This is a genomic window from Streptomyces cavernae (assembly GCF_004023625.1).
Classification (GTDB): Bacteria; Actinomycetota; Actinomycetes; order Streptomycetales; family Streptomycetaceae; genus Streptomyces; species Streptomyces cavernae.
Genome location: NZ_RPDJ01000016.1, coordinates 1 through 56,766 on the forward strand (window position 1 = coordinate 1; position 56,766 = coordinate 56,766).

51 protein-coding genes (1 of these 51 only partly in view) are annotated in these 56,766 nt (G+C 70.0%); 23 read left to right on the top strand and 28 right to left on the bottom strand.

The annotated features are described in order from the left end of the window. On the bottom strand, positions 1–268 hold a 268-nt coding region (locus EF387_RS26180; RefSeq protein ID WP_238431703.1), incomplete at its 3' end, for a methylmalonyl-CoA mutase family protein. Positions 269–512: 244 nt separating this feature from the next. On the opposite strand from EF387_RS26180, the gene EF387_RS26185 reads away from it, so the two are divergent. Next, positions 513–1,388, top strand: a complete 876-nt coding sequence (locus tag EF387_RS26185) for a L,D-transpeptidase family protein (RefSeq protein WP_128379066.1) — start codon at positions 513–515, stop codon at positions 1,386–1,388. Positions 1,389–1,673: 285 nt separating this feature from the next. On the opposite strand, the gene EF387_RS26190 is transcribed toward EF387_RS26185, so the two are convergent. From EF387_RS26190 to EF387_RS26205, 4 genes are all read right to left on the bottom strand, one after another. Then, positions 1,674–2,840, bottom strand: a complete 1,167-nt coding sequence (locus EF387_RS26190; protein ID WP_128379067.1) for a hypothetical protein — start codon at positions 2,838–2,840, stop codon at positions 1,674–1,676. After that, entirely contained in the window at positions 2,840–3,502 is a 663-nt protein-coding gene (locus EF387_RS26195) for an RNA polymerase sigma factor (protein ID WP_128379068.1), read from the bottom strand. Before EF387_RS26195 ends, EF387_RS26190 begins: the two co-directional genes overlap by 1 nt. A gap of 886 nt (positions 3,503–4,388) precedes the next feature. Continuing rightward, positions 4,389–5,237, bottom strand: coding sequence for a hypothetical protein (locus tag EF387_RS26200; protein ID WP_238431704.1), 849 nt, complete (start codon positions 5,235–5,237; stop codon positions 4,389–4,391). Then, positions 5,230–5,913 (bottom strand): RNA polymerase sigma factor, encoded by a 684-nt coding sequence (locus EF387_RS26205; protein ID WP_238431705.1) that lies wholly within the window; start codon positions 5,911–5,913, stop codon positions 5,230–5,232. Before EF387_RS26205 ends, EF387_RS26200 begins: the two co-directional genes overlap by 8 nt. 278 nt (positions 5,914–6,191) lie before the next feature. Between EF387_RS26205 and EF387_RS26210 the strand changes: the two genes are divergently transcribed. Next, complete coding sequence (locus EF387_RS26210; protein WP_128379070.1) at positions 6,192–8,966, top strand: FG-GAP-like repeat-containing protein; 2,775 nt, start codon at positions 6,192–6,194, stop codon at positions 8,964–8,966. Between the two features lie 97 nt (positions 8,967–9,063). Here EF387_RS26210 and EF387_RS26215 read toward each other — a convergent pair whose 3' ends face one another. The 3 genes from EF387_RS26215 to EF387_RS26225 form a co-directional block, all read right to left on the bottom strand. Further along, positions 9,064–9,624: a hypothetical protein gene (locus EF387_RS26215; protein ID WP_128379071.1), complete on the bottom strand. Its 561-nt coding sequence runs from the start codon at positions 9,622–9,624 to the stop codon at positions 9,064–9,066. A 76-nt stretch (positions 9,625–9,700) separates the two neighbouring features. Beyond that, the gene (locus EF387_RS26220; RefSeq protein ID WP_128379072.1) at positions 9,701–10,198 is read right to left on the bottom strand and encodes a hypothetical protein; all 498 of its coding nucleotides are present in this window, start codon (positions 10,196–10,198) and stop codon (positions 9,701–9,703) included. A 119-nt stretch (positions 10,199–10,317) separates the two neighbouring features. Beyond that, positions 10,318–11,961 (bottom strand): beta-N-acetylhexosaminidase, encoded by a 1,644-nt coding sequence (locus EF387_RS26225; RefSeq protein ID WP_128379073.1) that lies wholly within the window; start codon positions 11,959–11,961, stop codon positions 10,318–10,320. A gap of 154 nt (positions 11,962–12,115) precedes the next feature. On the opposite strand from EF387_RS26225, the gene EF387_RS26230 reads away from it, so the two are divergent. The 6 genes from EF387_RS26230 to EF387_RS26255 all read left to right on the top strand — a co-directional run bounded on the left by EF387_RS26230 (position 12,116) and on the right by EF387_RS26255 (position 17,243). After that, a complete protein-coding gene (locus EF387_RS26230; protein ID WP_338058130.1) occupies positions 12,116–12,898 on the top strand; it encodes a 2-oxo-4-hydroxy-4-carboxy-5-ureidoimidazoline decarboxylase in 783 nt (260 codons plus the stop codon). A 147-nt stretch (positions 12,899–13,045) separates the two neighbouring features. Then, the gene (gene sdhC, locus EF387_RS26235) at positions 13,046–13,426 is read left to right on the top strand and encodes a succinate dehydrogenase, cytochrome b556 subunit (protein ID WP_128379074.1); all 381 of its coding nucleotides are present in this window, start codon (positions 13,046–13,048) and stop codon (positions 13,424–13,426) included. 5 nt (positions 13,427–13,431) lie between these two features. Continuing rightward, positions 13,432–13,920: a succinate dehydrogenase hydrophobic membrane anchor subunit gene (locus EF387_RS26240; protein ID WP_128379075.1), complete on the top strand. Its 489-nt coding sequence runs from the start codon at positions 13,432–13,434 to the stop codon at positions 13,918–13,920. A gap of 19 nt (positions 13,921–13,939) precedes the next feature. Then, positions 13,940–15,694, top strand: coding sequence for a succinate dehydrogenase flavoprotein subunit (gene sdhA, locus EF387_RS26245; protein ID WP_128379076.1), 1,755 nt, complete (start codon positions 13,940–13,942; stop codon positions 15,692–15,694). Beyond that, positions 15,694–16,464: a succinate dehydrogenase iron-sulfur subunit gene (locus EF387_RS26250; protein WP_128379077.1), complete on the top strand. Its 771-nt coding sequence runs from the start codon at positions 15,694–15,696 to the stop codon at positions 16,462–16,464. The genes sdhA and EF387_RS26250 overlap by 1 nt, the downstream gene beginning before the upstream one ends. A 164-nt stretch (positions 16,465–16,628) precedes the next feature. Further along, positions 16,629–17,243 (top strand): Uma2 family endonuclease, encoded by a 615-nt coding sequence (locus EF387_RS26255; protein ID WP_128379078.1) that lies wholly within the window; start codon positions 16,629–16,631, stop codon positions 17,241–17,243. Positions 17,244–17,314: 71 nt separating this feature from the next. Here EF387_RS26255 and EF387_RS26260 read toward each other — a convergent pair whose 3' ends face one another. The 5 genes from EF387_RS26260 to EF387_RS26280 form a co-directional block, all read right to left on the bottom strand. Next, on the bottom strand, positions 17,315–17,578 hold the full coding sequence (locus tag EF387_RS26260) for an NINE protein (protein ID WP_128379079.1): 264 nt from the start codon (positions 17,576–17,578) through the stop codon (positions 17,315–17,317). A gap of 249 nt (positions 17,579–17,827) precedes the next feature. Further along, positions 17,828–18,268 carry a DUF2752 domain-containing protein gene (locus EF387_RS26265; RefSeq protein WP_238431706.1) on the bottom strand — a complete coding sequence of 147 codons (441 nt, stop codon included), beginning with the start codon at positions 18,266–18,268 and terminating at the stop codon, positions 17,828–17,830. Further along, positions 18,261–18,845, bottom strand: a complete 585-nt coding sequence (locus EF387_RS26270; RefSeq protein WP_128379080.1) for a TM2 domain-containing protein — start codon at positions 18,843–18,845, stop codon at positions 18,261–18,263. The genes EF387_RS26265 and EF387_RS26270 overlap by 8 nt, the downstream gene beginning before the upstream one ends. A gap of 226 nt (positions 18,846–19,071) precedes the next feature. After that, positions 19,072–21,564 (bottom strand): DUF4132 domain-containing protein, encoded by a 2,493-nt coding sequence (locus EF387_RS26275; RefSeq protein ID WP_128379081.1) that lies wholly within the window; start codon positions 21,562–21,564, stop codon positions 19,072–19,074. Continuing rightward, positions 21,564–21,956: a hypothetical protein gene (locus EF387_RS26280; RefSeq protein ID WP_128379082.1), complete on the bottom strand. Its 393-nt coding sequence runs from the start codon at positions 21,954–21,956 to the stop codon at positions 21,564–21,566. The genes EF387_RS26275 and EF387_RS26280 overlap by 1 nt, the downstream gene beginning before the upstream one ends. A 188-nt stretch (positions 21,957–22,144) precedes the next feature. Here EF387_RS26280 and EF387_RS26285 point away from each other — a divergent pair, with 188 nt between their 5' ends. Together EF387_RS26285 and EF387_RS26290 are read left to right on the top strand one after the other, a co-directional pair. After that, positions 22,145–22,321, top strand: a complete 177-nt coding sequence (locus tag EF387_RS26285) for a type II toxin-antitoxin system RelE/ParE family toxin (RefSeq protein ID WP_128379083.1) — start codon at positions 22,145–22,147, stop codon at positions 22,319–22,321. Further along, positions 22,318–22,635, top strand: coding sequence for a helix-turn-helix domain-containing protein (locus EF387_RS26290; RefSeq protein WP_128379084.1), 318 nt, complete (start codon positions 22,318–22,320; stop codon positions 22,633–22,635). The genes EF387_RS26285 and EF387_RS26290 overlap by 4 nt, the downstream gene beginning before the upstream one ends. A gap of 50 nt (positions 22,636–22,685) precedes the next feature. Here EF387_RS26290 and EF387_RS26295 read toward each other — a convergent pair whose 3' ends face one another. Genes EF387_RS26295 through EF387_RS26305 form a run of 3 tightly spaced genes read right to left on the bottom strand, consistent with a single transcriptional unit; the run spans position 22,686 to position 23,974 of the window. Beyond that, positions 22,686–22,892 carry a hypothetical protein gene (locus EF387_RS26295; protein WP_128379085.1) on the bottom strand — a complete coding sequence of 69 codons (207 nt, stop codon included), beginning with the start codon at positions 22,890–22,892 and terminating at the stop codon, positions 22,686–22,688. A 60-nt stretch (positions 22,893–22,952) separates the two neighbouring features. Next, the gene (locus EF387_RS26300; RefSeq protein ID WP_128379086.1) at positions 22,953–23,147 is read right to left on the bottom strand and encodes a DUF397 domain-containing protein; all 195 of its coding nucleotides are present in this window, start codon (positions 23,145–23,147) and stop codon (positions 22,953–22,955) included. After that, complete coding sequence (locus EF387_RS26305) at positions 23,144–23,974, bottom strand: helix-turn-helix domain-containing protein (protein ID WP_128379087.1); 831 nt, start codon at positions 23,972–23,974, stop codon at positions 23,144–23,146. Before EF387_RS26305 ends, EF387_RS26300 begins: the two co-directional genes overlap by 4 nt. Before the next feature lie 209 nt (positions 23,975–24,183). On the opposite strand from EF387_RS26305, the gene EF387_RS26310 reads away from it, so the two are divergent. After that, positions 24,184–24,540: a hypothetical protein gene (locus EF387_RS26310; RefSeq protein ID WP_128379088.1), complete on the top strand. Its 357-nt coding sequence runs from the start codon at positions 24,184–24,186 to the stop codon at positions 24,538–24,540. Positions 24,541–24,622: 82 nt separating this feature from the next. On the opposite strand, the gene EF387_RS26315 is transcribed toward EF387_RS26310, so the two are convergent. The 3 genes from EF387_RS26315 to EF387_RS26325 form a co-directional block, all read right to left on the bottom strand. Then, a complete protein-coding gene (locus EF387_RS26315) occupies positions 24,623–25,210 on the bottom strand; it encodes a hypothetical protein (protein WP_128379089.1) in 588 nt (195 codons plus the stop codon). A 267-nt stretch (positions 25,211–25,477) separates the two neighbouring features. Continuing rightward, on the bottom strand, positions 25,478–25,777 hold the full coding sequence (locus EF387_RS26320) for a hypothetical protein (RefSeq protein WP_128379090.1): 300 nt from the start codon (positions 25,775–25,777) through the stop codon (positions 25,478–25,480). A gap of 29 nt (positions 25,778–25,806) precedes the next feature. Beyond that, entirely contained in the window at positions 25,807–33,084 is a 7,278-nt protein-coding gene (locus tag EF387_RS26325; RefSeq protein ID WP_420802628.1) for a polymorphic toxin-type HINT domain-containing protein, read from the bottom strand. Between the two features lie 614 nt (positions 33,085–33,698). Between EF387_RS26325 and EF387_RS26330 the strand changes: the two genes are divergently transcribed. Next, positions 33,699–37,142 carry a DNRLRE domain-containing protein gene (locus EF387_RS26330; RefSeq protein ID WP_238431728.1) on the top strand — a complete coding sequence of 1,148 codons (3,444 nt, stop codon included), beginning with the start codon at positions 33,699–33,701 and terminating at the stop codon, positions 37,140–37,142. 60 nt (positions 37,143–37,202) lie between these two features. Here the strand turns inward: EF387_RS26330 and EF387_RS26335 are convergent, their stop codons facing one another. After that, positions 37,203–37,838, bottom strand: a complete 636-nt coding sequence (locus tag EF387_RS26335) for a Uma2 family endonuclease (RefSeq protein ID WP_128379092.1) — start codon at positions 37,836–37,838, stop codon at positions 37,203–37,205. A gap of 155 nt (positions 37,839–37,993) precedes the next feature. Between EF387_RS26335 and EF387_RS26340 the strand changes: the two genes are divergently transcribed. From EF387_RS26340 to EF387_RS26355, 4 genes are all read left to right on the top strand, one after another. Beyond that, a complete protein-coding gene (locus EF387_RS26340; RefSeq protein ID WP_128379093.1) occupies positions 37,994–38,413 on the top strand; it encodes a VOC family protein in 420 nt (139 codons plus the stop codon). A gap of 118 nt (positions 38,414–38,531) precedes the next feature. Beyond that, complete coding sequence (locus EF387_RS26345) at positions 38,532–38,936, top strand: hypothetical protein (RefSeq protein WP_128379094.1); 405 nt, start codon at positions 38,532–38,534, stop codon at positions 38,934–38,936. A 5-nt stretch (positions 38,937–38,941) separates the two neighbouring features. Then, a complete protein-coding gene (locus EF387_RS26350) occupies positions 38,942–39,514 on the top strand; it encodes a thiol-disulfide oxidoreductase DCC family protein (RefSeq protein ID WP_128379264.1) in 573 nt (190 codons plus the stop codon). Between the two features lie 214 nt (positions 39,515–39,728). Next, entirely contained in the window at positions 39,729–40,382 is a 654-nt protein-coding gene (locus EF387_RS26355) for a TetR/AcrR family transcriptional regulator (RefSeq protein ID WP_128379265.1), read from the top strand. A 50-nt stretch (positions 40,383–40,432) separates the two neighbouring features. Here the strand turns inward: EF387_RS26355 and EF387_RS26360 are convergent, their stop codons facing one another. Next, the gene (locus tag EF387_RS26360) at positions 40,433–42,853 is read right to left on the bottom strand and encodes an MMPL family transporter (RefSeq protein WP_128379266.1); all 2,421 of its coding nucleotides are present in this window, start codon (positions 42,851–42,853) and stop codon (positions 40,433–40,435) included. A gap of 183 nt (positions 42,854–43,036) precedes the next feature. Between EF387_RS26360 and EF387_RS26365 the strand changes: the two genes are divergently transcribed. After that, complete coding sequence (locus EF387_RS26365) at positions 43,037–43,828, top strand: response regulator transcription factor (RefSeq protein ID WP_338058131.1); 792 nt, start codon at positions 43,037–43,039, stop codon at positions 43,826–43,828. Then, positions 43,825–45,285, top strand: coding sequence for a sensor histidine kinase (locus EF387_RS26370; protein WP_238431708.1), 1,461 nt, complete (start codon positions 43,825–43,827; stop codon positions 45,283–45,285). Before EF387_RS26365 ends, EF387_RS26370 begins: the two co-directional genes overlap by 4 nt. Positions 45,286–45,288: 3 nt before the next feature. Here EF387_RS26370 and EF387_RS26375 read toward each other — a convergent pair whose 3' ends face one another. Then, on the bottom strand, positions 45,289–45,687 hold the full coding sequence (locus EF387_RS26375) for an ATP-binding protein (RefSeq protein ID WP_128379095.1): 399 nt from the start codon (positions 45,685–45,687) through the stop codon (positions 45,289–45,291). A gap of 351 nt (positions 45,688–46,038) precedes the next feature. Between EF387_RS26375 and EF387_RS26380 the strand changes: the two genes are divergently transcribed. Then, the gene (locus EF387_RS26380) at positions 46,039–46,356 is read left to right on the top strand and encodes a hypothetical protein (RefSeq protein ID WP_128379096.1); all 318 of its coding nucleotides are present in this window, start codon (positions 46,039–46,041) and stop codon (positions 46,354–46,356) included. A gap of 209 nt (positions 46,357–46,565) precedes the next feature. Here EF387_RS26380 and EF387_RS26385 read toward each other — a convergent pair whose 3' ends face one another. Both EF387_RS26385 and EF387_RS48610 read right to left on the bottom strand, forming a co-directional pair. Beyond that, a complete protein-coding gene (locus EF387_RS26385; protein WP_128379097.1) occupies positions 46,566–48,053 on the bottom strand; it encodes a metallophosphoesterase in 1,488 nt (495 codons plus the stop codon). A gap of 27 nt (positions 48,054–48,080) precedes the next feature. Continuing rightward, positions 48,081–48,323, bottom strand: coding sequence for an SCO4848 family membrane protein (locus tag EF387_RS48610; protein WP_238431709.1), 243 nt, complete (start codon positions 48,321–48,323; stop codon positions 48,081–48,083). Positions 48,324–48,450: 127 nt separating this feature from the next. On the opposite strand from EF387_RS48610, the gene EF387_RS26390 reads away from it, so the two are divergent. Next, positions 48,451–49,707, top strand: coding sequence for a D-alanyl-D-alanine carboxypeptidase family protein (locus EF387_RS26390; protein WP_338058134.1), 1,257 nt, complete (start codon positions 48,451–48,453; stop codon positions 49,705–49,707). Here EF387_RS26390 and EF387_RS26395 read toward each other — a convergent pair. The 3 genes from EF387_RS26395 to trpS all read right to left on the bottom strand — a co-directional run bounded on the left by EF387_RS26395 (position 49,655) and on the right by trpS (position 52,754). Next, positions 49,655–50,569, bottom strand: a complete 915-nt coding sequence (locus tag EF387_RS26395) for a YihY/virulence factor BrkB family protein (protein ID WP_128379098.1) — start codon at positions 50,567–50,569, stop codon at positions 49,655–49,657. The genes EF387_RS26390 and EF387_RS26395 overlap by 53 nt on opposite strands. A gap of 309 nt (positions 50,570–50,878) precedes the next feature. Continuing rightward, complete coding sequence (locus EF387_RS26400; protein WP_128379099.1) at positions 50,879–51,469, bottom strand: 2'-5' RNA ligase family protein; 591 nt, start codon at positions 51,467–51,469, stop codon at positions 50,879–50,881. Between the two features lie 271 nt (positions 51,470–51,740). Continuing rightward, positions 51,741–52,754 carry a tryptophan--tRNA ligase gene (trpS, locus tag EF387_RS26405; protein WP_128379100.1) on the bottom strand — a complete coding sequence of 338 codons (1,014 nt, stop codon included), beginning with the start codon at positions 52,752–52,754 and terminating at the stop codon, positions 51,741–51,743. 122 nt (positions 52,755–52,876) lie between these two features. Between trpS and EF387_RS26410 the strand changes: the two genes are divergently transcribed. The 3 genes from EF387_RS26410 to EF387_RS26425 all read left to right on the top strand — a co-directional run bounded on the left by EF387_RS26410 (position 52,877) and on the right by EF387_RS26425 (position 55,540). Further along, a complete protein-coding gene (locus EF387_RS26410; protein WP_128379270.1) occupies positions 52,877–53,437 on the top strand; it encodes an RNA polymerase sigma factor in 561 nt (186 codons plus the stop codon). Between the two features lie 226 nt (positions 53,438–53,663). Continuing rightward, positions 53,664–54,392 (top strand): hypothetical protein, encoded by a 729-nt coding sequence (locus EF387_RS26420; protein ID WP_338058132.1) that lies wholly within the window; start codon positions 53,664–53,666, stop codon positions 54,390–54,392. Positions 54,393–54,889: 497 nt separating this feature from the next. Then, complete coding sequence (locus tag EF387_RS26425; RefSeq protein ID WP_128379101.1) at positions 54,890–55,540, top strand: hypothetical protein; 651 nt, start codon at positions 54,890–54,892, stop codon at positions 55,538–55,540. Between the two features lie 116 nt (positions 55,541–55,656). Here EF387_RS26425 and EF387_RS26430 read toward each other — a convergent pair whose 3' ends face one another. After that, a protein-coding gene (locus tag EF387_RS26430) for a glycine hydroxymethyltransferase (protein ID WP_128379102.1) crosses the window boundary here: on the bottom strand, positions 55,657–56,766 show its 3' portion. It continues 345 nt past the right edge of the window; the window shows 1,110 of its 1,455 coding nt (coding positions 346–1,455); its start codon lies off the right edge, out of view; its stop codon occupies positions 55,657–55,659.

Below are 56,766 nucleotides of genomic sequence, written 5' to 3' on the forward strand. Positions count from 1 at the left end.
TCTGGGTCGGCAGGTCGAAGGCCACCGACAGACCCATCGTGCCGTTGGCGATCAACTGCTGGTACCGCGCGTTGGACTCCGTCGCCGTACCGAAACCGGCGTACTGACGCATCGTCCACGGCCGACCGGTGTACATCGACGGGTAGACACCACGCGTGAAGGGATACGCCCCCGGCTCCCCCAGCTTCTGCGCCGGATCCCAGCCCTGAAGGGACTCAGGCCCGTACACCGGCTCGATGGGCAGTCCGGACTCCGACTCGCGCGCCATGGGTGTGCCTCCGCCTGTTGCTGTGGTTGATCGCTGGTTACTCGCTGGTAGAGCCGACCCTCGCCACGGACTGTAGCGGCGCGGGCGCACCGCTTTGCAGTGGCCCACGCTGGGACCTTCCTCACAACCATGCCTCGTGGTTCGCAACCGGTCACGCACGGGGAGCATCTCAGGTGACGCGAGCCGGACGTCCGGATCCCGTGGTCCGGTGAACTCGACGGGGGGCGGCGTGCGTACTACGGGCATGCGTACTACGGGCCTGGGGAGAGCTCTCGCCGGTGCGGTGGCGCTGGTCGCGGTCACCGGATGCACCGTGCAGACCACGAACGGGTCGCAGCCGCCGCCCGTCCGGATCGACCTGTCCGGCGGCCCCGGCGCGGCGTCCGGCGGGTCCGACGCGAAGAACGGCACCCCACCCGCCCCGGCGTCCACGTCGCCGGCAGCGCCGCCCGCCCCCACTCCCGAACGGGACACCCCCGCGGTGGCGCCCGAGGTCCTGTGGTCCCGCGGTGACGAGGGCCGGGACGTACGGGAGCTGCAGGCCCGGCTGCGCCAGGTGGCCTGGCTCTTCGACGGCCCGACGGGCCTCTACGACGACCTGACCGAGACCGCGGTGCGGGGCTTCCAGGGCAAGCGCGGACTGCCGCGCACCGGCCGGACCGACGCCGTCACCTGGCAGCGGCTGCTGAACATGACCCGCGAGCCGACGAAGTGGGAGCTGTACGCGTTCGGCGGCCAGCCGGCCGCGGCTCCGGACCCGCGCTGTATGACGGGCCGGGTGCTGTGCATCAGCAAGACGAGCCGCACCCTGCGCTGGATGATCGACGGCCGGACCGTCTCGACGATGGCCGTGCGCTTCGGCTCCGAGAACACGCCCACCCGGGAGGGTGTCTTCAGCGTGTCCTTCAAGTCCCGCCACCATGTGTCGACGCTCTACGACTCGCCCATGCCCTACGCGATGTTCTTCAGCGGCGGCCAGGCGGTGCACTACTCGACCGACTTCGCGGCCCGGGGCTACTACGGGGCCTCCCACGGCTGTGTGAACGTCCGTGACGAGACGAAGATCGCGGCCCTGTTCGCGCAGGTGCGAAGCGGCGACAAGGTCGTCGTGTACTGGTGAGAGGAGTTGGGGCGCGGGCGGGACCGGGGGAACGTGTCCCGCCCGCGCCGATTGCACGGAGCCGTGGGTACGGGGGGAACCCCGGCTCCGCGCGACGGCCGATGACCAGTCGGCTCACTCAGTACTGCGTCCCGGCGTCCGAAAACGTCACACCCTGGCGGCAGAAATTTCCGCGGCCCCGTACGCGGGGGGCATACGGGGCCGTAGGTGCAGGTGAGGAGAGGTGCCGGTGCCTCGTGTGTCCTCCGAGCGCTCGGCCGTCGGCCGTGGTCACCCGCGGACCGGTCAGTGACGGGCGGGCAGCACGGGGAGGGCGCCCGGCTTCGGGGCGATCTGCCGCGCCGGCGAGGTGAGGCGGTTCGGGGCGCTCACGATGTTGCCGTGGTGACCACCGCCGGGGCGCGGGCCCGCTTGCGGGTCGCCCTGTCCGCCGCCTCGTCCACCACCTTGGCCGTCGCCGGGTCCGCCTCCGGGTCCACCGCCCTGGCCGCCTCCGGCTCCGGCTCCGTCCCCCGGATGGTCACCGCCGCGATCGTCGCCACCCTGGTCGTCGCCGCCCGGGGTGTCGTCACCACCGCCGTTGGAACCGGGGCCGGCGCCCTGCCGGCCGTCGCGGACGGAGCCGTCCCCGGCTCCGTCCGTGGACCGGCGTCCGGCGAGGTCCAGGACGCCCTTGCAGTACCTCTGCACTCGCATGGCCCCCTTGGCGGCCTCCTCCAGGTCGCGCTTGCGGACCTGGTCCAGGGGCCTGCCGTCGCGCAGGGCTCGGCAGGAGGAGACGATCCCGGACCACCAGTCCCCGCCGCGGCGGACGTCTTCGGGCCTCGGCAGGACGCTCTCCCCGCCGCTCGCCCCCTTTTCCGCCGAGCCCGGCTGCTCGGAGTGGTCGCCGGGGTTCTCCGGCGCGGTCGGCCCGGAGCGGCCGGGGGGCGAGGGTGTGGGCGTCGGTAACGGCTTCTCGGGCTTCGGGGTGGCGGCGGCCGTCACGGACGCGGCCGGGCCCGGCTCGCGGTCGGTGAACGGCAGCACGCCGGCGCCCGACGCGACGGCCACGCCGCCGATCATGCAGGCGGCGAAGGCGGCCACCAGTCCGTACCGCACGGGCCTGCCCCAGCGGGGGCGACGGCGTCCGGAGGCGAGCCGGCCAAGCTGGACGAGGCCGGCGTCGGACGCCGTTCGGGCCTCCTGGCGGCGGGGCGACCGGGCCGGCGCCCGATGGGTGCCGTTCGCACCGTTCGCACGGGGACCGGCTGCCCGGAAAGCGGCCAGCGCGGCGTCCTCACCGGGGAGTTCGCCATCCTTCGGGCGGGATTCCGCAACCAGTGCGCCGAGGGCTTCGGCAAGCCGTTCGGCCTCTTCACGGGTGCCGGCGTCGACGGCTTCCAGCGGCTGTCCGCGCAGCAAACGCTCCGCGGCGTCGCGGTCCAGCCACCTGTACTGCTCGTCGGCCATCACATGTCCTTCTGCGTCCGCGTACGCGAATGCGTCACACCGGCGGACGTCACCGCGCGGCCGCGCGGCGCTCTTTGTGGGGGGAGGGCACCGAGCGAGCCGGATGCTTCCGGATCCACGCCGAGGAGCTCGGCGAGCCGCTTCAGACCGCGGTGCGCCGCCGTCCGCACGGCGCCGGGGCGCTTGCCCAGTGTCTGCGCCGCGGTCTTGGCGTCCAGGCCGACCACGACGCGCAGGACCACGGCTTCCGCCTGGTCCTGCGGGAGTTGGCCGATGAGGGAGAAGGTGTCACCGGTGGCGAGCGCCTCCATGGCCTCGCCCGCGGTGTCGGATTCGGCCGGCCTGCCGGTCAGTTCCGTCTCGTCGCCGCCGATCGCGGGGCGCCGACCGCGCATCCTGATGTGGTCCAGGGCGCGGTTGCGGGCTATCCGCGCCGCCCAGCCGCGGAACCGGTCCGCGTCGCCGCTGAACCGGTCGAGGTCGCGGGCGATCTGCAGCCACGCTTCCGATGTGACGTCCTCGGCGTCCGACTCGCCGACGAGCGTGCGGACGTATCCGAGCAGCCGTGGATGCACGGCTCGGTACACAGTCCGGAACGCGGTCTCGTCTCCGTCCTGTGCGGCCAGCACCGCGGCGGTCAGCTCCGCGTCATCCCCCAGCACGCCACTCCCTTGCGCCCAAACCGGGTCTGCGGTCGTAGTCCGCCGTCCGGCGCGAAAGGCACGTTACGGCGTGAATCCGCTCTCCGTCCATGTCCCCCCAACCTGCAACTATCTCGTGATGAGCCGGGGTGTGACACAAAACGAGGGCGCGGCGCTGTAGAGAGTACGGGCCGCCGCGCGGCCCGTGCCGCGCGACGGCCGGGGCCTCTCCTGTGGGGGGTGGCGGCCCCGGCCGTTGCTTCGGTGACATCTCACCGAAAGCCTTGCGGGCGTGCGGGCATGAGGCCCGAATTCCTCCGGTGAACCTCGCGTTGTGATACGCGGCACACACTTCTCGCCAAGCGCACTACTCGCCGCAACGGCACTCGTGCGCCGAGCGCGCTTCTCGCCGGGAGCGGCACTTACGCGCCGAGCAGCCTTCTCACGCAGCCCACTTCTCGCCGGAGCGCGAGTAGCCCGGAGGGTGTGCAACTGTTCGCCGAGGAGTCGCACAAGGCCGCTTTAACTCGATCGTGTGATGGTCGGCTGGCAGGCTTGCGGTGCCCTGGGCCGGTCGGGTTAGCGTGCCGTGCGACCTGGGACGCCTGGGCCCCGTCCGCATCAGCACACGGAGCGCGAGGACCCCGGAGCGCGACGACCTCGCAGCATGAGCACCCGGAGCACGAGAACCCCGGAGCGCGAGTAGCCCGGAACGCGAGCCCCCCGGAGCTGTAGCGCTTCAGAGCGCGAGATCTCCGGGGCATCAGCACCTCCGAGCACGAGAACCCAGGAGAATCAGCACCCGGAGCGTGCGCGCCCCCCAAGGCGCGGCGGCGACCGTGGGGGCGAAGGGTCTGCCGGCCGGGTAGCCCCGGCGGCAGTGCGGCCCTCGCGGTGGCGGCCCGCCCTACCTCTCCGGCGCCCTCTCCGCCGGGGTCGGCTTCCCGTCCCTCTGCGTACCGTTCACCCCGCTCGACGGGGTCACCGGGTTCGCCGGGTTGGCCGGGTCAGCAGGGTTCGTCGCGCCGGGGTGGTCCGGCTTGCCCTCGGGCGTCTTTGTCGCACGCGGCGTGGCGGTCCGGGCGGCCTCGGCGAGTTCCCGGGCGCAGTACGCGCCGACCCGCTGCTCACCGCCCGCCGCTTCGACGAGACGCTGCCAGGCCGTCGAGTCCATCGCGTTGCCGTTGCCCGCCACCGACTCGTAGGCACGGCAGTGGGCCAGGGTGTCCTTGGCGGTGGTCGGCCGGCCGGGCGAGGCGGGGCCGTCCGAGGTGGACTGTGATGCCGAGGGGTCCGATGCGCCGGGCCGGCCGGAGGCGGTGGACGGGTACGCGCGGCCCCGGTCGTCGTCGCCTCTGTCCGGCGACGAGCCGACCGAGCCGATCCCCGCGACCGCGACGCCCCCCACAGTGAGGCTCGCGAGCAGCATCGTGACCGTCGTACGGATCCGGCGTCGGGCGGGCCACCGTTCCGCCCGGGGCCGCCAGTCGTCGCGGCGCCGGGTGCGCGCCTGGTGCGCTCCGAGTTCGCGGGCGGCCCGGAACGCCGCCACCGCCCGCCGCTCGCCCTCGTCGCCCAGGGCGTTCTCGCGCAGCGCGGCGGCGAGCATCAGCTCCAGCTCCGCGTCCACGCCCTCGCTCACGCCCGTGGTGTGCTTACCGGTCACGGTGTCGTCGGCCCGGCCTCCGGGCCCGGCGGCGCGAGGGTGCGCATACCGACGGCCGGGGAATCGTCCGTCGCTGTGCCCGTCACCCATGCCCGTGTCCGTCCCTGCCGGGCGGCCCGCCGCTGTCGCGGTTGCTGCCGCCGTTGCCGTTCATCTCAAATCCTCTGGCTCCTCTAGTGCCTCTGGTGTTCGAATCCCCAAGCGTCCGCGGGGCCTCATCCGTCACACTTTCACCGTCCAGCCGCCGGGCCAGACGCTTCAGCCCCCGGTACGCGGCGGTGCGCACCGCACCCGGGCGTTTGCCGAGGACGCGGGCCGCGGCGGGGCCGTCGAGGCCCACCACGACCCGCAGCAGGACCGCCTCGGCCTGCTCGCGCGGCAGCTCCCGGACCATCGCCAGGGCGCGCTCGGTGGACATGGACTCCAGCGCCTGGTCATGCGTGCTGTACGCGCCGGGCAGGTCAAGCACGCCGTCCTCGAGCGCCGCCGACTTGGGACGCACCCGGAGCCGGCGCAGATGGTCCAGGGCCCGGTGCCGGGCGATGGTCGCGGTCCAGCCGCGGAACCCCGCCCCGTCCCCCTTGAACCTGCCCAGGTCACGGGCGATCTCCAGCCATGCGTCGGACGCCACGTCCTCGGCGTCGTCGCCGACGATGCCCCGCAGATAGCCGAGCAGCCCCGGTTGCACGATCCGGTACGCGACCGCGAAGGCCGCCTCGTCGCCTTTCTGAGCCCGCCCGACGGCCGCGCCCAGTTCCCCGTCCATCGCCTGCCCGCGACGGGGTTCCCCTCCCTCTCCCTGGCCCAACTCTGTCCTCGTTCGTACCGGGTCCGTAGCGAATCCGCACCGTGCGACACAGTCGTCGGCCGTGCCCTCGCCCTTCACGGCCATCAGCGTCCGGCGGGCCGGAAGTGTCACAGCACGTCGGGGCGGCCGTCGCACGCGAGTGGTGCGGAAGTGACGTTTGCGCACTGCCGTGCGCTGTTTTGAAGGCACCTGTGTGACCGATGGTGCTGTCGCAAATCCAAATAGGGGTGGGGAAATTGAGTCGCCGTACGACCCGTGCGTACAAGCCGCTGAGTCTGCGACGAAGAGCGTGGCTGACCGCCGGGGCCGTCGTGCTGAGCGGGGCGGGGATCATCACCTACGCCGTGGCGGGTCCGTCGGGACCCGAGGAGCCCGCCGCGAAGGACGCCCGCAGACCGGCGGCGGTGCACACCGTGAAGCTCAAGGACCAGGGCGCCGGGCACAAGGGCCTGGCCAAGCAGGACACGGAACGGTTCAGCGCCGCCATGCTGACCTGGGACGAAGCACACGCGAAGCTCAGGGGGACGGCCGAGATCCGGTACCGGGCGCTCGGCACCGACGAGTGGTCCGACTGGCAGAAGCTGGACGACGACCCGTTCTCGGCCGACGGCGCCGAGGCCGAGCGGGCCGGGACGCGCGGTGCCACCGCCTCCGCGTGGACGGGCGCCGCGGACGGCGTCGAGGTGCGGGTGGTGAAGCCGGACGGGACCCTCGCCAACCGGCTCCCCGCGGGCCTGGACGTGAAGCTGCTCGATCCGGGCACGGACCCGGAGGACACCGCCGCGACCGAGCCCGCCGCCTTCGCCGAGGAGACCACACCGGCGGCGAGCGGCTCCCCCTCGCCCGGTGACTCGACGACGGCGGGCGGCTCACCGACGGCGAGCGACTCGGCACCGGCCACCACGGCCTCCCCGACCGGGACGACGTCACCCGGCGACACCACGTCTCCGACGGACACGGCGGCGCCGACCGGCTCGACGCCCCCCACGGTCTCCGCCTCCCCGACCGGATCGTCATCACCGAGCAGGTCCGCCTCGCCCTCCCCGAGCAGCACGGTCCCGGCCCCCCGCCCCTCCACGGTCGTCAAGCCGCCGGTCATCACCCAGGCCGAGTGGGGCGCCTCGACCGACTACGACGGCACCCCGTCCTACGGCACCGAGATCAAGGCGGCCGTGATCCACCACACGGGCGTCGACAGCGACAACAGGCTCTCCTGCGGTGAGTCACGCGCGCGGATGCGCACCATCCAGCAGGAGCACTTCGCCCGCGGCTACTACGACATCGGCTACAACTTCGTCGTCGACCGCTGCGGCCAGATCTTCGAGGGCCGCAGCGGCGGCATGGACCTTCCGGTGGCCGGTGCGCACGACATCGGCTTCAACACCAACACGGTCGGCATCTCTTACCTCGGCAACTACATGACCGCCCAGCCGACCCGCGCCGCGCTCGACGCGATCGCCCGGATCGTCGCGTGGAAGTTCGGGATGTACGGCATCGACCCGACCGGCAAGGTCGCGCTGGTCTCGGGCAGTGACGCGGGCGTCGACGGCAACAAGGTCGCCAAGGGCCAGTCGATCACCCTGCCGAGGGTCTTCGGGCACCGCGACACCAACGCCACGGCCTGCCCGGGCGACAACCTCTACCGGAAGCTGACGCTCATCGCCGCGCTGGCGAAGAACCCGGGCGTCTCGCACGCTCTGGCCACCTCGGACTACAACCGCGACGGCATCACGGACCTGGTCGCGGGCACGCCCCGGACGTCGGGCGGCGTCGGCAGCGTCACCGTGGTCCCCGGCGGACTCGACGGCCCGGTCACCGCCTCCAGGAAGACGCTCACCCAGAGCAGCCCCGGTGTCCCCGACTCCTCCGAGGCCGGCGACAACTGGGGCGCCGCGACCGCGTGGGGCGATGTGAACGGCGACGGCCACGCCGATCTCGCGGTGGGAGCCCCCGGCGAGGACGACACCAGCGGTCACGCCGACCGCGGCGCGGTCACCGTCCTGTACGGGCCGGGCTTCGGCTCCGGCTTCTCGTACAGCACCTCCGGGGTCACCTCGGCGGGCGCCAGGCTCGGTTCGACGGTCACCGTCGGCGACTTCAACGGCGACGGCAAGGCGGACGTGTTCGCCGCGGGCACCGGGCGGGGCGGCAACTGGAACGCACGACTGACCGGCGGATCCACCACGGCCGGCACGCTCACCTCCGCCACCGGTTCGGTCGCCCACCTGGACGCGGCCACCGGCGACTTCAACCGGGACGGCTACGCGGACGTCGCCCTGAACTACCGCGACACCGGCGGCATCGGACGCGTGGTGCGGTTCGCGGGCTCGGCGACGGGCCTGACCAAGGCGGGCGTGATCAGCGTGCGGGGCGGCCGGTCCATCGCCGCCGGCGACGTCAACGGCAACGGCTACGACGACATCGTCATCGGCCAGCCGTTCGCGTCGGAGTCCGGCGGCAAGGCGGGCGGTCAGGTGACGATGGTCCCGGGCACCACGACCGGCTTCACCACCACCGGCATGACCACCGTCCACCAGGACACCACCGGCGTCCCCGGCGACGACGAGTCCGGCGACGCCTTCGGGTCCTCCGTCTCGGTCGGCGACTTCAACGCCGACGGCTACCCGGACGTCCTCGCGGGCGCCCCGAACGAGGACATCACCCGCGACGGCGTGAACCGCGCCAACGCGGGCTCCGCGATCCTCGTCAAGGGCACGGCGTCCGGCCTCACCGGCTCGGGCGCGGTCGTCGTCTCGCAGGACACCTCGGGCGTCCCGGGCTCCACCGAGACCGACGACAGGTTCGGCTCGGCCGTGTCCCTCACGGACCTGTCCGGGTACGGGCGCGCCGACCTCACGTTCGGCGCTGACGGCGAGGACGCGGGCGACGGAATCCTGGCGTACGTGCCCAGCAACAGCACGGGGCTCGGGTTCTCCCAGACCCTGCTGATCAGCAAGTCCACCCTGGGCACCCCGACGGGTGCGCGCCTGGGTCAGACGCTGACGCCGTGAAACGGGTGACCTGACACGGGGCAGGTGACCTGACGAGAGGTTCGGGGCCACGTTCGACCGTGGCCCCGAACCTCTTTCGGCCGGGAACGCGGGGCACTCAGCCCCTTAGCCGCGCCCTGCGTGACACCACGGCCCGCAGCACCCGCCGCCCCTCCACCGACACGTCCAGGGCCCTGCGCAGTCCGCCCGAGTCGGTGGCGAGCAGCTCCAGGACCTTGACCTGACGGCGCAGTTCGGCGGCGACGAGCGGTGACATACCGGCGGTGCGGCCCTCGCGGCGGGCGGCCACATCGGTCTCGCCGTCGGCGGCCGTGTCCAGCAGCCGGTGGATCTGGAGCGCGGCGACCGAGCAGGCGTCGGCCCAGGCGCGCAGCGCCGCCGCCGAGCGGTCCTCGGGGGCGGCGCCGAGCATCCGGCGGGCCAGGACGACGGCCTCGTCGTCGTCGCGCGCCGCGTCGTCGTCCTCCGCGCAGCCCAGTTCCGCCCGCACCTTGGCCAGCCGCTCGGCCCAGCCCACGCCCTCCGAGAGGCATGTCCACAGGGGTCGCAGGACCTCGTCATCGCCGCCGAGCAACGGCACGCAGCGATCCAAACAAGCCAACCCACTGACGGCCAGGCTTCGCTCGTCGGCCTGTGCGATCAGTTCCACCAGGCTCATCCCAACGCCTCCTCCGCGGGGCGCTCCCATTACGGAGCACACACTTTCCCTTACTGCGTGCGCTGGACCGCGAACGTCACAGAGGCACCACGCCCAACCGGTCGAGCAAATCGTGGAAGAGGTTTTCGGCCAGTGGGTTGGGATCCGCGGCCAGTACGGCGAGCAGCGGCGCGATCTCCACGGGGTGTCCGGACTCGGCCGCCCACCTCACCGCGCGTTCGGCCGCGTCGGGCGGCTCCAGGAAGTAGTCGTCGACGGTGAGGCCCTCGTCCCCGAGGTACTTGGCCATCGCCCCGCGCCCGAGACAGGTCGTCCACACCCCGCTCTCGGGCGCCGCCGCCTCCACCACCACGCAGTCGCTGTCCATCACGTATCCGAACAGCGCGGGCGCGCCCGTCTCCTGCGCGAGGGTGACCATGCTCCCCACGTCGCCGTCGCCGCCCTCGTACTCCCACATCTGCCAGCCGCCGGAAGCCGACTTGCGCAGCTTCAGGCCCGGCACCCCCGACAACGCCTCCGTCTCCGCGAGCGGACGCTCGCTCCTGCCCACGACGAGATACCCCCAGTAGCCCATTTGGTTTCCCCCGGTGTCTCGGTTCGGCACGCGCCCGAATACACCACAGTCGTATGGAGGTTCGCCACTGTTTGCAGCAAGTCCTGGTCGTTTCGGCCGTCCGGGGGCGCCTTCAAGCCTCAGCCCAGACGGTTCGCCAGTGCGCTGAAGTCCGTCCAGGACAGTGTCGGTTTCTCCGGGTCCCACAGCTTCTGCACCAGCGCCCTGACCGGCATCCGGATGCCCCGGGCGACCTGGTCCTGGGTCTGGGAACCCGCGAGGTCGCACCAGACGGCGAAGCTGCCGCCCAGTATCTGACCGTCGTACCGGGCCGGGACGGGCGTCGTACCGCGCACCACGAGCGGAGTCCACTGTTCGTAGATGCGCCGGCCGGTGGGGTAGACGAACTGGTTGGGCTCGCCGAGGACGTAGTACAGGTACTCGTCGTTGTAGTTGACGAGCCTGCGGCCCGCGCTGAGGTACTCGACCGGCGGCCGGGCGCCGATCTCCTTGCCGGTCCAGTACGCGACCCGCAGATCGCGTGCGGCGTTCACCGTCCCGCCGGCGAAGAACCCGTCGTTCCAGGCGAGCATCGTGCGGTCGTGGGCGCGCACGGTGGCGGCCCGGTCGTTGAGCCAGCCGGTCGTGAGGTCCTGCACCCCGGCCCCGGGCCCGAACCTCGCGCGCGCGGCGGCGGCCAGCTGCGGGTACGAGGCGGCCGGGTCGCTCACCACGAGCGCCTGGTACTCGTCACCTCCGAGGTGCCAGGTCGAGCCGGGGAAGAGTCCTGCGTACTCGTCGAGCAGATCGTCCACGATCTTCGCTGAGGCCGGCTTGGAGATGTCGATGGCTCCCCGGGTCGGGGTGCCCTGCGCGTTGCGCAGCTGCAGGTCCGGATGGGCGGCGAGCACCGCACCGAGGTGGCCGGGCGAGTCGATCTCGGGGACGACGGTGATGTGCCGCTCGGCCGCGAGGTCGACGATCCGCCTGACCTGCGCCTTGGTGAGGTGCTGCCGGGACACGACCTCGGGGTGCGAGTCCGATGCGATGCGGAAGCCCTGGTCGTCGGAGAAGTGGAGTCCGAGCTGGTTGTACTTGAGGTCCCCGAGCTCCCGGACGCGGTCCTCGATCCAGTCGGCCGTGAAGTGCTTGCGCGCGATGTCCAGCATGAACCCGCGCACGGGCTTGGCCGGGCTGTCCCGTACGACGCCCTCGGGCGCGGTCGACCCGTTGTGCACCTCCTGCTTCAGGGTGCGGGTGCCGTAGAAGACACCGGCCTCCGCGGGGCCGCTGATGCGTACCCGCCGGTCGCGGACGGTCATGGTGTACGACTCCGGGTTGCCCTCGCCCGCCAGCGTCAGCTCGACGTCGCCCGGGCCCGCCTCGTCCTGTCCGCCGAAGCGCATCCCGAGCTCCGACGCGGTCAGCCGCGCCTCGTCGGCGAGCGAGCCCTCGCTCACCACGATCCGGGCGCCGGCACCGGGGCGCCAGCCGGGGCCGCGTGCCGGGGTGTGGTCCCGTACGGCCGGGATGGTGTGCGGCGGCTCGGACAGTGGATACGTCCGGGTGGGTGAGGGAGTGGGTGCCGCCGCCGTCCCGCTGGGTGCGGCCTGCTCCGTCGTGAACCGGCCGCCGCCGCCCGGCCACAGGGCGACCAGCAGGCCGACCAGGGCAACGACCACGGCCACGGCCAGTGCGGCCGCGGCGCCGTTCAGGCGCAAGCTCCCGGCGTATACCGCTCGCCTCCGTGCGGTCGCGCGTACCGCGCGCCTCCGTCCGGTCATCGCGCCATACCCCCAAGCCGCACCAACTGACTCCTTTCGGACGAAAGCCCCTCCGCTGAAATTACGCCTACCGCCGCCACCGCGCGTCTTGAAACCGTCCCGTCCGGGTGAATTTCAGGCATCCATCGGACAAGTCGCGTCAATCCTCGATAGCGTGGTGGCACATCTCTCACTTCTTTCCCTGCTGACTCATGCGCGGCGACCCTTCGTGAGCCTCGCCGCGCTCTCCCGCCGAGGACCCACGCTGCCCGCGCATCGCAACCACCGCATTCCCGGCCCGGCCCCCGAGCAGTTCCGGCGGCCACGCGGCGCAGCCTCTCCCGAGGGCCTGACGCGTTTCAACTCCGCCCCCGCGACGGTCGCCGAGCGCGCCCTCCTCGGCTGCTGCGGCAGCCGCCGCTGGGCGCGCAGGGTCGCCGCCCACCGCCCCTACCCGGATTCCGAGTCCTTGATCGCCGCGGCCGACGAGGCGGCGTACGACCTGACACCGGACGATCTCGCCGAGGCGCTGGCCCGCGAGTCCTTCGCGCTGCCCGTCGACGGCGGGAGCGGCGGCGACGGCGCGCCGAAAACGGAGCGCATACCGCGCGTGTACCCCGCCGCGCACACCGCACTGAGCGCCGCGCACGCCGCGTACGCGAGCCGTTTCGGCCATGTTTTCGTGATCTGCCTGGACGACGCGCCGCCGGAGGAAGCCCTCGACCGGACCCTCACCGGCATCCGGGCCCGTCTGACGAACGACCCCGAGGAGGAGCGCGTCCTCACCGCCGAGGAACTGCGCCGCCTCACCCGGGGCCGGCTCACCAGACTCATACGCACATTCGATTACCCGGCCGGGGATCGGGCGCCCGCCGCCCACCCGGATCCGGAATCAACCGCTACGCCAGAGATGTCCCAGGTCAGCCGCCCTCCCGGTCACCCGTGCGCGCGCGTTTGACTGCCTGTTCGATCACATCGGTAGGGCCGCTGTAAGCGTTCCGACAACACGTCGCTACGATGGCCAGGGCCGGTGGACCGTACCCGGCCGGGCCCGACCGACACGAAAGCCGGCGCGGCCCCAATCCCGCTCCCGGAGGGTTCTTCCGTGCCGGCTGGAACGCTGTACCGCGGCCGGGAAGGAATGTGGTCCTGGGTGGCTCACCGAGTCACCGGCGTCCTCATCTTCTTCTTCCTGTTCGTACACGTGCTGGACACCGCGCTCGTGCGTGTCTCCCCCGAGGCCTACGACAACGTCGTGGCCACCTACAAGAATCCGATCGTCGCGCTGCTGGAGTACGGCCTCGTCGCCGCCATCCTCTTCCACGCGCTCAACGGCCTGCGCGTCATCGCCGTCGACTTCTGGTCCAAGGGCACCCGCTACCAGAAGCAGTTGCTGTGGACCGTCGTCGGGATCTGGGTTGTGCTGATGCTCGGGGCGATCTACCCCGTACTGGGCCACGCCGCTCGTGAACTGTTCGGGAGCTGACGCAGATGTCCACTACTGAGACCACCCCCTCCGGAATCGGCCCGGTCGAGGGCGACGGTGGGCTGTCGTACGGCCCGGACAACCCCGCGCCGGTCATCGAGCCCCCGCGCAAGCGCACCAAGAAGAGCCCCAGGTCCACCCGCGGCAACTTCGAGATGCACGCCTGGCTGTTCATGCGGCTGTCCGGCATCGTGCTGGTCGTCCTGGTCATCGGCCACCTGCTCATCCAGCTCGTCCTCGACGGCGGCGTCTCCAAGATCGGCTTCGCCTTCGTGGCCGGCCGCTGGGCCTCCCCCTGGTGGCAGGCCTGGGACCTGCTGATGCTGTGGCTGGCGATGCTGCACGGCGCCAACGGTCTGCGCACGGTCATCAACGACTACGCGGAGCGCGCGAACACGCGGCTGTGGCTGAAGGCACTGCTCTACACCGCCACGGTGTTCACCGTCCTGCTGGGCACGCTGGTGATCTTCACCTTCGACCCGAACATCCGCTAGATCCGGGGCTACGAGACTCATGAAGATCCACAAGTACGACACCGTCATCGTCGGCGCGGGTGGCGCCGGCATGCGCGCGGCCATCGAGTCGACGAAGCGCAGCCGCACCGCCGTGCTCACGAAGCTGTACCCCACCCGCTCCCACACGGGCGCCGCGCAGGGCGGCATGGCCGCCGCGCTGGCCAACGTGGAGGAGGACAACTGGGAGTGGCACACCTTCGACACGGTCAAGGGCGGTGACTACCTGGTCGACCAGGACGCCGCGGAGATCCTGGCGAAGGAGGCCATCGACTCCGTCCTCGACCTGGAGAAGATGGGCCTGCCGTTCAACCGGACCCCGAACGGCACGATCGACCAGCGCCGTTTCGGCGGTCACTCGCGTAACCACGGCGAGGCCCCGGTCCGCCGCTCCTGCTACGCGGCCGACCGCACCGGCCACATGATCCTCCAGACGCTGTACCAGAACTGTGTGAAGGAGGGCGTGGAGTTCTTCAACGAGTTCTACGTCCTCGACCAGCTGATCACCGAGGTCGACGGCGTCAAGAAGTCGGCCGGTGTCGTGGCCTACGAACTGGCGACCGGTGAGATCCACGTCTTCCAGGCGAAGGCCGTGATCTACGCGTCCGGCGGCTGCGGCAAGTTCTTCAAGGTGACGTCCAACGCGCACACGCTGACCGGTGACGGCCAGGCGGCCGTGTACCGGCGCGGACTGCCCCTGGAGGACATGGAGTTCTTCCAGTTCCACCCGACCGGCATCTGGCGCATGGGCATCCTGCTGACGGAGGGCGCCCGCGGTGAGGGCGGCATCCTCCGCAACAAGGACGGCGAGCGCTTCATGGAGAAGTACGCGCCGGTCATGAAGGACCTCGCGTCCCGTGACGTGGTCTCCCGCTCCATCTACACGGAGATCCGCGAGGGCCGTGGCTGCGGCCCCGAGGGCGACCACGTCTACCTGGACCTCACCCACCTCCCGCCGGAGCAGCTGGACGCCAAGCTGCCCGACATCACGGAGTTCGCCCGCACGTACCTCGGTATCGAGCCGTACACGGACCCGATCCCGATCCAGCCCACCGCGCACTACGCGATGGGCGGCATCCCGACCAACGTCGAGGGTGAGGTCCTGTCGGACAACACCACGGTCGTCCCGGGCCTGTACGCGGCCGGCGAGGTCGCCTGCGTCTCCGTCCACGGCGCGAACCGTCTCGGCACCAACTCGCTGCTCGACATCAACGTCTTCGGACGGCGCGCGGGCATCGCGGCCGCGAATTACTCGCAGACGGCGGACTTCGTCGAGCTGCCCGAGGACCCGGCCTCGCTGGTCGTCGAGCAGATCGAGCAGCTGCGGTCCTCCACGGGCAACGAGCGCGTGGCGGAGCTGCGCCGCGAGCTGCAGGAGACCATGGACGCGAACGTCATGGTGTTCCGCACCGAGCAGACCATCAAGACGGCTGTCGAGAAGATCGCGGAGCTGCGCGAGCGCTACAAGAACGTCGCGATCCAGGACAAGGGCAAGCGGTTCAACACGGACCTGCTGGAGGCCGTCGAGCTGGGCAACCTGCTCGACCTCGCCGAGGTCATGGCGGTCTCCGCGCTGGCGCGCAAGGAGTCCCGCGGCGGTCACTACCGCGAGGACTACCCGAACCGCGACGACGTCAACTTCATGCGCCACACCATGGCGTACCGCGAGGTCGGCGACGACGGCACCGAGACCGTCCGTCTCGACTACAAGCCGGTCGTCCAGACCCGCTACCAGCCGATGGAGCGTAAGTACTGATGGCAACCCCCGTAATGGACAAGGCCGAGACCCCTGGTGCGGCGCCCGCGGCCTCTCCGTACATCACGGTGACCTTCCGGGTCCGCCGCTTCGACCCCGAGGTCGCGGCCGACGCCTTCTGGGAAGACTTCCAGCTGGAGATCGACCCGAAGGAGCGCGTCCTCGACGGTCTGCACAAGATCAAGTGGGACATGGACGGCACGCTGACGTTCCGCCGCTCCTGCGCGCACGGCATCTGCGGCTCGGACGCGATGCGGATCAACGGCAAGAACCGTCTTGCCTGCAAGACCCTGATCAAGGACATCAATCCCGAGAAGCCGATCACGGTCGAGCCCATAAAGGGCCTGACGGTCCTCAAGGACCTGGTCGTCGACATGGAGCCGTTCTTCCAGGCCTACCGTGACGTGATGCCGTTCCTGATCACGAAGGACACCAACGAGCCGACGCGCGAGCGTCTGCAGTCGGCGGCGGACCGCGAGCGCTTCGACGACACCACGAAGTGCATCCTCTGCGCGGCCTGCACGTCGTCGTGCCCGGTCTTCTGGAACGACGGCCAGTACTTCGGCCCGGCCGCCATCGTCAACGCGCACCGCTTCATCTTCGACTCGCGTGACGAGGCGGGCGAGCAGCGCCTGGAGATCCTCAACGACAAGGACGGCGTGTGGCGCTGCCGCACGACGTTCAACTGCACGGACGCCTGCCCGCGCGGTATCGAGGTGACGAAGGCGATCGCCGAGGTGAAGAAGGCGCTGATCACTCGGCGGTTCTGACTCTCCTCCCCGTACGGCTACGAGGGCCCCGCTTCCCGGTTTCCACCGGGGCAGGGCCCTCTGGCGTCCGCGAAACACGATCGGGTGAACGTGATCGTGAAGGACGTGCGGGTGCTGTCCGGCCTACGATGATGCTCTCGACACCGGCCCCCAGGAGGCACGCGATGTCCGCTGCATCCGTCGAGCAGCCCTTCGACGACAAGCCGTTCTCCCTCACGGCCATCGCCGACGAGATCATGGAGCGCCATCCGGGCTACCGCGTCGAGATCATTGGAGGCCATCTCCTCGTGACGCCCTCACCGGACGCCCCCCACGCCCGCGCGCTGACCAAGCTCATGCGCCCCTTCATCACTGCAGGACTGGACGACGGCGAAACCGAGGTCCTCCAGAACGTCGGGCTCTGGCTGCCCACCGGCGAAGAGGACTACGCCATCCCCGACCTCGTGGTGGTGGACGCCGACGTCGACGATCACTTCGTCGAGAACAACGCCTACGACCCGGTCTGCTTCCGCCTCGTCCTGGAGGTCACCTCCGGAAACTGGCAGAACGACCTGAAGACCAAGGTCGGCGCGTACGCCGAGGCCAAGGTCCCCGTCTACGTCGTCGTCGACCGCAAGCACCAGCGCCTCCACGTCCTCACCGATCCCACCGAGGACAACTACGCCAACCACCGTGTCCACGCCCCCAGCGAAGTGGTCACCCTCCCCGACTCCATCGGCGCCAAGGTCACGCTGGACGTCGCGCAGATCCTGGAGGCAGGCCGGCCGAAGCGCTCCTGAGCCGCGGTGCAAGCGGCAGCGGGCCGGGCACACCACGTGCGCCCGGCCCGTCCGTCCGGCGGCCGACTGCCTCAGCCGCGCAGCACACGCCCCTGCTTGTCGGTGCGGTCGTTGCTCACGAAGTACATGATGGCGTCGATCAGCGCCCAGATGCCGAGGCCACCGCAGGTCAGCAGCTGTGCGACACCCACGCCGACGGAACCGACGTAGAAGCGACCGATGCCGAGGCCACCCAGGAAGAGCTGGAGAAGGCCGGCGACGATCTTCGACTTGTCGGAGTACGGGAGCCCGTTCGGGGCCTTGCCGTACGGGGCGTCGGGGGTGGGGACGGTCATGACTTCGCTCCTGCTGGCTCAACTGTGACCGGAGCCGAATGCTCCGAGGAAACGTCCAGAGGGACCCGCGGCAAAGCTCGCCAAAGAGCGCGACAAAGATCGCGAAGAGAGCGCAGGCACGTCATCCCCCGTGTGACTTGGGGAGCGTATGAGGCTGGTGAGACCAGTGGTACGAACGGGATCGATCGTTGCGATCCTGTGATCATTTCAGCCAGGTGCGACGCGCCCCACGGAGTCCACCCCGGGCACCTACGCCCCGCCCGACAGCGGCACGACATTGCGGGCGACGGTCCAGGCGACGGCCGTGAGCAGGATCAACACCTGGACACGCGCGCTCAGTTGTGGCCGCCAGCGACGCCCTCGCAGGCCCTCCACGAACCAGCGGGCGAGGAGGGCGAGGGCGAACGGCGAGGCGAGCAACAGCAGTCTGTTGTCCAGCCAGGCCGCCGTGAAGTGACCGTGCATCAGGTCGTACACCATGCGCGTCCCGCCGCAGGCCGGGCACAGCAGCCCGGTGAGGAGCCGGAACGGGCACTGGGGCAGGAAGTGCCCGGGCTCATGCGGATTGGTGCCGTACAGGTAGCCGGCACCGACCGCCCCGGCGGAGAACACCGCGAGGGGTGCCGCAGCCGGGTGCCGCAGCCGGGCCCGCACCTGCGGCAGGAGGGCCCGCCCGCCGGACTCAGCCACGCAGGACACGCCCGTTGGAGTCGGTGGTGTTGTTGCCGACCAGCAGGACGATCCCGTCGATCAGGGCCCAGATCCCGAGGCCACCGCAGGTGAAGAGCTGCGCGAGGCCGAGACCGACGTGCCCTATGTAGAACCGCCCGACGCCGAAGGTACCGAGGAAGAGCTGGAGGATCCCCGCCACGATCTTCGACTTCTCGGAGTACGGCCGCCCCATGGGGTCGTAGCCGTAGGGGGCGTTGGGGTCACCGGTGTACGTACCCGGCGGCACCGGGCCTCCGGGGTAGCCGTAACCTCCCTGCGCGTATCCGCCCTGCGGGTAGCCGTACCCGGCCTGCGGATACGCGTAGCCCGGCTGGGACGGCGGCTGCTGATACGGCCCGGCCTGCCCGGCACCGTAGGGCCCGGCCTGCCCGGCTGCGCTCGGGTCGCTCCCGTACGGGCCCGCCCCCGCACCGTACGGGTTCGACCCCGCGTCATACGGACTCGCCCCGCCCGCGCCCGGATATCCGTACCCGGGCGCGGACGACTTGTTCGGAGGCTCCGACGGCTGCGGGGGCTGGGACGGCGGCTGGGTCACGACGACCACTCCTGTGATGGGTTCTGATGCGAGCGAGCGCGGGATGCGCCTCATCTTGCAGGAGGCGCCCAGCTCGTGTGAAACCGGCTCCGCGGGTCCGGTGTCCTTCGGCAGAGCGTCGTAGCCGCCATGGCCGAGATCCGTGCGAGCAGACTTGTACGGACTCCGCGCATGGCGACTTGTCGAACGTATCCGAGGTGCGTAGTGGCAGACGAGAGGATCCCGCCTACAGCTGGCTCAGGATCGTTGGGTCCGTGATCCTCGTGTCGTCCGCCAGCATCATCGCCTTGCTGAGGATGACCGCCAGCGTGCGGTCCCCCTCGAAGGGGAGATAGCCGGGCTGCTCGGAGCCGGGGCTCGACTTGGGGACGATGCACAGGTACTGGTCGTTGGGCGTCATCAGGATGTTGCCCGAACCCAGGTGGATCTTGTACGTGTGACGTTCGCCCTTCACGTGCAGGAAGCGGCCCTCGATCGTGCAACGGTCGGCTATCGCCAGGCGGGGCAGCAGGCGGTCGAGGAGGGCGCGGCGGGTCTCGGCGCTCTGGCCCAACTCGCCGAAGCCGTACGACGTCCAGTACTCCCGGAACCGTCCGCCGGGGCCGCCGTCCTGCCAGGTCGGATCGTTGCCGACGCTCGCCACGCCCACGAACAGGTCCACGTCCCGCAGGACTTCGGAGAGGACCAGCGGCGGGACGTCCTCCAGGGGCAGCGGCTCCACCGGATCCTGGCCGTCGCGCAACCACATGCTGTACTCGCCGCCGCAGCAGTGCGCCGAGTTCTCGGGCGCGTCGATCGGGTAGAAGCGGACCTGGTCGGTGCGCAGCCGCAGGAATGTCCCGGACTCCGTGGTGTCGTCGCCGTACTCGCCGTCCCCCTCGATCCAGTACTCGGCCCGGAGCCCCCACAGCGGCAGTTCGCGGGTGGCGGGCGGCGCCTCGTCGTCGACGCAGAGGCGGAGCTTGTTGCGCCAGCCCCGGATCGCGGCGAGGGAGTTGAACTGGTGCTGGCGCAGGACGTGCGCCGCGAACCGGTTGGAGTACGTGCCGGTCGCGCGCTCGGCGTCCGTGAGGAGGTACACCTCGCGGTGGGCCTGCTTGAACGGCTGGGTGATCGCATGCCGCTCGAGCCAGTCCCGCCAGGCGACGATCTCCGCGGGCTCACGCCCGACCGGGTGCCAGAGTTCGACGTGGGAGCCCTCAGGGACCGGGGTGTCGGCGAGCGTGCGCAACTCGCCGTCCGCGTACCCGACAGCCGTCCCGTCGACCGTCCAGAGCAGACGCCGCGCCAGGGTGCCCACCAGCGGGTGGTCGAGGTACCGCTCGCGCCAGGCCTCGTACGCCCAGGTGCGCCGGGCGAGGAACTGCCGGTCCAGGCGCTCGCTCTGCGCCGTGAGCATCTTGTCGATGTCCTTCACGGCCGCCTTGAGTTCCTTGAGCTCGTCGGCGTGGTCACGCCTGACCGCGGCCGGCACGCTCTTGACGGTCTTCCCGGTGGCGTTGCGCCAGCTCAGCACCGTCTTGGAGCCGTGCACGCCGATCTGCGCGGTGCACTCGCCGAACCGGTGGCGGGCGCTCCCGACCTCGGTGAGGCCGTACGCGGGCACGGCCAGCTCCTCGATCTCCTCACGGCTCAGTCCCCGCGCCACGGCCCGCTCCTCCAACGCGGTGTCGACGAGCTTCGCGGTGGTCTTGTACGTCACGCGCGTGGCCAGCCGCGCCAGCTCGGCAAGGGCCGGGTCACTGTCGATACGGGAGAGCGCGACGACTGCGGCGTTGGCGACCTTGGGGTTGCGGGGCCCGATCCCGGCGACCTTCTTCAACGAGGTCTCCACGAGCGCGCCGAGCGCCCGTGCGGTGTCGGGGTGCGGCGGCAGCAGGGACAGCAGCCAGGCGAGGCCGCGCAGGGCGTTGGCGTTGTAGGGGTCGAAGGTGTCGTTGGGGTGTGCGCCAACGTACGAGGCCAGCAGGGGGCGGGTACGGGGCCTGCCCACCGCTCCCAGCCAGGGCAGCAACCGGGCGCGCACCGCCTCCGCGCCGAGGGCGTGGATCAGGACCCGTCCCGTCTTCTCCCACTTCGCGGAGGGGCGGGAGGCCGTGGCCGTCACGGCGTGGGCGACCAGCCGGTGCCAGTCCTCGCCGTCCGATCCGCGGCCGGCCAGGTCCGCCAGGGCCTGGTCGGACCAGGCTTCACCGGGGTTCAGGACCGGGCTGGTGAGCCGCGCGGCCAGCCGGCCCAGCTCGCTCGCGCCGTTCCACACCATCAGGTGGGACCGGCGGATCAGGGCGACAAAGCCGCCCGGGAGTTCACGGCCCTCGGCGAGTTCGAGCTCGGCGATTCTGACCAGCTGCTCGGTGTTGTACTGCACCTCCTGCTCGGCGGCCAGACTCATCAGCGCGGCCCGGGTGTCACGCGGCTGTCCCTCGAGCAGTTCCTCGCCCCGGAAGTTGTCGAGCAGGGCCACGATGCTGCGGCGGGCGGCCGTGCCCCCTTCCAGCTCGTGGTACCGGGCCGCCAAGTGGTGGACCAGTGCGGCCCGGAAGCCGTCATCCGCGGCGCGCACCGCGTCCACGACCTTGCGGCCCTCCCAACCCCAGTGGTCGCCAACCATGTCGGCGAGCGTGAGCAGTTCGGGGACGAGCCGTTCGGTGTCCTCGGCGGCGATCAGGCCGAGGACCTCCTGGAGCAGCCGGGCGTACTCGGAAGGCGACGTGATCATCAGCCACCCACCAACGCCACGAGCTTCAGGAACGTGACCTCCGTACCGAGCCGGACCTCGATCTCCTCATCGAGGTCGGTGACCTGGCGGTCCCCCACGAGCACCAGGAACCCGTTGCGCGCGAAGGCCTTGAGCGCGAGCTCGGTCTGCGCCTCGGGATCGATCCGGCGGGGCGTGCGCAACGCGTATCCGTTCAGCACCCGTTCCGCGCCCTGCGGCTGCACGAGCCCCTGGAACACCTGTGGCATGCGCGCGTTGTACTCGGCGACCTCCTGGAAGACGCGCCGCCGGATCAGCTCACGCAGCGCGACCCGCTCCTCGGCGATCTCCAGCCCCCAGCCGGCACCCCGGCCCCCACTCGTCGTCTCGTCGACGAACGTCACCATTCCCATGCCGAGGACAGTAGGGGGCACCACTGACAATCGGGGCCCGGGCGAGACGCTGCCGGGGACCTGCCGGGGATGTGCGTCACCGCCTCACCACGGCCGTTTCGGCCCCAGCCCCTCCCCCGTTGGAGTGAAAGTCACGCGTCCCTGCCACAGATCGCCGCAAGCACGCTGAGTACCGCGGGAATACGGAAATCCGCGTGCCCTTCGCCTTCGACACCCAGCGCAACGCAGTCCTGCTCGTTACGGGCGACAAGTCGGGCCAATGGACCCAGTGGTACAGCCAGGCAATTCCGTTGGCCGAGGGACGCTACGCCGAATGGCTTGAGCACCTGGCCGGACGCCAAACGATGAAGGAGACACCCGAGTGACCAGCTTCCACTCCTGGGACGAGGTCAAGCACGAGGTCTTCGACCCCGACGACCTAGACGACATCACCGTCGGCGCCCGCCGCATGGTGGCCGAGGCCCGAGCCCACCGCCTCGCGGAGATGCGCCGCCAACTCGGCCTCACCCAACGCGAAGTCGCCGAACGCATGCACGTCCGTCAGGAACGGGTCTCGGCCATCGAACGCGGCAGGACGACGTCCACGGAGGTGGGCACTGTCGCCGCCTACGTCGCGGCGCTGGGCGGGGAGCTGGAAATCGTGGCGAACTTCAATGGGACTCGGGTTGTTGTCGCTTAGGCCGGCCGGTCCGGCGCACTTGCACCGGACCGCGCTCCGGCCGTAGCCGGCTACTGCGGGAAGGCCGGCACCAGGGGTAGTTCGCGGACGGCCGTCGTGCCGATGCCCGACCTGGCGCCGGGGAGCAGGACGCTCGTGCCGCCGTTGACGTCGGACACCAGGAGGTCGGCGTCCCCGTCGAGTGGGGCCCCACCCACGCCAAGTGGCGGACCGCGGATGTGCACGTCCGCCAGGAACGCGTCTCCGCGAGGCCGCAAACGGTACGGGGTGACGCCGTACGCGCTCCGGCAGTCGTCCCGGCATCCGGCAGTCGGTTACTACCGGATGCCGCCGATGAACGCACGCCACGCGCCCGCGGAGACCACGACCACCGGCCCGTCAGGGTTCTTGCTGTCCCGCACGGGCACGACATCCGGGAGACCGTCGGCGACCTCTACGCACTCCCCGCCCTCCGCGTTGCTGTACGACGACGTGCGCCAGGGGGCGGTACGCAGCTCGTACACGCTGTTCATGGTGTGTGATCCCCCTCGAGTCTGCCGATGAACTCCAGGGACGCCTCCGGTGACAGGGCGGCGGCCCTGGCCAGATCGTAGGACCTGAGAATGTTCTGGACCACCGCCGGATCATCGATCAACTGCCCGGAGTGGGCTGTCTCCGTGTAAGCGAGGGTCGGCTCCTCGGCGAAGGTCATGATTCGCATCGAGCTGTACATGAGCGGATTCATCCCACCCGAGAAGGGCATCACCTGCAGGATCGCCAGGTGACGGCGAGACACCTCCGCGATGTGCTCGAGCTGCCCCCGCATCACATCGGTGCCACCGACCGGCACCCGGAGAGCGGCCTCATGAATGACGAACCACAGTTCGGGATCGGCCGGGTCCTGCAACAACGCACGTGCCCGCTCCTGCCGAGCGCCGACATGCCGTTCGATCTCCTCCTCGGCGACCAAAGGCCGGGCGGAGCGGATGAGAGCACGGGTGTACGCCTCGGTCTGAAGCAGGCCGGGCACCACGGTCGTGGCGAAGTCGCAGACGGTCCTCGCCCTTCGCTCCAGTTCGGCTGCTGCCGCGAAGTAGGACGCGTACTTGGAGGAGTTGAGCATCGCCGCGCACAACCGCCGGAAGAATCCGTCACTTTGCAGAACGGTGTCGATCCTGTCCGACAGATCGAGCTGCGGCCGGCGGACGGCGGCCTCCATCTGCCCGATGTAGGAACCCGAGCAGTAGACCAACTCCCCGAGCCCGTTCTGCGACAGCCCCTTCTCCTCCCGCCGCCTGCGCAGCTCCGCGCCGTAGAACTCCCCCATGGACGCCGCGTCCGGTGACTGGGGTTGGGACATCCCGCCTCCTCTCCCCACCGCGACGCCGCCGCCGCGGACTCACCTCAATGGTAGGCACGCAGCGCATCCGAATGAGCACGGAACGTTGAAGCAGCTCGGCCCGGGCATACGTCCATCGCAGCATCGATCACCCATCCAAACCCGGGGCTGGGGCATGTCTTGGTGTGCTCGGCAGGGCAAAGCGTCGGGGTGTACGGCAGCCTGCGCCCATGAGGTACGACCTTGCCGTTTGGGAGGGTGCTCGCCCGCCCGACGACGTCGCCGCCGGCCAGCTCTTCAAAGACCTGCGCGACAAGTACATCGACTCCGACGCGGATCACGCACCGACGGATCGCATCGCCCGGTATGTCGCCGTACTCGTGCAGCGATGGCCCGACCTCGCCGAAGACGAGGACGACACCTCCCCGTGGTCCACAGGTCCGTTGATCAACGAGGCCAGCGGTCCGCTGATCTATTTCCCCATGCGTTACGGCATGGTCGACGAGGCTTCGGCCTACGCCGCAACTGTCGCGGCATCCATGGGACTCGTCTGCTACGACCCCCAAGTGCAGCGGCTCAGGTCATGAAGACCTACTGAGTCATCGCGCGGGCGGAAGCACCGTCTGAGTGTTGCCGGAACGTCGCTCAAGACGCCGTTCCTCACGGCTCTCAGCAGGGCCGGGCGGCCCGGGGAAAGCCCAACTCGTCCAGAAGCGCGCTGAAAAGGTCCTCCGCAAAGGTCTCCCGCGAGCACAGTAGCTCTTCGATCCGGGGCTGCTGCGCTGTGGCCGGGATGCCGACCGCCGCAGCCCAGACGAGGGCGCCCTCGGCGTCGGCTGGAACATCCACTTCGAGCTCCGCGCGCTTGCGCCTCACAGCCTCGTCGAACTCGGGTGTGCCCACCCACAGGCTCACGTCGTCCAGGTCCTCGGGTTCCTCGGTGAGGAGTGCCGCAGCGTTGGCCAGGTTGAGCCACGCCTGCCAGCGCTGCCCGTCGGTACCCAACCCGGTCACCAGGGCGATGTCGCTGTCCGAGACGTCTGCGACGCAGGCCGGTGCGCCGGACCATCCGACCAGAGCGGACAGATAGTCGTCCTCCCATAGTCCGTGATCGAACTGGAGGGTCTGCCAACCGCCCGGTCGCGGCCACCACGCATGCACGGTGTCCTTCAGCTCCTGATTGATGCTGTCGAACACAGGGGCTTCCAGCAGCGGACGCTTGCTACGAGCAAAGACCAGATGACCCGAAAAGCCCACGGAACCTCCTCCTTGGAACGTTTGCGCGCACCTTATGGGTTGCCACCGACAGAGCGGGCTTGGGCCGGCTCAATTGCTGAGTCGGCGGTAGCCGACGAGAGCGGCGGCTATGCCGACGAAAGCGAGGAAGCGCTCAGCCACGCCCACATCGGCGTCTACGCAACGTCCGACTCCGCCTCCACCGCATGCTGCCGTCAAGGGTCATAAAGGCCCCGCCAGGAAGCCCTGGCGGGGCCTTTCCATCCCCATGGAATACGCGAGAGCGCATCAGCCTCGAACGACCGTGGTAACCCAGATCGTCACGTCCCGTGCAATCTCTGCCGGCATCCCGCCAGTCACGATTCGATGCTCTTTATTGTCTGGGTTCCGGTACTCCACTTCGAGCCGCTTATCTGAATCCAGCGCCACAACGACGTACCATTTATTCTCCAACCCCTGCGGCTCGACTGTCAGGTATGAGTTATCGGGATAACTCAGCTCATCGATCAACTCGAAGAGCAGGTCTTCCGAGATTCCGTCATACGACTCGCCGCTCTCCGTTTCAACGCTGTACGGACTTGACGGCATGTTACCTCCTCGTTCACGCAGGAAGACACCTACCATCCGTCGCGATCCCTGAAGAACCCACCGCCAGTGACGTATTGAAGATCCTTCTCCCAGGACTGCGTCGGAGCCACAGACCCTCTATGCGGTTCGAAGTTCAGCGGCCCTGGATGTCTCTCCGTCATATAGCGTTCGACATCGAGGGCATCACGCCTGGAATCATAATTCCGGAGAATTACCATCCGCACTCCACCCTCATAATCCGACCCCTTATATCTGCCGACGGGATTCTTTGATATACCCCATTTAAGCAATTCACCGCTCCTCGGGTTCACCAGAGCGTATAGGGATGTCTGCCCACGATCGGGAAGCGGACCCTCGATCGGCTTTCCGGTGGTGAAGGACGGGCAGTTAGAGTTATGAACGAGGACCGGAGTAGCCCCCGCCAGCACATAATACGTGTGCAGGTCGTCGACCGTAAGGTTGTACGTACGTGCACGCTGGGTGTAGGGCCTGTTCCCGGTGACCGTGACGGTCGTTCCGTCGGGCCTACGCAAGGTCATGCCGGCAACGAGGGAGCTGGCCTCGACCCACTGGCCCAGTGAAGGAATCCAGAAGGGGTGTTCGTAGGTTGCGGTGAGTTTCTTGGGCCCGTCCTTGGTCTGGATCGTCAGTTCGTTGAAGTGCTTGTCACCGTTCGTGACGATCAGCCGAGTGACCTTTCGTGCTCCCGTTTCCCCGGTCTCCGGGTCGGTGGCCACGACCTCTTCGCCGACCCTGATGTCCTCGATGTCCTTGGTGCTGCCATCGGCCATGAGGACGTTGGTGCCGGCGAGGAAGCACTGATTGCACCCGCCACCGGACCCGCCGCGACCGCGCCCAAGAGCGCCGCCGTTCAGCGTGCCCGGCCCCTCACCGCCCGCGGCCCCCACGGCGCCCATGGCACCCAGAGCCGCCCCGAAGGAGACGAGCTTGCCCATGCAGCCGCTCTTGCGCCCCAAGTACGAGCAGGCGAGGAACTTCAGGTGTGTCAGACGGTTCCGATCGAACTCCTCTTCTTCTGGAGTTTGCGCGAACCCCAGGCAGCTTCCCTCGAACCCCCGGCACTCGTTGTTGATCAGTCGGTTGAGGATGTCCGCGAACTGGTTCGCGTATTTCCAGCTGCGGTCCACGAAGACGCCGGGGTATACCTCCGTCTTCTTCTTTGCGACGGAAGGCGGAGTGATATTGCCCCTGCGCAGCGCCTCCTGATGGTTCCCCGAATACTTCGGCTTTCCGGGCACATGCCCCGGCGTGGTGTTCTCGTAGCCGGGCGACGGCCGAGTCGGGCAGTCGATGAACGGGCACAGCCCCGTCGGATCGCTCTTACTGATCGGGCTGTTGCTGCTGTACGCATAGCCGTTCATCTGCAGCGGGTTCGCCACGTCGATGATCGGGTCCGCCGACAGGAACCGGCCGACGCTCTGGTCGTACTCCCGCGCCCCGATGTGCGTCAGCCCCGTCGCAGCGTCGTCGATACCGACGCCCAGGTAGCTGCGCTTGTTGGGCCACGAGGCGGGCTTCGGGCCGCGCAGTTCGCCGTACGGCTTGTACGCACGGCGCGTCACCGGTTGTGTGCCCGACAGCTCCACCGTCGTCGTCGCCGTGCCGACCTGGTCCGCGAGGAGCACGTTCAGCTTGTGGCCCGTCGTCGCGCCGTTGCTCGTCGTGCGGACGACCGTGGGGGCGCCCGCGTGGGCGTAGGCGCGGGAGGCGCGGGTGACCGTGCCCGACGCGTTCGTCGTCAGTTCCGTCTCGCCCAGGTAGAGCGTCGTGCCTGACGGCGAGTTCTCCAGCAGGCGGTTGCCTGCCGCGTCGTAGACGTACGACGTCTTGACGCCGCCGTTCGTGATCGTGGCGAGCTTGTTCTCCTGCGTCCAGGTCAACGCCTGGGTCGTCGTCGGCAGCTCACGGGTCGTCGTGTTGCCCAGGTCGTCGTAGGCGTAGGAACTGCCCTGGCCCGACGGGCTGGAGGCCACCCGCTGCAGTGTGTGCGGCTGGGCGACGTAGCCGGGAGTGGACGGCGTCGCCGCGATGTCCTTGCCGTAGCCGTACGTGAAGCTGACGTTCTTCGACGCGTCCGCCGTGTCGTACTCCGTCATCCCGGCGCGGTTGCCGAGCCAGTCGAAGGTGTACGCCTGGCGGTAGGCGGTGGCGCCCGTCGCCACCGTCGTCGGCTCGGGGGCCGCTGCCGCCAGGCTGGAAGTCAGCGCGGCGTCGGGCGTCGTCGTGTCCGACGCCGCGTCGGCCGCGTCCGCCACCGGGCCCGAGGACGTCGCCGCGTCCGTGCGGTAGCCCCAGCTCGCGCCGCTCACCGACTTGCAGCCGACACCCCAGCCCGTGGGCTGCGTCTTCGACGTCCACGCGTGGACCAGTTCGCCCAACGCGTCATAGGTGAAGCACTGGTTGTCCCACGGCTCGCCCGACGCCTCCGGCAGCTTCCGCGCGATCGACGTGATCATGCCGGAGGTGTCGTAGGAGTAGTAGCCGTCGGAGATGCGGTGCGGGCCCGCCGTCTCCCGGTCGGCCACCGTGCGCTGCAGACGGCCCGTGTTCTGGTCGACGAAGTTGGTGGTCCACACCCGCCACGGCTGTGGGCCCGACACCGTCCGCAGCGGCTCGCCGTACGGCGAGTACGTGACGTCCGTCGTGTACCAGGACTGGCCCGAGGTCGACTCCGGGAGGCCGTCGGCGTTGTAGCGGGTGACGACCTTCTCACGGGCCAGGCCGCCCGCCGCGGGCAGCGTGGTCGTCAGCGGCCTACCGGTGACGGGTGTGTAGGTGTACGAGTACGCGTAGGTGCCCGCGACACCCGTGGTCAGGGTGCTGGACGGGATCACCGTCTCCCGGCCGGTCGGCCGGTACGCGGCGTCGTACCCCGTGACGCGGTCGATGTAATCGCCGTTCGCCGTGTGCCGGGTGGACGCCGCCGGCTGGCCCAGCGCGCCGGCCACGGTGTCGTACTCGAACGACTTGACCGGAGTGGCCGTCTCCGAGCCCTCACGGACGTACCTGATCCGGCCCAGTTCGTCGTACTCGGTGAACGTGACCTGGCGGGCGGTGTTGGTGACCTTCCGCAGGCGGTCGGCTTCGTCGTACTCGGTCAGGGTCGTGCCGGTGTCCGGGTCCTTGCTGGAGGTCAGCCGGCCGCGGGCGTCGTACTCGTAGCGCCAGGTGTTGCCCGCCGGGTCCGTGACCGTCTTGCGGTTGCCGCGCTCGTCGTACGCGTACGTGGTCGCCCGGTAGGCCGACCTGTCCTCCTTCGTGTAGTGCCGGATGGCCGTGACCCGGCCCAGCGCGTCCGTGTAGGTGGTGGTGGAGGGAGCCGTCGAGCCGGCCGGGTTCACGGTGACGCTGGTGTCCGCGTAACCCGTGTACGTCGCGTACTTGTACTTGCCGCCGAGGTACGTCGACATCCGGCGCACGCGCTCCAGACCGTCGTAGCGCGTCTTCGTCCAGCTCGGAATCAGTGAATCCGACTTGACGTCGAAGAGCTTGGGGTCCGGTTCGCCCTTGGCGAGGTATCCGCCGGTCTGCGTGTCGACGAGCCCGTGGTCGTTGTACGACGTGTCGGTGATGATCCGGCCGGGGCCGTGCGCCTCGCTCTGTGTCTGGACCTGGCGCATCAGGCCGTCGTAGAGCGTGACCTGGGTGCCGTAGGAGCCGTCGTCGCGCAGCGTGCGGACGGTCACCGCCGCCGGGCGGTTCTCCTTGGTGTTGGCGACGGTCGCCTGGTAGGCGATCTGGACGTCGGGCTTCGTCTCGCCCGAACGCGCCGCCGACCAGCCCTTCACCAGGCGGCCCAGAGCGTCGTACTCGGTTCGCGTGACCCGGCCGTTGGCGTCGGTGACCGTCAGGGCCAGGCCCCGGCCCGGATCGAGGGTCGTGGTGACCGCGTGGCCCTTGGCGTTGATGGCTTTGGTGGCGGTGACCGGGCCGCCGGAGTCGGCGGGCGTGTACTGGGTCTCCGAGGTGCCCTGCCCCGGCTTGGTGACCGTGCGCAGGCGGCCGAGCGGGTCGTATGTCGTCTTCGTGACGACCGAGTACGCGGTGCCCTTGCCGTCGATCTCGGCGGCGGAGGTCACCAGGCCCTTGGTCGGCGTCGCGCCGTGCGCGAGGTTGTCGTAGCTGGTGCGCACCGCGCCCTTGAGCCGGGTCGCCGGGTCGGCCGTGTCGAAGCCGGAGCAGGCGGTGGCCGTGGTGCGCTGTTCCTTGGGCAGACCGATCAGCCAGGCGGTGGTGTTGTGGACGTACGACGTCCTGGTGCAGGTCTGGTCGGAGAGGACCTCGCTCGTACCGCTGGGTTTGACGACCGCTGTCTCGACCTGCTCGGGGAGACCGTACGTATCGTCGACCGTGGTGAGCGTGCGGACCGCCTGCCAGCTGCTGCCGACGGTCTGGAGAGCGTCCGAGCGCCGGACGCCGCTGCGGTGGGCGAGGAGCGGGGTCAGGTCCGTGCCGTCGTCGGCCTCGCGGGCGCGCGACGCGGTCTGCTTCGACCACGGGTAGTTGAGGGTGCGCTGGGCGACCTTGCCGCCGGAGTCCTGGTAGGTGATGGACTCGGCCGTCATGCCCGCGTATTGCGGGGCGTCGTCCGTGAGGAGCGTGTACTTGCCGGTGGAGTCCTTGACCTCCCCGCCCACACCCACGAAGTAGCGGGTCGTGGAGCGCGACTGGCCCTGTGGTTCATCGATCCCGGAGGTGGTGCGGCTGCCCTTGGTGACCGTCACCTCACGGTAGCCGCGCCAGTCGCTGTACGTGCGCAGGGGCTGGCGGGTGAACTCGTCGTCGCTCTTGTCCCAGGCGGGGCGGGAGTACGCGTACTTGGTGGTGATGAGCTTGCCGCGCGAGGTGACCTTGTCGTTCTCGGTCACGGAGTCGACGACGTACTTGTTGAACCACGCCTTGGCGGGCTTCTTCTCGTCCCCGTCGGGGGACCAACGGACCGGGAAACAGGTCGAGTTGTCCTTGCCCTTGTCCTCGGCCGGCTCGCTCGCGCAGCCGCCCGTGTACTCGACGTCGATCTCGCCGCCGTACTCGGTGGCGACGGTTCCGATGCGGGGGCGGGTGAACCCCGGCCGCTGGTCGCCGGCGCCGCTGCTCACCAGGTTGGGCAGCTGACGGTCCTTCAGCCGCCCGCGCAGGGGGGAGGTGGAGCCGACCGTGTACTGGGCGAAGCTGATGCCGTCCTTGGACTGGAGGGTCCCGGTGGTGTCACCGGGCGCGAACCCGCGCCGGGTGATCGAGTTGAGCCACAGTCCGGGCGCGGTGTCGTACCAGTCCTCGGGGAAGGACTGGTGGAGCGTGTACGTGTCCACCTTGCCGAGGCCCGACTGGCCCGCGCGTGCGCCCTTCGTCGTGACCGTGTCCAGCCGCATCTGCGTCCAGAAGGACGGGAACGGAGGGCACAGCTTGGAGGTGGACTTGCAGTTGAGGTTGCCCGGGGTGTCCCACCAGGGTCGGTACGCGCCGGGGTCGTCGGTCTTGGCGAAGTTCGCGGGATCGCAGGCCGTCGCCGACTTCAGGCAGCGCTGCGCGACACCGAACTCGACCGTCGCGGACGGCTTGGTGAGATCGGCGCGCATGCCGTACTCGATGCTGGTCGGGTACGCGTAACGGTCGTACTGCTCAGGCGACTTGAACTTCTTCCGTACGGCGTAGTGGTTCGTCTCCTGCTTCCAGTTGACGACCATGGCGTTGCCGTGGACGTCGACGACCTTGTCCATGCCCCAGCGCCAGGCCTGCTTCTTGCCGGACCCGCAGCGGGAGTCGGCGAAGGTGTCGGCGTGGCAGGGCTCGCCGGGGTGGTTGCCGAAGACAGGGACGGTGGAGACGGAGTTGGTGTCCGCGTGGCCGCCTCCGACCTTGTTGAGGCCGTAGAAGTACTGCGTTCCGTCCGGGGTGGTGACGACCCAGTGCTCACCGTCGTTGTCGCCGTTGGTCCCGCCGGTCTTGAGCTCGACGCGGGTGCCGTCGTCCTGCTGGGGACGGTAGGTGGTGGTGTCGCCGACGCGTACCAGTTCGGTGGTCTTGCCCCCGAGGGACATCACCGCGTTGTACGACACCCAGCACAGGTCGGAGGTCTTGTCCTTCTTCGCGGTGTTGTTGGGCGTGCCGGAGTTCAGCTTCTTGCGGTCGTCCTGGCAGGGGCGGTAACGGCGCTCGATATGGCCGGGGTCGTAGTTCCAGCCCTCGCCGATCCAGGAGGACTGCGGCGAGGAGACCGCTGTACGACCGTCCACGGTCTGGGAGCTGTAGTTGAAGGAGATGCTGGGCGCCGGTCCCGCGGGAGCGGGCGGGACCACCACCGGATAGGACCAGGTGAACGCGCCCGAGGAGCCGCCCGCCTCCCACTTGCCGTCGGAGGCCAGTGGTGTGGCCTTGAAGGAGCCGCCCGCGCCACCGCCGGAGTCGACCGCCGCGACGACGGCGGTGTCTCCGGCGGCGGCAGCTCTCGCCGCGGTGTTGTAGGCGGCCTGGACGGCTGAGGGGCGGTCAGTGAGCGCCCTCTCGGTTGAGGCAGGGGTGACGGTGGTCCCGTCGGCGGCCGGGTCGACCGTGGCTGTGATCGACCCGTCCGCCGTGTCGTTCGTCGTCTCCAGTTCCTCGTACGTCTGGCACGCCTCGTCGTCCGGCGTCGTCAGGTAGCACTCGGGGAACTGGACGAAGCGCAGCCGGGAGGCCCAGTCGGCGCCGTAGAGGTTCTTGAAGTCGGCGTAGTCGAGCTTGACCGCGATGGGGACGGAGCCGGTCGCCGGGGCCCGCACAGTGACGACCGCGCCGTCCACGCCCTGCCCCACGGAGGCCGTCCGGGCGGCCACACTGACCTGCCAGGTTCCGGTGGGAGCGGGCTGGTCGGGCGCTTGGCCGAGACTGACGGGCAGGTCCTCGACCGGCTTGGGATCGGCGGCGGCGAGCGCTGTCGGCCGCGCGTCGGTGGTGCGGAGGGACGCCGTCTGCGCGGTCGAGCCGAACGTGACCGAACCGGTGTCGGCGGGCGGAACCGTGGTCGTACCCGCCGGCGCCTGTGCCTGGTCCTCGGGAACGTCGACCTTCAGGGTCTCCAGGTTCTTGTCGAAGACCTCGCCCGGAAGCGGTTCGTCCTTCTTGAGTGGCTCCAACTCCAGCGTCTCGCGCCCCTGCTCGGCCGCCGTCGGATCCGGTGGCAGCGCCAGCGACTGGGTGGGCAGCAGGCCGACCAGAAGTGCGGCGCCTACCGTGGGTATGACGAATCGCCGTGAGCGACGAACGTGAGCAGGCAGAAGTCGAGCAGGCGAAAGCCGACCGAACACGACGAGGTCCCCCCGGACCACTTGGAGCGGGGACCGGTAGCGGACCACGCGTGATGGCGTATCAGATAGCGGAGATTCTGTGGTGGCGCTGTGAACATGCGCCAGGGCTGACCCCTACCATGTGATCATCATCACGGTGCGTAACAGATCGCAACGGTCGGTTGTTACCTTTAACAGGCTCTTACCTCAGAGGTAGATCTACTGAGCCTTCTCCCCGTTTCCAGCGTATTCATCTGCCTGACACTCAAATCGCCTGTGTAGCAATGCATTTGACGGTGCTTTAGAAGACTTTGCGCCGCCGGATGAGGGGGCGAGGCGCCCCAGAGACGTGCGATTGGCTCTGTCGGCTCGGCCCGGTCACCACGTCGCCACTCCTCCGCGCTCCTTGCGCACAGGGTGACGACAGACGACACATGGGTCATCATCAGCTCGCTTCCGGCCACGCTCTGCCCTGCTGCCGGAGCCAGGGGGAGAACCACGGGCCACGGGGAAGGGGAACCCGTCCGATGACGCGCACCAGGCGCAACTGGCGTTTCCGGCGCCGGACTTCCAGCCGACCGCTCCGCAGGCCGGGTCGGGGGCCCGGCCGTGTGCCGGGCCGGCGTACCACCGCGATGGTCCTCGCCGCCGCCATCGCCGCGACGGGCGTCACCTACGCCGGTCTCCGGCTCGACGCCTCCCGTGACGGGGCCGATCCCGCCCCTCGCGCCAAGCCGGTCACCGAGGCCGTCGCGATCGCTCAGGCCGCCAGGACCGGGAAGTCCGTCGAGGTCACCGCGCTGCGGACGGCGCGCTCCACCACATGGGCACGCCCGGACGGGCTGATGGCGAAGCGGCTGTACTCCTCGCCGGTCCGGGCCAAGGTGGGCGGCGAGTGGAAGGACATCGACACCGGTCTCCGACGGACCGACCAAGGCTGGGAGCCGCGTGCGACCAATACGCGCATGGTGTTCTCCGCGGGGTCGGAAGCCAGCCCCGGTAGGCGCGACGGCGACGAGAGCGGCAGTGAGCGGGCCTCCCGTGCGTCGACACAGCGCCTCTCGCTGCTCAAGGGCACCGTGTCGGCGGAGGCCGAGTCAACTCCCCTGGTCACCCTGCACGTCGACGACCATGACCTCCAGCTCACCTGGCCGGGCCCGGTCCCCGCGCCGATCATCGACGGGTCTCGGGCCCTGTATCCGGAGATCTTTCCGGGCGCGGACCTGGTGCTGACCGCGGACGACGACGGGTTCGCCCAGCTGATCGTCCTCAAGAACCGTCAGGCAGCGGCCGACCCCCGCGCCAAGCAGCTCGCGTACGGCATCACTTCCGCCACGCTCACCTTCCGGCTCGACCCGGTCTCCGGCATCCTCGAAGCCGAGGACATCAACGGTGACGAGGTCGCCATGTCTCCGACGCCGCTGATGTGGGACAGCAGCGGCCGGCCGGCCGTCACCGACGGCGGGGTCGGCGCGACCGCCCAGCCCACCGCGCCCGAAGCACCGGAACCACCTTCCACGGTCAGCCCCGAGCCCGAGGACAGCGCACCTCCCACCACGGAGGAACCCGTCGAGTCCGACGAACAGGCCGACCCGTCTCCGGAGGTTCTGCCGTCCGCAGAGGACGGCACCGGCCCCGCCCCGTCGGACGCCCCGCTCCCCACCGCGCCGCCGGAGCCGACCCCGGCCCCCTCGCCCACGGGTTCGGCGGCCACGCTCGGCCTGCCACTGCTCGACGGCCCCTCCCCCGACTCGCGGGGTGAGCTCGTCGAGGCGGACCTCTCCGGGGCCAACTGGGTCCTCACACCGAATCAGGACTTCCTCACCGACCCGGCCACGACCTACCCGGTCTTCGTCGACCCATCGGTCAAGAAGCACGTGCAGAACTGGACCACCGCCTACAGCCGCCACCCCAACGCGACCTTCTACAACGGCAAGAACTTCAACAAGGGCGGCACCCACGAGGCCCGGGTCGGCTTCGAGTCCGACACCTGGGGCACGTCCCGCTCGTACTTCAACATCGACTTCGACAAGGACCTGAGGGGCACGAAGATCAAGAGTGCGAGGCTGTACCTGCTGGAGACGTACTCCTGGTCGTGCAGCGCCCGTGCGATGAGCGTGCACCTCACCGGGCCCATCAACTCCCGCACCAACTGGAAGAACGCGCCCAAGCTGCACGACGGCAACAAGTTCGCCACCAAGAGCTTCGCGCACGGCTACAAGTCCGGCTGCCGGGACGCATACGAGACGTTCAACCTGACGAAGGCCGCCCAGAAGCGCGCCGACGAAGGCGCGGCCACGATCACTTTCGGTCTGCGGGCGCGTGACGAGAACAGCCAGTACTCCTGGAAGAAGTTCCTGGCCGACGGTAGCTACCCGCCCATCCTCGAACTCGAGTACAACCGGCGCCCGAGCGCGCCCGACAAGCTGGACCTCGGTCCGGACGCCAAGTGCACCACCACCACGCCGTACGTCCGGATGGGTTCCGGGAGCCTCACCTTCACTGCCCGGGCGTCCGACAAGGACAAGAACCTCGATCGCCTGGACTTCGACCTGTGGCCGACCGGCAAGTGGGGCACGACCGGGGACCTGCTGGGCGCCACCGGAAACGTAACCACCGACGGTGACAAGGGCACCGCCCTGCGCACCACGGACGCGTTCCCCACCAGCAGGCTGACCAACGGCACCACCTACTCGTGGCGGGTGCGGGCCTTCGACGACGCCGGGGGCTCCTCCCCGTACTCACCGGCCAAGACGCCCTGCCGCTTCGTCCTCGACACCAGCAAGCCGAAGCCGCCCAAGGTCAGCTCCGTCGACTTCCCCAACGCCGACGGGGATGAGAACGGGTTCGGAAGCGGCGCCGAGGACGCGAACTGGAGCACCAAGAAGTTCGGGACGCCGGGCGCCTTCACCGTGCGTGCGCTCAGCAGCGACGTGGTGCGCTACGAGTACGGTTTCAACGCGCCGTCCTATCCGTTCTCGCTGTCGCGGAAGTCGGGAACGGCCATCACCGTCAGCGCGGACATAACGAACGCCCGGCCACCGGCAGCCGGTCCCAACGTGCTGTACGTGCGGACCGTGGACGGGGCGGGCAACGTGTCCGAGCCGACGAAGTACCTCTTCTACGTCACTCCGCGCGACCAGGCCGATACCCCGGGCGACTTCACCGGCGACGGTCTCGCCGACCTGATGACGGTCACCGACGCGGGCAATCTGGCGCTGTACCGCTCCCGGGCCAACGCGAACGCCGACGGCACCCTCGGGAAGGGCAGCGGGGACTTCGACTTCTCGATGCCCGGCGCCTACCGGGGGAACCCCGACAAGGACCCCAACGGCGACGAGCTGCCACCCTTCGTCGCGGTACCGGGCGGTCACTTCAAGGGGGCGCTGATCACGCACAACGGTGACATCTACGGCGGTGACGGCCTGCAGGACCTGGTCGTCCGTGTGGAAGGCAAGCTGTGGGTGTATCCGGGCGACGGCTACGGCGCGGTCAACGTCGACAAGCGGCGCGAGATCCTGCTGCCCGAAGGCGCCCCCGATCCGGCGAGCCTCACCCAGATCGTGGCCGCGGGCGACGCGACCGGTGACGGACGGACCGACTTCTTCGCCACGGCCGGCGACCAGTTCTGGGTCTTCAGCGGGTACCACGGAGCCACGATCGACCAGGTCCGACGGCTGGCCGCCTCCACCTGGCTGGGGCGTGACATCGTCACCGCGCAGGACATCAGTGGCGACGGTGTCACGGACATCGTGTACCGCAACGACGCGGCGAAGCTGATGCTCCGCAAGGGCATCGCCGCCTCCGGCGGAGGCGTGGACCTGGAGTCGCTGACGGCCGGGGCCAACTCCTCGGGCGGGACCGACACGGAGTACGGCTCGGCGGGCTGGTCCGTGGCCAACATCCCGATGCTGATGGGCACTCCCGACGCCAACGGGGACGCGATCCCCGATGTGTGGACCGTCCGTTCCGACGGCTCCGTCCGGTTCTACGCGGGCGGGCGGACCGTGCTGCCGGGGTCGGGGACGCAGGTGGTCAACCCGAACGGTTACTGGACGACGCGGATCGCCATCGGCTGACCCCGTCACACGCGTGAGGAGGCTGACCGCTCCCCTGCCGGTCGGCCTCCTCGTGTTGCGTCATTCCCCCGGCGCCCCGGAAGCGCCCGGCCTGCGGTTGATGGCCGTGAGGTCGATCTCGATGTCGAACGGGACGGAGACCTTGAGGCGGTCGTGGAAGATGCCGGTGAGGCCGTACACCTCGGTGGCGGGGTCCCGTTCATAGACGTACACGACGGGCAGCCCTTTGTCCTCGTCCTCCTCGACCCGCCAGAAGTGCGGGACTCCGGCTGCGGCGTACTTTCGGGGCTTGACCTCCCGGTCTCGTTCCCGCGAGTCGGCCGAGACCACTTCGACGGCGAGGAGCACGTCCTCGGGCCTGTACCAGGTTTGCCTGGAGCCTGTGTTCGCCTCCAGAGGAAAGACGAGGATGTCCGGCTCCGGGCGGTTCTTGGTGTCCAGCTTGATCGTCATTTCCCGCAGGACATCCAGGTGACTTGGCGCCTGCGCCAAGAGCGTGTTTTCCATCAGTCGCATACACCGGGCGTGGAATGCGGTCTGCGGACTCATGAAGACGAGACTCCCGTCGAGCAACTCCGTGTGCGGCGGGAGGCCCGGAATCCGGTCGAGGTCGTCCGCGGTCCAGCCCTCGGGAGGAGGGATCGGCCAGCGGTACGCAGGCTCCTCGTCCAGCCCGTTGTCGGATGCGGCGCTCATGATTGCTCCCATGGGACGGAGTCTCGCCTGTGGTTTCAGCGTACCCAGCGGGTATGAGCGCGGGCTCAGCCTTATGAGTGATCGAGGCGAGTGATCGCGGGACGGTGCGAATGTGCGATCCGCCCACCGCCGACCTGGCCACCTAATCTGACGACATGTCAGATCATGCGTCCTACGAACTGCTCGGGTTCGACAACGTGCTGCTGCCCGTGGGGGATCTCGACGAGGCCGTCGCGTTCTACCGGCAGGCCGGGTTCGACGTGGCGTTCCGGCTCGACGAGGCCGGGATCGCGCTGCTGAGCGTGGGGAGCGAGACACCCGGAGTGCTGCTCCGCCTGGAGGAGGAGCTCCGGCGCCGGCCGCCCGTCTGGGCCTCGGCCCGGGTGTGGCTGGAGGTGTCGGACGCGCGGGCCGCGGGACGCGCGCTGACCTCCGCGGGGATCCGGCCGCTCGACGAGCCCTTCCCCGTCGCCACCGGCTGGACCGTCGAGATCGCCGACCCCTGGGGCAACGTCCTCGGCTTCACCGACTACAGCAAGCGGCCGGAGCTGGGCCGCAAGAAGGGTGCGCCATGAGACTCACCCGACAGCACGAGCGCACTTGAACACGTTCAAAAACGGGTCTACAGTCCTCGGTATCGCAACTTTTGAACGCGTTCAAGAAGCGTTCGAGAGGCTTCCGAAGGGTGGGGACATGGACCTCACGGTCGTGGCATACGTCGTGTATCTGCTGGTCAGCATCGCGCTGACCGTCTGGGTCGCGCGCACGCTCAGCCGTAACGGACGGATCTTTCTCTCCGACGTGCTGCACGGGAACGAGAAGCTCGCAGACGCCGTCAACCACCTGCTGGTGGTCGGCTTCTACCTGGTCAACCTGGGCTTCGTGGCGCTCTACCTGAGCGGGGACGAGGAGATCACCTCGGCCCGCGAGGTGTTCGAGGCGCTGTCGACGAAGCTCGGCGTGGTGCTGCTGGTGCTCGGCGCGATGCACCTCGGCAACGTGTACGTGCTCAACAAGATCCGCCGCCGCGGGGTGATGGAGCGGGAGCAGACGCCGCCCGTCCCGCCCCAGGACTGGGTCGCCCCGGCGGGGGCGTGACCTCGATGGTCACCTCCGAGGGGCGGCCGGAGGGCCAGGGCCGTACGGACCGCCGGACCGCGGACCGGGACGCCGCGCGCGTCCCGGTCCGCGGGCTCACCGTGCTCTACGACGCCGACTGCTCACTGTGCGCCTTCGTACGCGACTGGCTGGTACGGCAACGGCAGTTGGTCCCTCTCCGGCTGGTGCCCGCCGGCTCCGAGGAGGCCCGTACCCGTTTCCCGGCCCTCGACCACGGGGCGACGCTGCGGGAGATCACCGTGGTCGGCGACCGGGGGCAGGTCTACCAGGGGTCCGCCGCCTGGATCGTGTGCCTGTGGGCGCTCGCCGAGCACCGGCCGCTCGCGCACCGGCTGAGCACTCCCTCCGGGGCCAGGCTGGCCAAGGGAGCGGTGCTCACCGCCGCGAAATGGCGTGACGCACAGAAGGCACACAAAGCGCAGAAGGCTGAGCAGGCGCGGCGGCCACGCGGCTGGGGCGGCAGCGTGTACGCCGGCGACGGATGGTCCTACGACCCCCGGACCGGCTGGACGCACACCGATCCCGCCTGTGACGGCGACGCCTGCGCGACTGGTTAGGCTCGGTGGCGTGCCCGCAGCGAATGACACCGGCGAACCCGGCGGCAGCCCCGCCAAGAGCGACGGCCAAAGCCCCGCCAGAAGCGATGGCCAAAGCCCCGCCAGAAGCGACGGCGCAAGCCCCGTCAAGAGAGACGCCAAAGGCCCCGCCCGCGGCGACGGCCGTACCCCTGCCAAGAGCGAGCAGACCCGCGCGCTGATCCTGGAGACCGCGATGCGGCTCTTCCAGGAGCGGGGGTACGACAAGACCACGATGCGGGCCATCGCCCAGGAGGCCGGCGTCTCGGTCGGCAACGCGTACTACTACTTCGCCGGCAAGGAGCACCTCATCCAGGGCTTCTACGACCGGATCGCCGTCGAGCACCAGGCGGCGGTGCGGGAGGTCCTGGACCGCGAGACCGATCTGGAGGCGCGGCTCGCCGGGGTGCTCAAGCGATGGCTCGACGTCGCCACGCCGTACCACGAGTTCGCGGTGCAGTTCTTCAAGAACGCCGCCGACCCGGACAGCCCGCTCAGTCCCTTCTCCCCCGAATCCACTCACGCGCGTGAGGAGGCCATCAGCGTCCACCGGGAGGTGCTCGCCGGTTCCAAGGCGAAGGTGCCGGAGGAACTACGGGAAGTCCTGCCGGAGTTGATGTGGCTGTCGCAGATGGGGCTCGTGCTGTACTGGATCTTCGACCGTACGGAGGGGCGCGAACGCAGTTACCGGCTCGCCGAACGCGGTGCCCGGATCACCGCGCGCGGCGTCTCGCTCGCCCGTTTCCGTCTGCTCCGGCCGCTGGTGCGCGAGGTGCACGAGTTGTTCACGGACTTCCTGCCGGGGATGACGAACGCTCTCCCGGATCCGGCGAGGAAGGGCGCGCCCTGAGGGGCCCGCTTCGTCAGCGGGCCCCCGACTCGCAGGCGCTGGGCCCCGGTTCACTGCGTGACGTCCACCCCGCCCTCCGCGAGTTCCACGTCGTACACCAGCGGCCCCTCCCCCACCTCGACGTGGTGGGCGCGTGAGCCGTGTTCCGGGGAGGTGGCGGCCATGAGGTAGGTGCCCGGCGCGGGTACCGAGAGGATGTACGAGCCGTCGGCCAGGGACGTGACGCGGTCCAGTTGACGCCCGCCGCCCTGAGACAGCAGGGTCACCACCACACCCTCCACCGGCTCGCCGTCCACGGTGCGGATGAAACCGTGGACGACGGAGGCGGGCCCGCCGCTCTTCTCGGGCGCGGCCGGAGACTCGACGGCCTCCTCCTTCGGCTCCACCGCCAGATGCGGCAGCCGCTTCTCCAGCCCGGCCGGCAGCCACCAGTTGGCCTTGCCCAGCAGGTGCATCGCGGCCGGCACCAGCGCCGTACGCAGGACGAACGCGTCCAGCGCGACCGCCACGGCGAGGCCCACTCCGGCCATCGCCGCCCCGGAGTCACCGCTGAGCACGAAGGCCATGAAGACACAGACCATGATCAGGGCCGCCGAGTTGATGACCCGGCTGGTCTCCGCGAGGCCCACGCGCACCGCCCGCGCGTTGTCCTTGGTGTGCACCCATTCCTCGTGCATCCGGCTCACCAGGAACACCTGGTAGTCCATCGAGAGGCCGAAGAGCAGGGAGAGCATGATGACCGGCAGGAAGGCGTTGATCGGGCCCTCCTTGCCGAGGGAGAGCAGTTCGATCCCCCAGCCCCACTGGAAGATCGCGACGAGTACGCCGAAGGACGCCGCGGCCGCGATCAGGTTCATCAGTGCGGCGGTCAGCGGCACCACGAGGGAGCGGAAGGCGATCAGCAGCAGCAGGAATCCCAGGCCGATGATGGTGGCGATGAACAGCGGCAGCCGGTCGCCGGTGACCGACGCGAAGTCCTTGGAGACTGCCGTCACTCCGCCCACGTGCGCCTTGGCCCCGGCGTCGGGGATCACCCGGTCCCGCAGGGTGTCGATGAGCCGGTCCGTCTCCTCGGACTGCGGTGAGGTCGTCGGGATCACCTGGATCACCGTGACGCCCTGTGCGGGCGGCAGCGCGACGGCACGGGCGACCCCGTCGGTCCCGCGGATGCCGCGCAGCAGGGCGTCGGGGTCACCGCTGTCGGAGACCACCTGGAGCGGTCCGTTGAAGCCGGGCCCGAAGCCCTCGGCGAGCAGGTCGTAGGCCTTGCGGGTGGTCGTCGAGGCGTTGTCGTTGCCCTGGTCGGTGGCGCCCAGCCGCAGCGAGAGGACCGGCAGCGCCAGCACGACCATGACCACGAGCGCCAGTGCGGCGATCGAGCGCGGACGCTTCTGGACCGTCAGGGACCAGCGCACCGCGAGACCACTCGCCTGCTCCGTCTCCGGTCCGTTGGCGGCGAGCCGGCGCCGCTGGCGGCGGCTGAGCACCCGGGGCCCGAGGAAGCCGAGCAGCGCGGGCAGCAGGGTGACCGCGGCCAGGACGCTCAGGACGACGGTGAGCGAGGTGCCGATGACGACACCGTCCAGGAAGCGCAGGTTCGTCACGAGCATTCCGGCGAGGGCGATGCACACGGTTCCGCCCGCGAACAGCACCGCGCGGCCCGAGGTGTTCAGGGCGGTGACCGCGGCCTCCTCCGGGTCCAGCCCGCGCAGGATGCCCTTGCGGTGCCGGGTGACGATGAACAGCGCGTAGTCGAGGCCGACGCCGAGCCCGATCAGCGAGGCGAGCAGCGGTGCCAGATCGGGGATGTCCGTTGTGTGGCTGAGCAGTTGGGTGGAGAACATGCCGGTGCCCACGCCGAAGATCGCGATGCCGATCGGGAGCAGCATCGCGAAGAGGGAGCCGAAGGCGAGGAACAGGACGACGGCCGCGGCTCCGATACCGACCAGTTCCGCGAGCCCGGTGGGCGGTTCCTGCACCCGCTGGATCGCCTGACCGCCCACCTCTACCTGCAGGCCGTCGCGTTCGGCGCCCTGCGCCATGTCGACGACGTCCTGCACCAGTTCCTTGGGCACCGCGTTCGCCTGGTCGGTGAAGGTGATCTGGGCGTAGGCGATCCGGCCGTCGCCGCTGATCTGTCCCGCGCCCTGGGAGCCGGCGTAGGGGCTGGTGACCCCGCCGACCCCCTTCATCCTTCCGATCTCCTCCAGTGCGGGCTGGATCCGGGACTGTACGGACTGGTCCCGGACCGTTCCCTCCTCGACTTTCCACACCACCGTGTCGACGTCGCCCGCGCTTTGCGGGAACGCCTTCTGCATCAGGTCGTACGCGCGCTTGGAGTCCGTGTTCGGGAGGGAGAAGACGTTCGCGTAGTCCGTGCCCGCGGTCGAGGCCGAGAAGCCCAGGCCGAACAGCGCCCCCACCCACAGCAACAGGACCACCAGCCGGTGCCGATAGCACCACCGTGCCAATGCCGCCACGTTCAACGCTCCTTGAAATCGGTTCGGAAATCGGTCGATCGGTCGGTCCCCCAGGTCCTGGGCACCAGGATTGGCGGCGGCACGGGCGGGTGGACACGCGGCGGCCATGACTCTCAAGGAACTCCAAGGCACGGACCGGCCCCGCTGTCGGTGGGGCGCCGGAATACTGGGGACATGACCGTTCACGAGGGGGCCAGTCACCAGGGGGCCAGTCACCAGGGGGCCAGTCACCAGGGAGCCACCCAGCAGGGCGCCGCTCAGCAGGGCGCCAGGCAGGGCGCCGCTTCGCAGGGGGCCACCGTCCTGGTCGTCGAGGACGAACCGAGCATCGCCGACGTGCTCACCATCGCGCTGCGTTACCACCGTTTCGAGGTGATGGCGGCGGGCACGGTCCGCGAGGCACTGACGCTCGCCGAGCGCACCCGCCCGGACGCCGCGCTGCTGGACGTGATGCTGCCGGACGGCGACGGACGTGCGCTGGGGCGGGAGCTGCGGGAACGGCAGCCGGACCTGGCGCTGGTGTTCCTGACCGCGCGGGACGCGCCCGCCGAGATCGTCGGAGCGCTCGGTTACGGCGACGACTACATCACCAAGCCGTTCAACATCGACGAAGTGGTGGCCCGGATCGGCGCGGTGCTGCGCCGCACCCGCCCGGCCGACGTGCTGCCCCAGCGTCCGCCGCTGCGGTACGGGGAACTGGAGCTGGACGAGACGACGTACTCGGTGCACCGCGGCGACCGCACGGTGCAGCTCACCCCGACCGAGTACGCGCTGTTGCGCTTCCTGGTGCGCAACGGCGGCCGGATCGTGCCCAAGGAGCAACTGCTGCGCCATGTGTGGCAGTACGAGCACTCGGCCGAGTCGACCGTCGTGGAGACGTACATCAGTTATCTGCGGCGCAAGCTCGACGTGCTCGGCCCGCCGGTGATCACCACGCGGCGCGGCGTGGGGTACGGGCTGGCATGAGGCTGCCCGGGCTGCGGCCGGCGAGGATGTGCGGCAAGCGCGGCATCCACTCCCTGCGCGCCAAGCTGACGCTGGCGAACGTGGGGCTGGTGGCTCTCGGTGTCGCCGTGACGACGGCCGTGAGCCTGATGGGCATGCGGCACTACGTGCTCGACCAGGTCGACGCGGAGCTGGCCAAGTCCCGGGACGCCCTGCGCAGCGCACGGCTGACCATGCGGCAGATCGACGGGCTGAGCGCACTGGCCGTCGTACGTGACCGGCTGCTGCCGCACAGCAACGAGTCGCCGAACCCGGACACGGTGTTCGCGGCGGTCGACCGGCGCGGCACCGTGCTCACCGTCGCCGGCATGGAGCCGACCGGCGTACAGCGGGTGCTCGCCGACGAGGCCGGCGATCCCGCCTCGCTCGCCGCGGACTCGCAGCCGCACGACATCACCCTGCGCGGCGACCCCTACCGGGTGACCGGGGTCGAGCTCGCCGACGGCACCTACGTCCTGCTCGCCAGATCGACCGGTGCCCTGCACAAGGGCGTGGCCAAGGCGCTCAAGCTCGATCTCGCCTTCGGGACCCTGCTGTTGCTGCTGCTGGCCGTACTCACCATGATCAGCGTGAGTCGGCGGATGCGGCCCCTCGAGGACATGGTGGAGACGTCGTCGGCGATCGCCGAGGGTGATCTGACGCGGCGCGTGCCCTCCAGCCACCATCCGACGCAGGAGGTCGAGCAGCTGCGGCTGGCCCTCAACTCCATGCTCCACCAGGTCGAGTCGGCGTACCACACGCGCGAGCGCTCGGCGGAACAGCTGCGTCGGTTCGTCGCGGACGCCTCGCACGAACTGCGCACTCCCCTGTCGGCGATACGCGGCTATCTGCAGTTGCTCGACAAGGGGATGTTGCGTGAGCACTCGGAGCGCGTTCGCGCGTGGCGTCGCATGAACGACGAGGCCGACCGTATGCAGCGGCTGGTCGATGAGCTGCTCTGCCTGGCCCGGCTGGACCAGCAGCCCGAACTGCGCTTCAGGAACGTCGACCTGAGCCGGCTGGTCCGGGACGCCGCCGAGGACCTGCGCGCCCAGCAGCCGGGCCGCCCGGTGTCGGTGGCTGCGGACGGGGCCCTTCTGGTACGGGCCGACGAGTCAGGACTGCGCCAGGTGCTGGGCAATCTGCTGGGGAACGTACGCACCCACACGCCGGCCGACGCGCCGGTGCGGCTGGGCCTGGAGCGGGACGACGGGCTCGTACGGCTGTGTGTTCGGGACGAGGGGCCCGGGCTGGCCGAGGAGGACGCTGCGCGGATCTTCGACCGGTTCTTCCGGGCGGGCGGGGGCGCCGGCAGCGGTCTTGGGATGGCGATCGTGCACGGCGTGGTGACGGCACACGGCGGCGAGGTGTCCGTGCGGACGGAACCGGGGAAGGGGCTGGCGGTGACGGTCACACTGCCGTCGGCGTCGAACGGATGACCGTCACCGCGGTGGCTGCACCAGCGCCCACACCGTCTTCCCGGACGCCCCCCGGTTCCACACTCCCCACGCCGCCGCCAGTGATTCGACGAGGTACAGGCCGCGGCCCGACTCCTCGTCACAGTGCGCGGTTCTCAGGCGTGGCGTCTCGGGACTTTCGTCGGAGACCTCGATGAAGCAGGAGCCGTCGGCGAGCACTGTCACCGCCACCTCGAACTCCCGCTCCATCAGCGGGCCGTGGCGCACGACGTTGGTGGCCAGCTCGGAGACCACCAGGACCACCTCCGCCAGCGACCCGTCCGGATTGTGGCCCCAGGCCGTCAGGTGCTCGTGCACACGGCGGCGCGCGACACCGACCGAGGCCGGGTGCCGGGGCAGCCGGAAGGCGTCGCGTCTGAGCACGTCTGCTCCTCACCCTGTGCACGCCGTGCACACATGGTGCAGCGCCAGGCGGAGCGCGCGCTGTCATGCGGGTCACGTTGACCGCACCGGTTACAGGTGAAGTCGTCCGCGTCGAACCCGGGGTCAGGCGAGCTCGGATCCGGGTGCACCGGCCGCCGCCCACGTACTCGGTGGTCACTGCGTACGCCTGCCATGCCACAACCGGATCAGCGGCACATCACGGGCGGTGGGTGACGCCGTCCCGCGTCACAACCGCCGGGCCCTAGGGATTCCCCCATGCCCCTTCGACCGAGACTCGGAGCACCCACTCCGGGGCGGTTCGTGGCTCCGGGGCCGAAGAAAGGGATTCATATGAAGCGGTTCTTACGCCTGAGTGCCTGCACAGCAGCAGTTCTCGCAGGGGTCTTTGCCTCAGCCCCCGCGGCCCAGGCCGATACCGTCACCACGACGGCCACGGCCGACTACGTATGCGAACAATTGGAGATGAAGCAATTCACCCCCTGGTCCCCGACGATGGCGTTCGGCACCAGCTGCATCGGCCCCGCCATCCCCTCCGAGGGACTGTCGGGCTGGCGCACCATCACCGACGGCACCTACGTCTGGCGCTGCTATAGCTGGTCGGACCAGGGCACGTTCATCCTTGGCATAAGCTGCGAATTCCCGCCATGATTCCCGGCGGGGCGCGGGTGATCCCCGGCAGAATCTTCGTCCGGCGGGGAGCGTGGCCGTCATGGTTTCACAGCGAGTGATGGTCATGCTGACGGGCCGGTCGGCCAACACGCGGCGGCCGGTCCGCTCCGCCCCCGGCAAGCACCTCAAGAATCGGGTTGTTCACGGGCTCTCAGGCTCTGTTGTCCGGCTCTGTTGTCCCCAGGCCCTCAGGCCTGCCGGGACGCCAGCTCCACCACGGTGATGTCGGACGGAGCGCCCACGCGCACCGGCGGCCCCCAGGCCCCGGCCCCCCGGGTCACGTACAGCTGCGTGTCCCCGTAGCGTTCGAGACCGGCCAGCGTCGGGTTGGCGAGGTCCGCGACGAAGTTGCCGGGCCACAGCTGGCCGCCGTGGGTGTGGCCGGAGAGCTGGAGGTCAACGCCGTGCCGTACGGCGTCGTGGATGACGACCGGCTGGTGCGCGAGCAGTACGGCGGTCCGCGCACGGTCCCGGTCGCCGAGCGCCTTCGCGAAGTCGGGTCCGTCGCCCTCGCTGTCGCCCGCGACGTCGTTGACCCCTGCGAGGTCGAAGTACGGCAGCTCGGTCCGGTCGTTCTCCAGGGGGCGCAGCCCGAGTTCCCGTACGTGCTCGACCCACTGCTCGGCGCCCGAGAAGTACTCGTGGTTGCCGGTCACGAAGAACGCGCCGTGCCGTGCCTTCAGCTGGGCGAGCGGGGCCGCGGCGGGGCTGAGGTCCTCGACGCTGCCGTCGACCAGGTCACCGACCACGGCGATGAGGTCGGGCTGGGTGGCGTTGATGGTGTCGACGACCTTCTGGGCGAATCCGCGGCCGAGCACCGGACCGAGGTGGATGTCGCTGACGACGGCGATCCGGTAGCCCTGCGCGGCCCGGGGCAGCTTGGCGAGCGGCACGGTGACGCGCTTGACCTTGGGCCCGCGCAGCACCCCGTAGGTCCCGTATCCGACGGTCCCGACGGCAACGGCCGCGGCGGCTCCGGCGATGACACGTGAGACGAAGAGACGACGGGTGAGGTCACCGGGCGCGTCGCCGGACACGGGTTCGGCGGGCTCGGTGGACTCGGTGGACTCGGTGGACTCGACGGGTTGCGCCGGCTCGGCGGGTTCCGCGGGCTGGTTGGCTGCGGGGGGCTCTGTGGCTGTGGAGGTCTCGGCAGCTTTCGAGGTCTCGGTGGCTACGGCGGATTCGGTGGACACGCCGGACGCGGAGGACCCGGCGGCCACGGTGGGCGCGCCGGAAGTGCCGGGCACGGCGGGGGCGCCAAAAATGCCGGGCACGGCGGAGGCGCCGGAAGCGCGTCCTTGCTCCGGTGCCGGCCCCCCGGGAGCCGGCACCGCCTCCCGTACGACCGTCGCCGTGCGCTTCTCACGGGCGGCGAGACGGCGCAGCACCGGCCGTACCAGCTCGCCCGCCAGCAGCCCCAGCAGGAGGTAAAGCGACAGCGCCAGCCACAGGAAGCCGGGCCACGCCAGGATCTGCTGGAGCGTGAAGGGTGCGCCCCCGCGCTCGGCCACGAAGGCCGCGACCATCAGCAGCGGGCCCCCGGCCACGACGATCGCGCCCGACCGGCGGACCCACCCCGGTCCCCGGGTCGTGTCCCGGAACAGGCGGCCCCAGGCGTACCAATGCAACGCGCCGAACGCGGCGAGCACCGCCAAGATGAACACGATGACCATGAAGGAAGTCCCCTGCTGTATCGGCCGCTACGACGCGCTGCGCATGGCGCGAAGTCCGCGCAACCCAATGACCCCGACGACCGTCCCCAAGACAAAGGACACTACTGCGAGCGTCAGGTGCACCCAGAAATACGCGGTGGGGTCACCGGCGTCGTCGAACGCTAGTCCGCTGCCGTCCTTCCACAGGTTCTTGACGAAAGTGATCCAGATGACCCAACTCCACACCCCGAAGGCGAGCAGGAACCAGGACACGGGGCGGCTGAGCTTCATACGTTCAGTATCGCCGCCGTGCTCCGGGTTCCATGGCCGGGGTGCCGGGCCATGGCCCCGGAGTGGGGAGGGGAACGCGACGCCTCCGCAACACCCATGTACTTTCTCGACCGTGTCTGCCTTGAAAATGACCGCTGCAATGGCGGCCAAGTCCGTGTCGCTGGTGACTTCCGCCACACTTCTGGCCCTTTCCGTAAGCGCCCCCGCATTCGCGGAGGAGAAGCCACCACAGCCGCCGGCCCGGATGTCGACGGTGGGCGGGGCACGGCTCGGCCAGGCGGGCACCCAGGTGACCCTGGGCGGCGGTGCCCCGGTGCTGCCGAAGGGGCTGTCGGCCCGCTCCTGGATCGTCGCCGACGCCGAGTCCGGCGAGGTGCTCGCGGCGCACAACGCGCACTGGCGGCTGGCCCCGGCGAGCACCCTGAAGATGCTGTTCGCGGACACCGTGCTGCCGAAGTTCCCCAAGACCGAGAAGCACAAGGTCGCCGTCACCGACCTGTCCGGCATGGGCCCGGGCTCCAGCATGGTCGGCATCAAGGAGGAGGAGACCTACACGGTCCACGACCTGTGGCTGGGCGTCTTCCTGAAGTCCGGCAACGACGCCGTGCGGGTCCTGTCCGCGATGAATGGCGGGCTCGAGCAGACCGTCAGGGACATGCAGCAGCACGCCGAGGACCTGCAGGCCCTGGACACGCGGGTGGTCAGCCCGGACGGCTACGACGCCGCGGGTCAGGTCTCGTCGGCGTACGACCTGACGCTGATCGCCCGCTCAGGGCTCCAGAAGAAGGACTTCCGCGAGTACTGCTCCACCGTTCGGGCGCAGTTCCCGGGCGAGACCAAGAAGAAGAAGGGCAAGACCACCCGTGAGTCCTTCGAGATCCAGAACACCAACCGGCTGCTGACCGGCGACAACGGCCTCCCCGCGTACCAGGGCATCGCGGGCGTGAAGAACGGCAACACCACCAACGCGGGCGCGACCTTCACCGGTGTCGCCGAGCGCAACGGCAAGGTGCTGCTGGTCACCGTCATGAACCCGGAGAAGAAGGAGAGCAACGAGGTCTACAAGGAGACCGCCAAGCTCTTCGACTGGGGCTTCAAGGCGGCGGGCAAGGTGACCCCGGTGGGCGAGCTGGTGCCTCCCCGAGGGGTGAACACCGGTTCGACGGTGCCGAGCCCCGGGGAATCGGCGTCCTCGGCCGGTGGGTCCGGATCCGGGTCGGCCACCAAGCCCGTGGCGGCCTCGGCCACCGACAAGGCGGCGGGCGGGATGGGCATCGCGCTGGCGATCACCGGCGGTGTGCTGGTCCTGGTCGCCGCCGGAGGCTTTCTGATCAACCGCCGGTGGCCGCTGCCGGATCTGATGCGCCGTCGTCCGCGTCAATGACCTCGTCCGCCGGGTCCTCGTGCTGCGTCGCCGTCCAGGCGGCGCAGAACAGCACCAGCTTCGCCGTGAAGTTGATCCACAGCAGCAGCGCGACGGGCACGCCGAAGGCCCCGTACATGGTTCTCGACGCGACGTCCCGCAGATAGCTGCTGAGAAGCAGCTTGAGGAGCTCGAACCCGACGGCTCCGACGAAAGCGGCCACGAGCAGCCGGCGCCGGGGCGGCTCGACACCGGGCAGCAGGGTCAGGACGTACAGCAGGAGCAGGAAGTCGGCGAGGACCGCCACCGCGAAGGCGGCGACCTGCAACAGGACGCCGCCCCAGCCGTCCTCGTCGATGCCGAGCTGCCGCGTCGTCCAGCCGATCATGGTGGAGGCGACGGCGGAGACGGCCAGGGTGACCACGACCGCACCGCCGAAGCCGACCAGGATCCCCGCGTCCTTCACCTTGGCCAGGACGGGGTTCTCCTCCTCGTCCGGCAGCTCCCAGACCGCGCGCAGGCACTCCCGCATCAAGCCGACCCAGCTGACGCCGGTGAAGACCAGCAGGCCGCCCGCGATGAGACCGACCGTGCCCGCGTTGTCCACCAGACCGCTGATGTCCAGCTGCTCGGAGATGCCCGGGATCTGGTCGGCGATCCTCTCCTCGAGCCTGCGCTGCCGGGAGTCGCTGAGCGTGGCGGCGGCGAGGGCCGCGGCGAGGGTGAGCAGCGGGAAGAGCGCGACGAAGCTGATGAAGGTCATCGCCGCGGCGAGACGGGTCCATTTCACCCGGTCGAGCCGCTCGTAGGAGCGCCATGCGTGCGTGGTCATCAGCCGCGCGAACCAGGGCCCAACCCCGGGGAGCCGTTTCAGCCAGTCCATGATCCGCCGCTGCCCTCCCTTCGCCGGTTCGTCACCCTTTCCGTCCTGCCCCGGCACCTGCGGCGGTATCCGGCGGGACACTGTGCAGGTACCCGGGGCGGGCGGGAGCGTAGCGGTTCGATAGCTGCTTTCCCTCAGGAGGGCCGCCGGAGCGCTTCCGCGGGTTGGGTGGGTCGGTGGGGCCGCCTTACGGGCGGGAGCCCCGCACCGTGGACCCTCACGGGCGGACCTCCGCGGATCCGGTGGACCGGGAGAGCGTCCCCGCTCCGTGATCCAGTTCCCAGTGGACCGGCGGAGCGTCCGCGGGCCTCAGTGGGCCGGGAGTGTGGTGTCGCGCTGCTCGGGTGCGCCGCCCTGTGGGGGCACCACGGTGCCGCCTCCGCCGAAGGCGAACTCGCGCAGCTTGCGCCACACCCCGTCGGCGCCCTGTTCGTAGAGGGCGAAGCCGGTGCAGGGCCACTCGGCCCGGTACTCGGCCAGTTCCTCGAACGCCCGGTCCATCGCCTCGTCGTCGATGCCGTGGGCCACCGTGACATGCGGGTGGTACGGGAACTGCAGTTCGCGTGCGACGGGACCGGAGGCGTCACGTACCTGCTTCTGCAGCCACGAGCATGCCTCCGCCCCCTCGACGACCCGCACGTAAACCACCGGCGACAGCGGGCGGAAGGTGCCCGTCCCGGACAGCCGCATCAAGAAGGACCGCCCGGCCGCCGCCACCTCGGCCAGATGCGCCTCGATGGCGGGGAGTTGGGAGTCGTCGACCTCGGTCGGTGGCAGGAGGGTGACGTGGGTGGGGATGCCGGAAGCCGCGGGGTCGCCGAAGCCCGCGCGCCGCTCCTGGAGCAGGCTGCCGTGTGGCTCCGGGACCGCGATCGACACACCGATCGTTACGGTCCCCACGTCGTCTCCTTTGCAGTGCTGTGTGCTTCTTCTGTGTGGTACGGGCCCAGCCGTGCGCCACATGGGCGCGGGCGGCCCGGTGCCCGCATGGGTGCGGTGTCCCGCAGGGGTGCGGCGCCCGCGCTGACGCGGTGTCCGCACCGACGCGGTGTTCCGTACGGCTTACGACTGTACGGCGGTTCGGCTCGGTACTGCGGCTCGGTACTGCGGCTCGGTCGCGGGCCCCGGTGGTGGGCCACGGTGGTGACGGCTCGGTTCGCCTCGGTTCGGCTCAGTGCTTGGCCGGTAGGAAGCCGACGCGTTCGTACGCCTGGGAGAGCGTCTCCGCGGCGACCGCGCGCGCCTTCTCCGCGCCCTTGGCCAGGATCGAGTCGAGTGTCTCCGGGTCGTCCAGATACTGCTGGGTGCGCTCCCGGAAGGGCGTCACGAACTCGATCATGACCTCGGCGAGGTCCGTCTTGAGCGCACCGTAGCCCTTGCCGGCGTACTTCTGCTCCAGTTCCCCGATACCTGTCCCGGTGAGGGTGGAGTAGATGGTGAGCAGGTTGCTGACGCCCGGCTTGTTCTCGGCGTCGAAGCGGATCACCGTGTCGGTGTCGGTGACCGCGCTCTTGACCTTCTTGGCGGTGGCCTTCGGGTCGTCCAGGAGGTTGATCAGGCCCTTCGGGGTCGACGCCGACTTGCTCATCTTGATCGACGGGTCCTGCAGGTCGTAGATCTTCGCCGTCTCCTTGAGGATGTACGGCGCCGGGACCGTGAACGTCTGTCCGAAGCGGCCGTTGAAGCGCTCGGCGAGGTCGCGCGTGAGCTCGATGTGCTGGCGCTGGTCCTCGCCGACCGGGACCTCGTTGGCCTGGTACAGCAGGATGTCCGCGACCTGAAGGATCGGGTAGGTGAAGAGGCCCACCGAGGCTCGGTCGGCGCCCTGCCTGGCGGACTTGTCCTTGAACTGGGTCATACGGGAGGCCTCGCCGAAGCCGGTGAGGCAGTTCATGATCCAGGCGAGCTGCGCGTGCTCGGGGACGTGGCTCTGCACGAACAGGGTGCACCGCTCCGGGTCGAGCCCCGCGGCGAGCAGCTGGGCGGCGGCGAGCCGGGTGTTGGCGCGCAGCTCCGCGGGGTCCTGCGGAATGGTGATCGCGTGCAGGTCGACGACCATGTAGAAGGCGTCATGGGTCTCCTGCAGCGCCACCCACTGACGGACGGCGCCGAGGTAGTTGCCGAGGTGGAACGAGCCCGCGGTGGGCTGGATCCCGGAGAGCACGCGAGGACGGTCTGAGGCCATGCGGCCATTCTCTCAGGTGCGGCCGGGAGGTCTGGAACAGGTGGGAACCGATGCCGCCCCGGCGGTGTAACAACTATGTGAGGACGCGGGAGGGGGGCCGCATCGTCGTAGACGAGGCCACGGTGATCGCGCGGGTACGGGCCGGTGATCCGGAGGCGTACGCGCAACTGGTGCGCGCCCACACGGCCATCGCGATCAGGGCGGCCAGGGCACTGGGGGCGGGCGCGGACGCGGAGGACGTGGTGCAGCAAGCGTTCTTCAAGGCCTACTGCTCGCTGGGGCGCTTCCGCGACGGCTCGGCGTTCAGACCGTGGCTGCTGTCGATCGTCGCCAATGAGACGAGGAACACAGTACGGACGGCGGCGCGCCAGCGGACGCTGGCCGGCCGGGAGGCGGCCTACGCGGAGGCCGAGCCGCTGATACCGGAATCGGCGGACCCCGCGGTGGCGGCAGTGGAGACGGAGCGCCGGACCGCGCTGCTCAGCGCCCTGGAGCGGCTGAGCGAGGACCACCGGCTGGTCGTCACCTACCGCTACCTGCTGGAGATGGACGAACCGGAGACCGCCGAGGCCCTGGGCTGGCCGCGCGGGACGGTGAAGTCCCGGCTCAGCCGGGCCCTGCGGAAACTGGAGAAGTTGCTGCCGGATTTCCAGCCTCGGAAAGGGGGTGATGAGCATGAGTGAGCAGGATGAGGGGCGATTTCCGGACGACCGCGCGCCGGGTGACGCCGGAAGTGGGCGCGGGCGCGCGGGTGGTCCGGGTGGACCAGGTGGTTCGGGCGGTCCCGGCCGTCCGGGTGGACCGGGCCGTCCGGGTGGACCGGGCGAGGGCGAGGGTGTCCGGCTGTCCGAGGAGCTTCGTGCGCTCGGGCGGTCGCTGGGGCCACCGGGTCCGACGGAGACGGAGGCGATGGTCGAGCGGGTGCTGGACCGGATACGCGCTGAGCGGGTGCCTGTCCCGGTGGCCGAGCCGCCGGGCGCCCGTTCTTGGGTCCGTTCGCTGCGTCGGTGGGCGCGGCGGTTCCGGCGTTCGCTGATCGCCGCTCTGTGCGGGCTGCTGACCGTGCTCGTGCTCACGCCTCCGGTGCGGGCGGCGGTCTCCGAGTGGTTCGGCTTCGGCGGGGTCGAGGTGCGTCAGGATCCCTCGGCCGTGCCCTCTCCGGGATCGACCGTGCCCGGCTGTGGGCCCGCGGTGGTGTCCCTGGTGGAGGCCGAGCGGCGGGCGGGGTTCAAGCCGCTGGTGCCCGAGGCCCTGGGAACCCCGGACGCGGTGACGGTGACCCGGGAGCCGAAGAACCGGTTTTTGATCAGCCTGTGCTGGCGGGAGCGGGGGCGGACGATACGGCTGGACGAGTTCCCTGCCCAGCTCAGCCCCGGTTTCACCAAGTTCGTGCCGGAACCGCCGGAGCCGGTCACGCTGCGTGGCGCGGACGGCGGCAGCGATGAGGCGTACTGGATCGCCCGGCCGCACAACCTCCGCCTCTGGCTGATGGACAGCGGCGGCGACTTCTTCGTCCGCGCGGAGCGACCGGCCGAGTCCACGCTGCTGTGGGTGCACGGGAGCGAGCTGACCCTGCGGCTCGAGGGAGTGACGTCCCGGGAGCGGGCGGTGGGCATTGCGGAGTCACCGCTCCGCTAGGTCCTGTCGTCCAATTCCCGTCGTCCGCCCGGAGGCGGGCCGCGCGGCGTCAGGTGCGCGCTCTGGGGGCCCCGGCCGGAGGCTGGCGGAGTGCCGGGCGGAAGTCCTCGTACTGGATGTACTTGGGTTTTCGCCCGGTGCGGCGAGTGGGGGTCCCCCTGCTCGGAGAGCTTGGGGGCGGGCATGGCGTCGCGCGGCAGACGGGAATTTGACGACAGGGCCTAGCACTGCCCGACGGGGCCGGAACGGGAAGCCGCCGGAAACCCTTGACGGTACAGCTCCGTCAGCCGCTCGGGGAGAGCTGCGGGAAGGTCGCGGGCGGGCCGCAGGAAAGCCTCCGCGGGGCCACGGGACAGCCGCGGGAAAGCCTCGGGAGGGCCGCGGAAAAGTCGTGGGAAATCGGTGGCTTCGGGTGGGAACCCCGGCGGGTCGGGCGGTGTACCAGGAATGACACACCGGGTGCGGACGGGCCGCACCCCGACCGGTTGGGGGGTCGTATGCACAGGCACAGGGTTCGTGAACTGGCGGCGGCAGGCGGGGCGTTGGCACTGGCTCTGGTGCTGCTGGGTGCGTCGTGGGCGTGGGCCGGCGGGCCGACGAGCGTGCTGCTGGTATCGCCGACCAGTTCGAAAACCGCGTCGCTCTACACCACCGAGGAGGACTACGACAGGCTGCGGGTTCTGCTCGACGAGAAGGCCGACGACCCCGGCAGCGAGCCGGCACCGCGGGACGGCGAGGACCTGGGCTACCAGATCAACGTCACCTGGCTGATCCACGACGTGTCACCCTGGCGGACGGACCAGGTGTTCCCGGACCCCCCGGGCGGGGACGGGATCTGGATACGCACGGTGATCAATCATTCGGGGAACGCGGACCGCGCCCCGGCGGGCATCTGGCACAAGGCACGGAACGCCGCCGAGCTGGGCTCGCTGCTGACGAAGCTCGATGTCATGGGTGAGGGCTCGTCGGTGTCGTCCCCGCCGCCCGTCTCTCCTTCGGCTTCCGCTGCTCCCCTGAAGGCCACGGCGAGCTCGGACGACGGCACCGACTGGTGGTGGGCCATACCCGGGCTGGTCGCCGGGGCGGCGTTGGCGCTCCTGCTGCGACCGCTGGCCGGTCGCCTGGCGGGTTATGCGAGGGAGCGGTAGTCGTGACGGTGAGCAGCGCGGTCGACACGGGTTGGGGCGTGACCGACGAGGTGGGACACGCCGCGCGGCGGCCCGGCTGTGGGCCGGAGCGGCCGCGCGGCGAGTGAGCCGACCGGTCAGCCGAGGTCGATCTCGGGGTACAGCGGGAAGCCGGCCACCAGGTCGCTGGCGCGGCGGGAGATCTCGTCGGCGATCTTCGGGTCCAGGATGTGCTGGGCCTTGGAGGGAGCGCCCTTGGCGGTGGTGCCGGGCTCGGCGGTGGTCAGAACCCGGTCGATCAGGGCGGCGATCTCGTCCATCTCGGCGGTGCCCAGGCCACGCGTGGTGAGGGCCGGGGTGCCGATGCGGATCCCGGAGGTGTACCAGGCCCCGTTGGGGTCGGCCGGGATGGCGTTGCGGTTGGTGACGATCCCCGATTCGAGCAGGGCGGACTCGGCCTGGCGGCCGGTGAGGCCGTAGGAGGTGGCGACGTCGATCAGGTTGAGGTGGTTGTCGGTGCCGCCGGTGACGAGGGTGGCGCCCCGGCGCTTCAGACCCTCCGCGAGGGCACGGGAGTTGTCGACGACGGCCTGGGCGTAGTCACGGAACTCGGGGCGGCGGGCCTCGGCCAGGGCCACGGCCTTGGCGGCCATGACGTGCGGGAGGGGCCCGCCGAGGACCATGGGGCAGCCGCGGTCGACCTGGTCGGCGAGGGACTCGTCGCACAGGACCATGCCGCCCCGGGGTCCGCGCAGCGACTTGTGCGTGGTGGTGGTGACGATCTGGGCGTGCGGTACGGGGTCGAAGTCCCCGGTGAGCACCTTGCCGGCGACGAGACCCGCGAAGTGGGCCATGTCGACCATGAGCGTGGCGCCGACCTCGTCGGCGATCTCGCGCATGATCCGGAAGTTCACCAGACGGGGGTAGGCGGAGTAGCCGGCGACGATGATCAGCGGCTGGAACTCGCGGGCGCTGGCGCGCAGGGCCTCGTAGTCGAGGAGGCCGGTGGCGGGGTCGGTGCCGTAGGAACGCTGGTCGAACATCTTGCCGGAGATGTTCGGGCGGAAGCCGTGGGTGAGGTGGCCGCCGGCGTCCAGGGACATGCCGAGCATGCGCTGGTTGCCGAAGGCCTGGCGGAGTTCGGCCCAGTCGGCCTCGGAGAGGTCGTTGACGTTGCGGACACCGGCCCGCTCCAGGGCGGGGGCCTCGACGCGCTGGGCGAGGACGGCCCAGAAGGCGACGAGGTT

Coding starts and splice junctions, on each gene's coding strand:
- EF387_RS26260 (WP_128379079.1), bottom strand. CDS start 17,578: ATGACCGTCCCCACCCCCGACGCCCCGTACGGCAAGGCCCCGAACGGG.
- EF387_RS26255 (WP_128379078.1), top strand. CDS start 16,629: ATGTCCGCTGCATCCGTCGAGCAGCCCTTCGACGACAAGCCGTTCTCC.
- EF387_RS26335 (WP_128379092.1), bottom strand. CDS start 37,838: ATGAGCGCCGCATCCGACAACGGGCTGGACGAGGAGCCTGCGTACCGC.
- EF387_RS26330 (WP_238431728.1), top strand. CDS start 33,699: ATGGTCCTCGCCGCCGCCATCGCCGCGACGGGCGTCACCTACGCCGGT.
- EF387_RS26425 (WP_128379101.1), top strand. CDS start 54,890: ATGCACAGGCACAGGGTTCGTGAACTGGCGGCGGCAGGCGGGGCGTTG.
- EF387_RS26395 (WP_128379098.1), bottom strand. CDS start 50,569: ATGGACTGGCTGAAACGGCTCCCCGGGGTTGGGCCCTGGTTCGCGCGG.
- EF387_RS26205 (WP_238431705.1), bottom strand. CDS start 5,913: ATGGACGGGGAACTGGGCGCGGCCGTCGGGCGGGCTCAGAAAGGCGAC.
- EF387_RS26420 (WP_338058132.1), top strand. CDS start 53,664: ATGGTCGAGCGGGTGCTGGACCGGATACGCGCTGAGCGGGTGCCTGTC.
- trpS (WP_128379100.1), bottom strand. CDS start 52,754: ATGGCCTCAGACCGTCCTCGCGTGCTCTCCGGGATCCAGCCCACCGCG.
- EF387_RS26355 (WP_128379265.1), top strand. CDS start 39,729: ATGCGGCTCTTCCAGGAGCGGGGGTACGACAAGACCACGATGCGGGCC.
- EF387_RS26320 (WP_128379090.1), bottom strand. CDS start 25,777: ATGCCGTCAAGTCCGTACAGCGTTGAAACGGAGAGCGGCGAGTCGTAT.
- sdhA (WP_128379076.1), top strand. CDS start 13,940: ATGAAGATCCACAAGTACGACACCGTCATCGTCGGCGCGGGTGGCGCC.
- EF387_RS26345 (WP_128379094.1), top strand. CDS start 38,532: ATGGACCTCACGGTCGTGGCATACGTCGTGTATCTGCTGGTCAGCATC.
- EF387_RS26215 (WP_128379071.1), bottom strand. CDS start 9,624: ATGAGCCTGGTGGAACTGATCGCACAGGCCGACGAGCGAAGCCTGGCC.
- EF387_RS26305 (WP_128379087.1), bottom strand. CDS start 23,974: ATGTCCCAACCCCAGTCACCGGACGCGGCGTCCATGGGGGAGTTCTAC.
- EF387_RS26370 (WP_238431708.1), top strand. CDS start 43,825: ATGAGGCTGCCCGGGCTGCGGCCGGCGAGGATGTGCGGCAAGCGCGGC.
- EF387_RS26350 (WP_128379264.1), top strand. CDS start 38,942: ATGGTCACCTCCGAGGGGCGGCCGGAGGGCCAGGGCCGTACGGACCGC.
- EF387_RS26385 (WP_128379097.1), bottom strand. CDS start 48,053: ATGGTCATCGTGTTCATCTTGGCGGTGCTCGCCGCGTTCGGCGCGTTG.
- EF387_RS26380 (WP_128379096.1), top strand. CDS start 46,039: ATGAAGCGGTTCTTACGCCTGAGTGCCTGCACAGCAGCAGTTCTCGCA.
- EF387_RS48610 (WP_238431709.1), bottom strand. CDS start 48,323: ATGAAGCTCAGCCGCCCCGTGTCCTGGTTCCTGCTCGCCTTCGGGGTG.
- EF387_RS26310 (WP_128379088.1), top strand. CDS start 24,184: ATGAGGTACGACCTTGCCGTTTGGGAGGGTGCTCGCCCGCCCGACGAC.
- EF387_RS26200 (WP_238431704.1), bottom strand. CDS start 5,237: ATGGGTGACGGGCACAGCGACGGACGATTCCCCGGCCGTCGGTATGCG.
- EF387_RS26300 (WP_128379086.1), bottom strand. CDS start 23,147: ATGAACAGCGTGTACGAGCTGCGTACCGCCCCCTGGCGCACGTCGTCG.
- EF387_RS26390 (WP_338058134.1), top strand. CDS start 48,451: ATGACCGCTGCAATGGCGGCCAAGTCCGTGTCGCTGGTGACTTCCGCC.
- EF387_RS26190 (WP_128379067.1), bottom strand. CDS start 2,840: ATGGCCGACGAGCAGTACAGGTGGCTGGACCGCGACGCCGCGGAGCGT.
- EF387_RS26365 (WP_338058131.1), top strand. CDS start 43,037: ATGACCGTTCACGAGGGGGCCAGTCACCAGGGGGCCAGTCACCAGGGG.
- EF387_RS26250 (WP_128379077.1), top strand. CDS start 15,694: ATGGCAACCCCCGTAATGGACAAGGCCGAGACCCCTGGTGCGGCGCCC.
- EF387_RS26220 (WP_128379072.1), bottom strand. CDS start 10,198: ATGGGCTACTGGGGGTATCTCGTCGTGGGCAGGAGCGAGCGTCCGCTC.
- EF387_RS26185 (WP_128379066.1), top strand. CDS start 513: ATGCGTACTACGGGCCTGGGGAGAGCTCTCGCCGGTGCGGTGGCGCTG.
- EF387_RS26275 (WP_128379081.1), bottom strand. CDS start 21,564: ATGATCACGTCGCCTTCCGAGTACGCCCGGCTGCTCCAGGAGGTCCTC.
- EF387_RS26340 (WP_128379093.1), top strand. CDS start 37,994: ATGTCAGATCATGCGTCCTACGAACTGCTCGGGTTCGACAACGTGCTG.
- EF387_RS26240 (WP_128379075.1), top strand. CDS start 13,432: ATGTCCACTACTGAGACCACCCCCTCCGGAATCGGCCCGGTCGAGGGC.
- EF387_RS26225 (WP_128379073.1), bottom strand. CDS start 11,961: ATGACCGGACGGAGGCGCGCGGTACGCGCGACCGCACGGAGGCGAGCG.
- EF387_RS26280 (WP_128379082.1), bottom strand. CDS start 21,956: ATGGGAATGGTGACGTTCGTCGACGAGACGACGAGTGGGGGCCGGGGT.